The sequence below is a fragment of the Spirochaeta cellobiosiphila DSM 17781 genome (genome assembly GCF_000426705.1).
Classification (GTDB): Bacteria; Spirochaetota; Spirochaetia; order DSM-17781; family DSM-17781; genus Spirochaeta_E; species Spirochaeta_E cellobiosiphila.
Window position 1 is genome coordinate 57,672 of sequence record NZ_KE384557.1, and the last position, 57,671, is coordinate 115,342.

Annotated in this window: 49 protein-coding genes (2 of these 49 cut by a window edge); 26 read left to right on the forward strand and 23 right to left on the reverse strand. The window is 37.0% G+C overall.

What is annotated here, in order from left to right; all coding sequences use genetic code 11:
* Positions 1–823 carry the start of a glycoside hydrolase family 3 protein gene (locus K345_RS21320; RefSeq protein WP_083963800.1) on the reverse strand. The gene continues 866 nt to the left of window position 1, outside the view, so 823 of the gene's 1,689 nt are visible here — the first part of the coding sequence; the start codon lies at positions 821–823; the stop codon falls past the left edge of the window.
* Between the two features lie 27 nt (positions 824–850).
* Between K345_RS21320 and K345_RS22510 the strand changes: the two genes are divergently transcribed.
* Positions 851–2,257, forward strand: coding sequence for a hypothetical protein (locus tag K345_RS22510; RefSeq protein ID WP_028974902.1), 1,407 nt, complete (start codon positions 851–853; stop codon positions 2,255–2,257).
* A gap of 114 nt (positions 2,258–2,371) precedes the next feature.
* On the opposite strand, the gene K345_RS0115215 is transcribed toward K345_RS22510, so the two are convergent.
* Entirely contained in the window at positions 2,372–2,995 is a 624-nt protein-coding gene (locus K345_RS0115215; RefSeq protein WP_156888432.1) for a hypothetical protein, read from the reverse strand.
* Positions 2,996–3,104: 109 nt separating this feature from the next.
* On the opposite strand from K345_RS0115215, the gene miaB reads away from it, so the two are divergent.
* Both miaB and K345_RS0115225 read left to right on the forward strand, forming a co-directional pair.
* On the forward strand, positions 3,105–4,436 hold the full coding sequence (gene miaB, locus K345_RS0115220; protein ID WP_028974904.1) for a tRNA (N6-isopentenyl adenosine(37)-C2)-methylthiotransferase MiaB: 1,332 nt from the start codon (positions 3,105–3,107) through the stop codon (positions 4,434–4,436).
* A complete protein-coding gene (locus K345_RS0115225) occupies positions 4,433–4,858 on the forward strand; it encodes a prepilin peptidase (RefSeq protein WP_028974905.1) in 426 nt (141 codons plus the stop codon). The genes miaB and K345_RS0115225 overlap by 4 nt, the downstream gene beginning before the upstream one ends.
* Before the next feature lie 5 nt (positions 4,859–4,863).
* Here K345_RS0115225 and K345_RS0115230 read toward each other — a convergent pair whose 3' ends face one another.
* The 9 genes from K345_RS0115230 to K345_RS0115270 all read right to left on the reverse strand — a co-directional run bounded on the left by K345_RS0115230 (position 4,864) and on the right by K345_RS0115270 (position 17,837).
* On the reverse strand, positions 4,864–5,517 hold the full coding sequence (locus K345_RS0115230; RefSeq protein WP_156888433.1) for a hypothetical protein: 654 nt from the start codon (positions 5,515–5,517) through the stop codon (positions 4,864–4,866).
* Positions 5,518–5,697: 180 nt separating this feature from the next.
* Positions 5,698–7,719, reverse strand: coding sequence for an ATP-dependent DNA helicase RecG (recG, locus tag K345_RS21330; RefSeq protein ID WP_037572776.1), 2,022 nt, complete (start codon positions 7,717–7,719; stop codon positions 5,698–5,700).
* Positions 7,719–8,339 (reverse strand): YggT family protein, encoded by a 621-nt coding sequence (locus K345_RS0115240; RefSeq protein ID WP_028974907.1) that lies wholly within the window; start codon positions 8,337–8,339, stop codon positions 7,719–7,721. Before K345_RS0115240 ends, recG begins: the two co-directional genes overlap by 1 nt.
* A gap of 18 nt (positions 8,340–8,357) precedes the next feature.
* Positions 8,358–11,777, reverse strand: a complete 3,420-nt coding sequence (gene dnaE / locus K345_RS0115245; protein WP_028974908.1) for a DNA polymerase III subunit alpha — start codon at positions 11,775–11,777, stop codon at positions 8,358–8,360.
* A 53-nt stretch (positions 11,778–11,830) separates the two neighbouring features.
* Positions 11,831–12,676 (reverse strand): FAD binding domain-containing protein, encoded by an 846-nt coding sequence (locus K345_RS0115250; protein WP_028974909.1) that lies wholly within the window; start codon positions 12,674–12,676, stop codon positions 11,831–11,833.
* Positions 12,663–13,145 carry a (2Fe-2S)-binding protein gene (locus tag K345_RS0115255; RefSeq protein ID WP_028974910.1) on the reverse strand — a complete coding sequence of 161 codons (483 nt, stop codon included), beginning with the start codon at positions 13,143–13,145 and terminating at the stop codon, positions 12,663–12,665. The genes K345_RS0115250 and K345_RS0115255 overlap by 14 nt, the downstream gene beginning before the upstream one ends.
* Positions 13,142–15,205 (reverse strand): molybdopterin cofactor-binding domain-containing protein, encoded by a 2,064-nt coding sequence (locus K345_RS0115260; RefSeq protein WP_028974911.1) that lies wholly within the window; start codon positions 15,203–15,205, stop codon positions 13,142–13,144. The genes K345_RS0115255 and K345_RS0115260 overlap by 4 nt, the downstream gene beginning before the upstream one ends.
* Before the next feature lie 3 nt (positions 15,206–15,208).
* Entirely contained in the window at positions 15,209–16,381 is a 1,173-nt protein-coding gene (locus K345_RS0115265; protein ID WP_028974912.1) for a DegT/DnrJ/EryC1/StrS family aminotransferase, read from the reverse strand.
* Positions 16,365–17,837: a polysaccharide biosynthesis protein gene (locus tag K345_RS0115270; protein WP_028974913.1), complete on the reverse strand. Its 1,473-nt coding sequence runs from the start codon at positions 17,835–17,837 to the stop codon at positions 16,365–16,367. The genes K345_RS0115265 and K345_RS0115270 overlap by 17 nt, the downstream gene beginning before the upstream one ends.
* A 77-nt stretch (positions 17,838–17,914) precedes the next feature.
* On the opposite strand from K345_RS0115270, the gene K345_RS0115275 reads away from it, so the two are divergent.
* The 4 genes from K345_RS0115275 to K345_RS0115290 are packed head-to-tail and all read left to right on the forward strand — an operon-like array spanning position 17,915 to position 22,600.
* Positions 17,915–18,385 (forward strand): hypothetical protein, encoded by a 471-nt coding sequence (locus K345_RS0115275; RefSeq protein ID WP_028974914.1) that lies wholly within the window; start codon positions 17,915–17,917, stop codon positions 18,383–18,385.
* Between the two features lie 9 nt (positions 18,386–18,394).
* On the forward strand, positions 18,395–19,852 hold the full coding sequence (locus tag K345_RS0115280) for an RlpA-like double-psi beta-barrel domain-containing protein (protein ID WP_028974915.1): 1,458 nt from the start codon (positions 18,395–18,397) through the stop codon (positions 19,850–19,852).
* The gene (ligA, locus tag K345_RS0115285; protein WP_053228365.1) at positions 19,849–21,852 is read left to right on the forward strand and encodes an NAD-dependent DNA ligase LigA; all 2,004 of its coding nucleotides are present in this window, start codon (positions 19,849–19,851) and stop codon (positions 21,850–21,852) included. Before K345_RS0115280 ends, ligA begins: the two co-directional genes overlap by 4 nt.
* A gap of 1 nt (position 21,853) precedes the next feature.
* The gene (locus K345_RS0115290; protein WP_028974917.1) at positions 21,854–22,600 is read left to right on the forward strand and encodes a TylF/MycF/NovP-related O-methyltransferase; all 747 of its coding nucleotides are present in this window, start codon (positions 21,854–21,856) and stop codon (positions 22,598–22,600) included.
* Here the strand turns inward: K345_RS0115290 and sfsA are convergent.
* The 7 genes from sfsA to K345_RS22515 all read right to left on the reverse strand — a co-directional run bounded on the left by sfsA (position 22,565) and on the right by K345_RS22515 (position 30,362).
* Positions 22,565–23,677 (reverse strand): DNA/RNA nuclease SfsA, encoded by a 1,113-nt coding sequence (gene sfsA, locus K345_RS21335; RefSeq protein WP_037572780.1) that lies wholly within the window; start codon positions 23,675–23,677, stop codon positions 22,565–22,567. The two genes, K345_RS0115290 and sfsA, sit on opposite strands and share 36 nt — an antisense overlap.
* A gap of 3 nt (positions 23,678–23,680) precedes the next feature.
* The gene (locus K345_RS0115300; protein ID WP_028974918.1) at positions 23,681–25,591 is read right to left on the reverse strand and encodes an AMP-dependent synthetase/ligase; all 1,911 of its coding nucleotides are present in this window, start codon (positions 25,589–25,591) and stop codon (positions 23,681–23,683) included.
* A 125-nt stretch (positions 25,592–25,716) separates the two neighbouring features.
* Positions 25,717–26,529 carry an ABC transporter ATP-binding protein gene (locus K345_RS0115305; protein ID WP_028974919.1) on the reverse strand — a complete coding sequence of 271 codons (813 nt, stop codon included), beginning with the start codon at positions 26,527–26,529 and terminating at the stop codon, positions 25,717–25,719.
* A complete protein-coding gene (locus tag K345_RS0115310; protein ID WP_028974920.1) occupies positions 26,526–27,542 on the reverse strand; it encodes a FecCD family ABC transporter permease in 1,017 nt (338 codons plus the stop codon). Before K345_RS0115310 ends, K345_RS0115305 begins: the two co-directional genes overlap by 4 nt.
* Positions 27,539–28,543 (reverse strand): FecCD family ABC transporter permease, encoded by a 1,005-nt coding sequence (locus K345_RS21340; protein ID WP_053228366.1) that lies wholly within the window; start codon positions 28,541–28,543, stop codon positions 27,539–27,541. Before K345_RS21340 ends, K345_RS0115310 begins: the two co-directional genes overlap by 4 nt.
* Before the next feature lie 12 nt (positions 28,544–28,555).
* Positions 28,556–29,482 carry an ABC transporter substrate-binding protein gene (locus K345_RS0115320; RefSeq protein ID WP_028974921.1) on the reverse strand — a complete coding sequence of 309 codons (927 nt, stop codon included), beginning with the start codon at positions 29,480–29,482 and terminating at the stop codon, positions 28,556–28,558.
* Positions 29,483–29,558: 76 nt separating this feature from the next.
* Positions 29,559–30,362: a helix-turn-helix transcriptional regulator gene (locus K345_RS22515; protein ID WP_028974922.1), complete on the reverse strand. Its 804-nt coding sequence runs from the start codon at positions 30,360–30,362 to the stop codon at positions 29,559–29,561.
* 362 nt (positions 30,363–30,724) lie between these two features.
* On the opposite strand from K345_RS22515, the gene K345_RS21350 reads away from it, so the two are divergent.
* The 4 genes from K345_RS21350 (at position 30,725) to pncA (ending at position 35,077) form a co-directional block, all read left to right on the forward strand.
* A complete protein-coding gene (locus K345_RS21350) occupies positions 30,725–32,467 on the forward strand; it encodes a proline--tRNA ligase (RefSeq protein ID WP_037572783.1) in 1,743 nt (580 codons plus the stop codon).
* A gap of 149 nt (positions 32,468–32,616) precedes the next feature.
* A complete protein-coding gene (locus K345_RS0115335; RefSeq protein ID WP_028974923.1) occupies positions 32,617–33,306 on the forward strand; it encodes an NUDIX hydrolase in 690 nt (229 codons plus the stop codon).
* 2 nt (positions 33,307–33,308) lie between these two features.
* The gene (gene pncB, locus K345_RS0115340) at positions 33,309–34,490 is read left to right on the forward strand and encodes a nicotinate phosphoribosyltransferase (protein ID WP_211227903.1); all 1,182 of its coding nucleotides are present in this window, start codon (positions 33,309–33,311) and stop codon (positions 34,488–34,490) included.
* Positions 34,490–35,077 carry a bifunctional nicotinamidase/pyrazinamidase gene (gene pncA, locus K345_RS0115345; protein WP_028974925.1) on the forward strand — a complete coding sequence of 196 codons (588 nt, stop codon included), beginning with the start codon at positions 34,490–34,492 and terminating at the stop codon, positions 35,075–35,077. The genes pncB and pncA overlap by 1 nt, the downstream gene beginning before the upstream one ends.
* Here pncA and K345_RS22520 read toward each other — a convergent pair whose 3' ends face one another.
* On the reverse strand, positions 35,078–37,162 hold the full coding sequence (locus tag K345_RS22520) for a sensor histidine kinase (protein WP_211227904.1): 2,085 nt from the start codon (positions 37,160–37,162) through the stop codon (positions 35,078–35,080). It abuts the gene before it with no gap.
* Between the two features lie 41 nt (positions 37,163–37,203).
* A complete protein-coding gene (locus tag K345_RS0115355) occupies positions 37,204–38,340 on the reverse strand; it encodes a fused response regulator/phosphatase (protein WP_028974926.1) in 1,137 nt (378 codons plus the stop codon).
* Between the two features lie 288 nt (positions 38,341–38,628).
* Between K345_RS0115355 and K345_RS0115360 the strand changes: the two genes are divergently transcribed.
* The 4 genes from K345_RS0115360 to K345_RS0115375 all read left to right on the forward strand — a co-directional run bounded on the left by K345_RS0115360 (position 38,629) and on the right by K345_RS0115375 (position 45,341).
* Entirely contained in the window at positions 38,629–40,068 is a 1,440-nt protein-coding gene (locus K345_RS0115360) for a LamG-like jellyroll fold domain-containing protein (RefSeq protein ID WP_028974927.1), read from the forward strand.
* Between the two features lie 19 nt (positions 40,069–40,087).
* The gene (locus K345_RS0115365) at positions 40,088–41,521 is read left to right on the forward strand and encodes a LamG-like jellyroll fold domain-containing protein (RefSeq protein ID WP_028974928.1); all 1,434 of its coding nucleotides are present in this window, start codon (positions 40,088–40,090) and stop codon (positions 41,519–41,521) included.
* 211 nt (positions 41,522–41,732) lie between these two features.
* Positions 41,733–44,273, forward strand: a complete 2,541-nt coding sequence (locus K345_RS0115370) for a ribonucleoside-diphosphate reductase subunit alpha (RefSeq protein WP_028974929.1) — start codon at positions 41,733–41,735, stop codon at positions 44,271–44,273.
* Positions 44,274–44,294: 21 nt separating this feature from the next.
* Positions 44,295–45,341: a ribonucleotide-diphosphate reductase subunit beta gene (locus K345_RS0115375; RefSeq protein ID WP_028974930.1), complete on the forward strand. Its 1,047-nt coding sequence runs from the start codon at positions 44,295–44,297 to the stop codon at positions 45,339–45,341.
* An 88-nt stretch (positions 45,342–45,429) separates the two neighbouring features.
* Here the strand turns inward: K345_RS0115375 and K345_RS0115380 are convergent, their stop codons facing one another.
* A complete protein-coding gene (locus K345_RS0115380; protein WP_028974931.1) occupies positions 45,430–45,783 on the reverse strand; it encodes a DUF1304 domain-containing protein in 354 nt (117 codons plus the stop codon).
* Between the two features lie 168 nt (positions 45,784–45,951).
* Here K345_RS0115380 and K345_RS0115385 point away from each other — a divergent pair, with 168 nt between their 5' ends.
* From K345_RS0115385 to K345_RS0115420, 8 genes are all read left to right on the forward strand, one after another.
* The gene (locus K345_RS0115385) at positions 45,952–46,710 is read left to right on the forward strand and encodes a DUF2314 domain-containing protein (RefSeq protein ID WP_028974932.1); all 759 of its coding nucleotides are present in this window, start codon (positions 45,952–45,954) and stop codon (positions 46,708–46,710) included.
* An 86-nt stretch (positions 46,711–46,796) separates the two neighbouring features.
* Complete coding sequence (locus tag K345_RS0115390; RefSeq protein WP_037572786.1) at positions 46,797–47,534, forward strand: DUF2314 domain-containing protein; 738 nt, start codon at positions 46,797–46,799, stop codon at positions 47,532–47,534.
* Between the two features lie 50 nt (positions 47,535–47,584).
* On the forward strand, positions 47,585–50,077 hold the full coding sequence (locus tag K345_RS0115395) for a TonB-dependent receptor plug domain-containing protein (protein WP_028974934.1): 2,493 nt from the start codon (positions 47,585–47,587) through the stop codon (positions 50,075–50,077).
* Between the two features lie 17 nt (positions 50,078–50,094).
* Positions 50,095–50,928, forward strand: coding sequence for a hypothetical protein (locus tag K345_RS0115400; RefSeq protein ID WP_028974935.1), 834 nt, complete (start codon positions 50,095–50,097; stop codon positions 50,926–50,928).
* Entirely contained in the window at positions 50,929–51,561 is a 633-nt protein-coding gene (locus K345_RS0115405) for a MotA/TolQ/ExbB proton channel family protein (RefSeq protein ID WP_028974936.1), read from the forward strand.
* Positions 51,551–51,946 carry an ExbD/TolR family protein gene (locus K345_RS0115410; RefSeq protein WP_028974937.1) on the forward strand — a complete coding sequence of 132 codons (396 nt, stop codon included), beginning with the start codon at positions 51,551–51,553 and terminating at the stop codon, positions 51,944–51,946. The genes K345_RS0115405 and K345_RS0115410 overlap by 11 nt, the downstream gene beginning before the upstream one ends.
* Positions 51,943–52,347, forward strand: a complete 405-nt coding sequence (locus K345_RS0115415) for an ExbD/TolR family protein (protein ID WP_053228368.1) — start codon at positions 51,943–51,945, stop codon at positions 52,345–52,347. Before K345_RS0115410 ends, K345_RS0115415 begins: the two co-directional genes overlap by 4 nt.
* A complete protein-coding gene (locus K345_RS0115420) occupies positions 52,325–52,939 on the forward strand; it encodes an energy transducer TonB (RefSeq protein WP_053228369.1) in 615 nt (204 codons plus the stop codon). The genes K345_RS0115415 and K345_RS0115420 overlap by 23 nt, the downstream gene beginning before the upstream one ends.
* A gap of 8 nt (positions 52,940–52,947) precedes the next feature.
* On the opposite strand, the gene K345_RS22525 is transcribed toward K345_RS0115420, so the two are convergent.
* On the reverse strand, positions 52,948–53,538 hold the full coding sequence (locus K345_RS22525; protein ID WP_156888436.1) for a Crp/Fnr family transcriptional regulator: 591 nt from the start codon (positions 53,536–53,538) through the stop codon (positions 52,948–52,950).
* Between the two features lie 52 nt (positions 53,539–53,590).
* Here K345_RS22525 and K345_RS22530 point away from each other — a divergent pair, with 52 nt between their 5' ends.
* The 3 genes from K345_RS22530 to K345_RS0115440 all read left to right on the forward strand — a co-directional run bounded on the left by K345_RS22530 (position 53,591) and on the right by K345_RS0115440 (position 57,057).
* The gene (locus K345_RS22530) at positions 53,591–53,944 is read left to right on the forward strand and encodes a DUF6326 family protein (protein WP_053228371.1); all 354 of its coding nucleotides are present in this window, start codon (positions 53,591–53,593) and stop codon (positions 53,942–53,944) included.
* 32 nt (positions 53,945–53,976) lie between these two features.
* Positions 53,977–55,956, forward strand: a complete 1,980-nt coding sequence (locus K345_RS0115435; protein WP_083963804.1) for an ATP-binding response regulator — start codon at positions 53,977–53,979, stop codon at positions 55,954–55,956.
* A 132-nt stretch (positions 55,957–56,088) separates the two neighbouring features.
* Positions 56,089–57,057 carry a discoidin domain-containing protein gene (locus tag K345_RS0115440; RefSeq protein WP_028974941.1) on the forward strand — a complete coding sequence of 323 codons (969 nt, stop codon included), beginning with the start codon at positions 56,089–56,091 and terminating at the stop codon, positions 57,055–57,057.
* 44 nt (positions 57,058–57,101) lie between these two features.
* Here the strand turns inward: K345_RS0115440 and K345_RS0115445 are convergent, their stop codons facing one another.
* On the reverse strand, positions 57,102–57,671 hold the final stretch of the coding sequence (locus tag K345_RS0115445; RefSeq protein ID WP_156888437.1) for a methyl-accepting chemotaxis protein. It continues 1,440 nt past the right edge of the window; 570 of the gene's 2,010 nt are visible here — the last part of the coding sequence; its start codon lies beyond the right edge, outside the window; its stop codon occupies positions 57,102–57,104.

Consider the following 57,671-nt stretch of genomic DNA (forward strand, 5'->3'; position numbering starts at 1 on the left):
CTAAGTGCCCACTCATAATGGCAGGAATATTCTCTTCGATAAGGAAGCGGAATGGCACCAAATCTATTGCTTCAAGATCTTCTAATGTCCTATCAATTAAGGGAAGATCTCCATGTGAGTCTTTGTCTGCATGACCGTGACCTGGAAAATGTTTTGCTGTAGCGATGATTCTATTTTTTTCAAGACCATAATAAAAGCCTAATCCTAATAAGGCCACCTGATAGGGGTTATCACTAAAGGCCCTCGGGCCAATGACATGGGCTTCTGGATTTGTATAAACATCAACAGTAGGGGCAAAGTTCATATTAATTCCAAGAGTACGGAGCTCACGTCCAATATAATAACCTGTAAGAAGAGCATCATCTGGAATCCCTGTCGCACCAATCGCCATATTTCCGGGAGTAATACTTGTGGTTCCTCGTATATGTCTAACCCATCCTCCTTCTTGGTCTGTAGCTGTAAAAAGGGGGATCTTTAATCGTGTTGACTGACTAGCTTCTTGCATTGTTGAAATAGCTTCTGTTAGGGTTTTCAAATTATCAGCATTCCATCCGAATATTTTTACTCCGCCCAAATGTTTTTGGGAAATCCAGTTCATGATATCTCTATTGGGAGTCTCACCTTCATATCCTAATAGCAATATTTGACCCAATTTTTCTTCAGGGGTCATTTCCTCTACCATGTTGGTTAACCAATCTTCTGTTGGCAGATCTGTCCAAAAATCAACCTTTTGTGAAAAAGTTAAAAAGATGGATGTGAAAAATATATAAGTGATAAAAAGAAGTCTCATAAGTGTGAGGAGTATAACAAAGTCCTTGCTCATTTGCTACGACTTGCCTAGATTATAAGTATGATAAATAAATTTGTATTACCTTTAACAATCATGACATTTTTCATCGTGTCACAACCTATATATAGTGAAATCTACAAGGTTGATCCTTATATCGTTAGTAAAGGAAAGGATATGAGTCCCTTGGATCCTGAAGATTTCTTGAAACTCGCCTTGTTATTTAGTGGCGTTGATTCAAAAGATGTTCCGAAATGGGTTAAGGCCATCCATAATTATAGCAATCCTATTATTGATGAGCTACTGACAGAACCTAGTGTGTCAAAGCGGGCTGAAGCTTTGTTGCTTATTTTGCACAATAGTATATTTAAGAAATATAGAGAGGAGGAGACCAGATTAACTATTCTATACAATGATGGAATTTTCAATTGTGTATCTTCCAGTGTTATGTATATGTATATGGCAGAAAAAGCAGGTATTACTATCGTGCCCGTTGCCACCCCTGATCACGCTTTTTGCAGTATTTATGTTAATGATCAAATTATAGATATTGAAACAACTACAAAATATGGTTTTAACCCGGGGGAAAAGAAAGAGTTCACCAATGCTTTTGGTGATATAACAGGTTTTAGTTATGTGCCTCCTGGTCATTATACTAAGAGATGGGACGTCTCAGATAAAGAACTATTGGGTTTTATTTTATCAAATCAGATAAGTCTATTACAAAGACAACAGAAGTTTGATCAAACTGTTCCTCTAGCAATGACTAGAAATGCGTTAGAACAAACACCTGAATCTGAGCAATTTTTAGAGGATACCTTCAAGAACTGGGGAGCTTTTCTTAATATGCGGAATCAATATCTTCAGGGCATATCAGCCATGAAAATGGTTGAAGAAGAGTTTCCTCATTTTAATGAAGTAAAGGAAGTTGCAGGAATTCTTGTGTATAACAGGCTTGTTAGTCTCATAAACAATAAGCAAACACAAAAGGCTCAGAATGAGTGGAGCCAGTATAAAAACACGATACAAATCGATCAAATCAATAGGGATAAAATTGATAAAATGATGAAGACTGACGATTTGCAGACTATATTAAAAAACGGAGATTTTGAAACAGCACGCCAATATTTAAAGTCTGTGGAAAAAGATTTATCAAAGTCCCAGATTAATGAATATACAACCTATTTATATAGTAAAGAAGCTAAACGAATAGAGACAAGTGAAGGGATGAAACAGGCTTATCATTTTTTAAAATCAGCGGATCCTGATATTTTAAAGATAGCCAAAGTAAAGTCAATCTTAGATATGTATGAGTACAACTATATCATCAGTATTCACAATAACTTTGCTACCTTATTTAATGCTGGTAGATATGAGGAAGCTCAAACATTACTTAATAGTGTGGATGAGTTGGTTCGTAAGTCCTCTCGTTTGCAGCAGGACCAGAAGTTATTAGATAAGCAGAGATAATGTAGATTAAGAACACCACCCCTGTCATGGCCTGTTACCCACAGGTGTCATGGCCTGTTACCCACAGGTGTGGGATAGGGGGCGATAGCTGTCTTATGGGTAAGAACAGATGTGCTAAGGGGGAGTTATGTATTTTTCGAATAATCCCTTGAATATATTGTCCATACTTTTAGCCACATAAGGAGCGGTGACTTTCATTAGTAAATCTATCTGGGGAATGATTTCAATATAAAGGTATCCATGGATGAGGTGTGTTTCTTTGTCCCAACGTAATTCTGCATGACCTTCTTTTAGTTTCGTGCCAACTTGTGTAAAGTGGGAATCTGGATAAAAGGTGTATTCAATATGTGTCTCATCTCTTCTTGTTTGTATATAAAAAGAGCTTTCTTCCGCCTCTATCCATCTAACTGGCCATGGTGCTTTAACTTTATATTTTGCATGGTGTCTAATGGTTGTATCATTAACAATAGTTTTTTTGCTAGTTATCCACTTAACATCTTTTACACTTTTCAGAAGTTTTGGCCACTGGTCAAAATCTGTCATAATATTGTAAAGTTTGGCTAGACTTATTTTATTAGCATCAAATGCACTAAATAACTCATAGACAATCATTTCAGAGTGTCTTTTCTCAGAGTAAACAATTTTATATTGGCTTTGAAAATCAGGTTTTGTTAAATCAATGGACCACGATGTTACTGAAAGAAACATCATTACTGTTAGAGGCATTATTTTATACATGTACAAATTGTACTGTTTTTTTTTTATATTTCAATAACTATTTGATAGTATCTGGAATGTTGACTTAGGCAGTAATAAAATGTATTTTTGACTTTTTAAGGAGATTTATGTGAAATATTTTGTTTTGACTTTAGGTTGTCAGATGAACATGAGCGATTCTGAGAGAGTTAAAACTGTATTTTCGAATATGGGATATAAACAAACAGATAATGAGGAAGAAGCCGATATCCTTGGTGTTATGGCTTGTTCTGTACGCCAGGCTGCTATTGACAGGGTTTATAGTAAGATTCATGACTGGAATTTACGAAAGGATAGGAAATCTATTATTACTTTTGTATCCGGCTGTATCTTGCCAAAGGATATGACTAAGTTTGAAAAACTTTTTGATTTATCTTTTCCCACAGCAGAAATGGAGAAGCTACCAGAGTTCCTTAATCATTATGGTGTTCCTTCTATTCATTCTGTTAGTCCAGCGAGGTTAGATCCCATTAAATCAGAGTTCTGGAGCATCCAGGCCTCTTATGATTCCTCCTTTGATGCCTTTGTCCCTATACAAAATGGGTGTAATAAGTTTTGTTCTTTTTGTGCTGTTCCTTATACAAGAGGAAGGGAGGTTAGTCGTCCCAGTGAGGAAATCTTAAAAGAAGTCGGGGACCTCATTAATAAAGGTTATACATCCATTACATTATTAGGTCAAAATGTTAATTCCTATGGGCTAGATAAAAAGGGACAAGAGCTTTCTTTTGCAGAATTACTTCATCGTATTGGTGAAGTGGGTGATAAAGCCTCTCATAGACTATGGATATACTTTACCAGTCCCCATCCTCGGGATATGACTAATGAAGTATTAGATGTAATAGCAGCTCATCCCTCTATTGCCAATCAGATTCATCTTCCTTTGCAATCAGGAGATGATAAAGTCCTTATACGAATGAATAGAAAGCATAGCATGGATAGGTACAGACAAATTGTAGAATATGCCAGACATAAAATCCCTAATATAGCCATTACTACAGATATTATTGTAGGTTTTTCTGGTGAAACAGATGAACAATTTGCTAATACTGTACTAGCTATGGAAGAGTTTAAGTACAACATGGCTTTTATTGCCAAGTATTCTCCAAGACCGGGAGCTGCTAGCTATCAATGGGAAGACAATGTCTCCATGAATGACAAAAAGAAAAGATTTGAAATATTGACAGAATCCTTAAAGAAATCCAGTTATGCTCATAATATTAGTATGATAGATAAAGAGATTCCAGTCTTGATTCAAGGTCGGTCTCGGGATGGCAAATATTTGATCGGACGAACGGAAGGTAAAGTCAATGTTAGAATAAAGTCAGATGATTTGTCTCTGATTGGTAAAATCATGGATGTTAGTGTCAGCCGTGCTAACCCTTTCAGTATAGAAGGAGAATTTGTTATGGTTACAGCCAAATGAATTTGATCATTCTCCTTACTATCCCCATTTGGTTTTATTTAGCATGGTACGACATAAAGTATATGATAGTACCGGATAAATGGTTACTATCTTTAGTCCTCCCTTTGTTATTATTTTATCTGGTAACTGATAGTCATAATCTTGTCATCCACATAGTATCCCTCTTACTTATGGGAGGCAGCTTTTTGGGGCTTCACTTTGTTAGTAAAGGGAAGTTGGGGTTGGGGGATGTAAAACTCGTAGCCCTGATGGCTGGCTTTCTTAATGTATATCAAGACTTTATTCTTTTGTTCTGTGCTTCTTTGAGTGGTTTAATTGTAAGTATGTTTTATTTAGCAAAAAAAGAAAGAAACAAAGCTATCCCTTTTGCTCCCTTTCTATCCATAGGATGGATCGTTGCTATTTTCCTAACACTTCCCTAAAATATTTATTCATATGATAAAGTAGTATCCATACATTGGAATTCTCTAAGAAAACAAATCAAACTGTCTAAGGGTAAGTTTTCCACTTCATGATTGTTAATATCAAGACAGTTATTGGTAAAATCCAGACAAAGTAATTTGTTGTTTTGGTTTGGCCAGAAATTTATAGGTATATATTCTCTTAATGTCTTGCTCGGACTTAGAATCTCAATCGCTCTTAGGCTCGTATAAATTTTAGTAATATTTCCCATATCATCTAAGCATACAGGGTTTTCTCCATTGGGAAATACATTATGACCACCAAATACGTCAATCGGCCCTATCGGGGTTGGTATTTTAACGGGCATAGCAGGATCAAAGTTCTTCAAAAATCCATTAGGCCAAAACTCAAGACGATTCCAAACGGGAAACATTCCTACCGCTGTCGCTACGTCTAATTGACCACGTTTACTTAACAATATTGTGTTTATTTTCCCACTAGGGTAGAAGTGTAGCTCATCAAGTTGAGTTTTTTGATACCCCCATGGAAATTTAAGACTATATTCTTCATTTGGGTTTAGATTAATATGCTCAATGCAACCTTCCCAATTTTTAGTCACTTTGAGTGGTTTGACAATACCCAATGTGGTCGTCACCATATCTACTTCGTAGGGCTTCACCATAGGCCTCCATTAGGATATATGCAAATATGGTGCCATTATGGAAAATATAGTTTGTTTGTTGTAAGTCGTTATATAATAAGTAAATAAAAGAACGCTGTTTTACTGTAATATCTATTGTCGTACAATTATGTAGCTTAATGAGTGATTAAGTTCCCTATTGTTGTTTTGTGTTAACTATTACTGTATCCATTTTAAACAATAATTATCTGGATTTTCTAGATCAGGATCTTCTTTAATTATACTGTTCGCATCATCTCTGGCTTTAATAAGGAGATCCCCATCTACTGTAATATCTGCAATTACAAAATTCATAAACCCTGATTGCCTAACACCTGTAATATCTCCTGGACCTCTGATAGCCATATCCTCCTGGGAAATCCTGAATCCATCATTTGTTTCTTTCATTATCTTTAATCGTTGTTTTGCTTCTTCAGATAAGGGTGTTGAATAGATTAGAAAGGCATAGGATTGTAGTTCTGATCTTCCCACTCTTCCTCGTAACTGATGAAGTGTTGATAGGCCAAATCTTTCTGCATGAACTATCACTATACAAGTAGCATTAGGTACATCCACTCCCACTTCGACGACACTTGTTGCTACCAATATTTGAATTTTATTCTCTTGAAACTCTTTCATTGTCTGAGTTTTAAGGTCTTCTTGAATTTTGGAATGTATCAATCCACAATGATACGGAGCAAATTCACTTTGTAATTTTATATACATGCTCTCAGCGTCTAGTAGATCCAGCTTCTCTGATTGATCTATTAAAGGATAAACAAAATAAGCTTGATGTCCACTCGCTAATTCCTTTTTAATGAAGTCATAGACCTTTTGTTCGCTATCTTGTTTGCTTAAATGGGTTTCAATCCTCTTTCTACCCATTGGCATGGTTTGTATAGTTGATATATCCAGGTTTCCAAATGCCGTTAGTGCCAAGGAACGTGGAATGGGAGTTGCTGTCATTAATAGTACATCCGGATTGTGTCCTTTAGCAGCCAGTTCTTTTCTTTGTTCAACACCAAATCTGTGCTGCTCGTCTACAATGACCAAGCGAAGGGATTTAAACTGTACATCCGAACTGAATAGGGCATGGGTTCCAATGAGTAAATCTATTTCTCCGGATTTGAGTTTTTCCAATAGAATGCTTCTTTGTTTTATCTTTAATTTACCAGACATAAAGGCTATCCGGATTCCAAGGGGCATCAGTAACTGTGAGGCATTTTCTCCATGCTGTTTTGCGAGTAGTTCAGTAGGGGCCATAAAGGCTACTTGGTATCCTTGTTCAATAGCATTAAGGGCAGAGAGAAAGGCTACCAGGGTTTTACCACTTCCCACTTCACCTTGGATTAATCTGTACATGGGATGGGGGGTAGATATGTCGTTATTGATATCCTGGATAGCTTGTGATTGATCTGGCGTTAATGAAAAAGGTAAGGAATCAATCAATTGTTCTTGTAATTTGTTTTTAGATTTTATGGCCTTTTGTTTAAGATTTCTGCGGTTAAAACGATCCAATGCTGCTTTGAGTTGTATATTGAACAATTCTAAGTACGCAAGAGAATTACGGGCCTGTTCATATTGCTGCCAGTTGTTTGGGAAATGTATATATTTTAAGGCAATGGAATTGTTCAGCAAATTATTTTTACTTAATATGGATTGGGGTAGTTCCTCTTCCAGACTTTTCCCGTATAAATCTAGTGCCTGTTTGACTAATTTTCTCAGTGTCTTTTGACTTAAGCCTTCAGATAAGGAGTATAAGGGTAATATCTTTCCAAAATTTTTTGGCTTATCTGTAACTGGCTCTAATTCAAAGGAGGAACACTGGAGTTCACCATATTTAATGGTGAATTGCCCATACAAATAGTACTGCTCATCTATATGTATCTGTTTATCTAAAAAAGATCTACCAAAACATACAAGGCTTGCTGTTCCAGTATCATCAGTGACAAAGATTTTTAAAGTCCGTTTTTTCCCAAAGCCAAAAAATTCTTTACCTGTGACAGTAATCTGAGTATTTATGGCTTTACCCGTTTCCAGTTGATTAAAGGAGCGTTTTGTTTGTCTATCTTCATAGGCGCGAGGGAAATACGTCAATAACTCCCCTATATTGATAATACCTAGTTTGCTCAATAGTTGAGAGGTATTTTTACCGACACCATGGAGATCATTGACATTTATTTTGAGATTAGATAAGCGCATTAAATAGGTAAGGTCATCAGAAAATTGGATAATAGAGAAATAAGAAAAGCGCCCCCTATCCACATGGCCAGAGAAATAACAGCGATTGCTATCAAACCATTGGGGTAGGAGAAATCACTTCTATAAGCGTTAAAATCATTTCCTCGACGTTTCAACTTATTAATTTTATCAACAATTGGATAAAAAAATCTGTCCAGATTCATCCATATCGGATGATTGCTTTGAAAAAAATGGATAGACACTAATCTTATTAAAGTAACAATCAGAAGGAACTGAAATAAAAATTGAGCTACTGACCATATACCGGATAATAGTATAGATAAAACGATCCCCAAAGTAAATTTTCCAGTATAAATAATGGCATTCAACAATGAACCTGTCATACTAAGTATAAGTAAACCTATGACAGGACTCATATCGAATACTCCTATTCTAAGCCAAGGTATTCTACGAAAAATATTGAGGTAGGGGTCTGTTATTTTACCTAGAAAGTCTATAGGGCCTCCTTGGGCAAAATCTCCAAACCAAGTGAGGAATATTCTAATGACCAGTAATACTGAATAAGCTGAAATTAAAGCTCTTAATATATTTAGTGTAGTAAATAGGTTTCCTGTTAACATTATAGACTCCTTAATCCTTTAACGACTCCATGCATTTTCAACACCTTCTTGTTTCGTTATTTCATCCAAAATTTGATTGCTTGCACCCACAGTAATTGAGGGACTGGCTTTGATGACATAATCAGTATCTTCTTTTTTGTAATGTAAGAAGACTTGGCAAGCTCCCGTATTGCTTATTAGAATATCACGCAAGCCTACTAAATCTTCCTCGTTATGCTCTCCCTGTCGTAGTGTTATGTGTAATTCGGTGGCTGGTTTTTCTTCTAAACCACTAGGATTGGTTACTTCTTCAGCTTTGAATTTAGGTTCCCCACGGGAATGGTCTACAGTTCCTTTTATACCTAAAATGGCCCCTTCCCTTAATAATTCTTCATGGGCTTCAAATACTTTTGAGAAGAAGATGACTTCTATATGTCCCCGATAGTCTTCTAACTGAGCAAAAGCCATTTTGGAACCTTTCTTCGTGACAATAGTTCTGAAGGTTTTAAGCATTCCTACGAGATTATATTGCTTTTGTTCGTTAGCTCTGTCTGCTTTACTGAGATCGAGATTGCATCTTTTTTCCCATTCTTCCTTATATTCATCCATAGGGTGACCGGAAAAATAGAAACCTATGATCTCTTTTTCATGATCTAACATTTCTTGTTTGGATAATTCCTCTTTTTCTTCATAGATGAAATCGGGAAATACTTCTTCCTCACAAGTATCAAACAATCCTGATTGACCATATTTTTTACTATCTTTTTTATTGATAGTTTGTTCTGTTAGTAACTCTAAATTATGTAGAAAAGTGGCTCTGTTGTGTTTGAGTGAATCAAAAAGTCCACAGAGTATTCCCACTTCGATGACCTTTTTGTTTACAGTCTTGAGTTCGACTCTTTCCATAAGATCTTCCATAGATTGAAAGGGGCCCCCTTCGTTACGAGCTTTGATTATCTCATCGACAGCTGCAGATCCTATCCCCTTTATCCCCATCATTCCATAGACAATCTTCCCATCAACAACGGTAAAATATTTATCCGAAAGGTTAATATTGGGTGGAAGAATTTCAATTCCCATCTCATCACATTCAGAGATATAATAGGCTAGCTTTTCAGTAGAATTGATTTCGTTGGTCAGGTTGGCTGCCATAAATTCTGCAGGATAGTTGGCTCTCAAATAGGCCGTTTTATAAGCTAATACAGAATAGGCTGCCGCATGGGATTTATTAAAACCATATCCCGCAAAGGGTTCTAGCATATCAAAGATTTCTGAAGCCTTCTTTTCTGATATTCCCTTATCTGCGGCTCCTTTCAAAAAGTCAACTTTCATCTTTTCCATGTCTTTGACTTTTTTCTTTCCCATGGCCCGTCTTAGAATATCCGCTTTACCTAGACTAAATCCCCCAATAATCTGTACGACCTGCATAACCTGTTCCTGATAGACAATAACTCCATAGGTAGGTTTTAATATTTCTTCCAAACTAGGGTGAGGGTAGCTTATAGGCTGTCTCCCTTGCTTACTGTCAACAAATTGGGGAATATTTGCCATAGGTCCCGGTCTATAGAGGGCATTCAAGGCTATCAAGTCTTCAATATTACCAGGTTGTGCGTCTCTGAGGATTTTTTGCATTCCTGAGGATTCAAACTGGAAGACGCAAGTGGATTTTCCATCACCAAGCATTTTATATGTTTTTTTGTCATGTTCAGAAATAGAATCAGAGTCAAAATCTGGATTTATACCCATTTGTATTAATTTCTCTGTATTCTTAATAAGGGTTAAGGTTTTAAGACCAAGAAAGTCCATCTTGACTAAACCACATTCCTCCAATTGATCCATAGTAAATTGAGTTGATATGGCTCCTGTCTTTGGATCTCTATATAGAGGGACGTAGTCTGTTAAGGTGGTTTTACCTATTACAACTCCAGCGGCATGGGTTGAGGTATGTCGATTAAGTCCTTCAAGCTTTAATCCTGTTTCTATTAATTCCTTGTAGACTCCCCCTTGATCCATGAGGTTTTTTAGTTTTGGTTCCTCGTCTAGAGCACTCTTTAATTTGACTTTGGGTCCGTCGGGAATTAATTTTGATATCATATTGGATTCCGCAAAGGGAATGTCCAGTACTCGGCAAACGTCTTTTATAACGGCTTTGGGTTTTAAGGTTCCAAATGTGATTATCTGGCCCACTTTATCAGAACCATATTTTTGTGTTACATAGTCAATAACTTCTCCTCGTCTTTCGAAGCAGAAGTCTATATCGAAGTCAGGCATTGAAACACGTTCTGGATTCAAAAACCGTTCAAAGAGCAGATTATATTTTAGAGGATCAATGTCTGTTATTTTCATGGCATAAGCGACAATAGAACCTGCACCGGACCCACGACCAGGCCCTACAGGTATATCATTTTCTTTTGCATAATTGATGAAATCCCAGACGATAAGGAAATATCCTGTGAATCCCATTCCAATAATTATACCAAGTTCATAATCGGCTCTATCCTTTATTTCTTGGGGGATTTCTGTATATCTTTCTTTTAAGCCTTCATAGGTGAGATGTCTTAAGTATTCATCAACAGTATCAAAAGATTCTGGTATTTCATAATCTGGTAATAATGGTCCAGGTAATTCTAATTCTATGGAACAGCTTTCTGCTATTCGTACTGTGTTAGATATAGCCTCTGGATACTCTGGAAAGAGTGCGGCCATTTCTTCGGGGCTTTTCATGTAGAACTCTGTTCCATCAAAAGACATACGGTTCGTTTCTTTTTTCTTTCTATTTGTTCCAATACAAAGCATCGTGTCCTGAGCATTGGCATCATCTTTATCTGCATAATGGATGTCATTAGTGACCACTAAGGGAATTCCTGTTTCCTTATGGAGTTTGATAAGCTGTTCGTTCACTATTTTTTGTTCTGGAATACCATGGTCCTGTAATTCTAAATAGTAGTTTCCTTCTCCAAATAGGGAATTGTAATATAAGGCCTTCTCTTTTGCCTTTTCATACTGACCTTTGAGCAGTTTTTGAGGAATTTCTCCTGCAAGGCAGGCGGATAAACATATAATATCCTTGGAGTATTGGGCCAGGATTTCATCATCGATACGAGGTTTGTAATAGAATCCCTCTGTGTATCCAGCACTAGAGAGAACCATTAAATTTTTATATCCCTCATAGTTTTTAGCAAGGAGTACCATATGATAGTATTTGCTCGTATCATCTGATCCTGATTTAACGAATCTTGATCCGGGAGCAATATAGAACTCACTGCCTATAATTGGATTAATATCATTTGCTTTACATTCTTTGTAAAATCTAAGTACACCAAACATATTTCCATGATCAGTTAAGGCTAGAGCTTTCATTCCATAACTTTTGGCACGATCAACTAGTTTAGAGATGGTTGCTGCGCCATCTAGTAATGAAAAATCAGAATGGTTATGTAAGTGTACGAAATCCGGCATATCTTCTCCCTTATTGCCATCAATATAAACAATCCCACAGGGGACTGTAAAGTTCAGTCCTGAAGTTGTCTGAAAAGGTTTTTATAAATCTGGTGTATACGTCTTAGATCACCACTAGATGTGTTGGTTGGAAAATCCAAAGCAATGGCTGTTTCTTGTTCCAGTATCTTAATATCTTTGGTTCCCAAAGGAACTTTTTTCCCTTTTAACTGAGCTTCTAAATTTCTTATTCTGATAGACTTATGTGTACCCTGAGTTAATGCTAAACGAATATCCATTATTACATTTTTATCCACTTTAATAAGATTACATAGAACATACTCTCTACGTTCTAACTGATAGGGTTGACCTAATTTGATAAAGCTCTGTTTGTCCCATTCTTCTAAAGGAAATCTTATACGAACGAGGAATTCTCCTTCTTTAAAGTCCAGTTGTCCTTCACTATCTATTAGTTGGCTCAGATGGATCCAACGACTCTGCCGTCCTTTACGAAGTTCTAACCTTGCTCCTAATGCCAATAAAACGGCCAAGCTATCACAATGCATAGTTTTTACACATAGGTTTCCTCCCAGTGTTGCCTGGGATTGTATGGCAATGGGCCCTATCTGTTGTAAACAATTAACGAGACATTTAGGAAGATAAGAAGATCCCGTATTTAGTATAAAGGGAATTGGTACTGTTGCTCCTATTTCAAAATACCTTTCTGTTCGGTTTAGTCTGCGCATTTCATCAATTCGCTCAAGAGAAATAATATCCCCTGTGAAGGGATTGATTTCATTATAATGACTAAGAAGGTAGGTTCCTCCTGCGTAGAGTATTGCCTTCGGTTTTTTTTGATAAAGTTGTCCCAGTTCTCCCAGTGTTTTGGGGGTATGGATTCGAATTCTAGTTCCTTCCATTTATGCGCCTTTCTCTAAATGCTCCTGCTGATCTAACAACACGGATAAGGGTCTCCGGAGCCATGCAACCACAATGTATATGGGATAGATGATGAATAATCAACTCTCTAGAAGGTCTCATGTCCTTTTCCAGCAAATTATGAATGGTAAAGACTCTACTTGTTGCACAATGAGGACAAGGAATAGTGGCAGACTTAAGAAATCCTTGATAAATGTCTTTGAAGTCTTCTGTTTCTCGAAAGCCTTCAATGGTTATAACTTCCTTTCCTCTGACTTTGAAAGCAGGTATCATACAACTAGCCACTAATTGACCGTCTAATAATATGGAACATAATCCACAGTGTCCATTTTTACAAAGATCCTTTGTTCCCTTTAGCATCAACTGGTCTCTTAAAATACTGGATAGGGGTAATTCATGGGATAAATCTAGTTCAATATCTTCACCATTGAGAATAAAGGATATTTTCATGATTTCTCCAATTGTTTCTTTATGTTTTCTGCTGTCAGAGGAAGGCTATCAAGTTTAACTCCCAGGGCCTGGTTTACAGCTGTTGTTAAAGCCGCTGGAATAAGTATCCAAGGTAAGGCACTTAAAGATTTTGGTTTCTTTTTGTCACTATGTTTGAAGAATATATGTACGGGAGGTTGGTTCTTTCCATATATTTGTTCAAAAGAATCCGGATTCTGTGTCAGAGGATCTTCGTAGAGGGCCCAGCTTAATGCGGCAATTGTAGAGGCAAACAAACTGTCTCTTGCTTGTTTTCTATTTAATACTTGTCCTGGATCAACGGTTAACCAAATGGCCTTAATGATGATTTCCATTCCAATAGGATCAACTTCTACCTCTACAACAGCACTTCCCCAGGCTAAATCGTGAAAAGGTAAACCAGTCATACGTTCCCCGTCATAAACCCGCTTACTGGAGCGTCTATATCTCTTGCTAATACTTATTGGTAAGGCTTCTCGGAAACGTTTTTTTTGAATATTTCCAAATCCCTGTTTAATCTGGTTATAGATAATAGAAATACTTCGACCTCCGATCTGTGGTCCAAGGTCACATTCCTTTTTGTTCTTATAGTATATGTTATCGTCATTCATCTCAAAGATAGCTTTGCCGTCTTGAATAAGTTGTTCTGATAAAAAGGGGTTCCAGCGATTTGGTTCAGGTGATATTTCTATACCTGTTGAATTGAGAGTAATATCTATTGTCCCTGATAAGGGGAAGTTTTTTAGAAATCCATTCCCTTGATATCCTGAACTAAAACCTATGCCTCTCAAAAATGCCCCTTCCTGATGAGGTGTCAGACGACGTTTACGCGTTAATTCATAAGCATAGAACTTTCTAAATAAATCAGATTGTTCTACTGTTTGTTCCATGACGCTTAAGTGAGAGCCTTCTTCTTTTATATAAGCCCCCCCAATAAAACGATGTCCTGTCTTGTTAATAATATCTTTAGTGTAATTCCAGCCGTCTTGGTGAATATGTTCTGCTATTCTATTATGATGCATTTCCCTTGCAAACGATCCCTGTACTGTTCCAAAACCAATACAGGGAGTCTTGGGAAGGGTAGAGGTTTTTACCACTTGCCCATAGAGTCTAACATTTTTAATGAAATTTACACCCATAGAGGCTAGAAGCATACGATCGAGAACTTCCTGTCCTAATAAATCAAAAGCTCCTATATCAACAGAACAATGGACTTCCATGGCTGTGATTTTATTATCTTCATTTAGAGCTGTTTTCATATGAAAGACAGCAGGTATACGACGAGGACCAAAATACCATGCTTCCTGGAAGCTTAAGGCTAAACGACAGGAGCGTTTTGTTTTTGTCACTGCCAATGATGTTAATGCTCCTAACAAGTGGGTAAACCATATATCGGAATCCCATGGTAAACGTTCATGGCAGTGGCTTATCGTTATCTGATTTTTATCATATCCAATAGCCTTGCTTATCACATCATTAGCGATTTCAGGCCATCCATTGGGGTAGCTGATGGACAGTATGTTATCTTGTATTGTACCTGTACAGCATATTCTTGTTGAGGGAACAATCACCTGGGTTGGTATTCTGTATTCACCTTCTATCTGCTGATGTGCTTTTGAAAAAGCCTCATTAACATCACCTCTTTCCCAGAGTCGAGAATGGAATATTTGAGATTCCATAGGCGTTTTTGAAAAATAATCAGCTATGGATTTTTCTGTTATAATTTTGATTTGGTTAATAAAATCATTAAGATAAGCCTCATCTTCTCCACAAACAAGGGCAAGTGGCTGGCCTAAATAGGAGATTTCTTCATCTGCCAATAGGGGAATATTTCCAAAGGGAAAGCTGAGGAGGTTTGATCCTTCAATATCCCGAGCTGTGATAATCTCAATCCCTCTGGGAATAGCTCCCCACTGGATTTCTGTTAATCTTCCTTTCATTATGTCTGAGCGAACTATTTTTATTTCTATTGGAGTTTTAATGTCATTACTACTCTCTCGTTCCCCCCTAAGGCGGGCATACAGTTCTTCATCCCATGCCATACATCAACCTTTATAGTGGGATTTTCCAATACTTAATACAGAATTAATAACATAGTTAACTTCTTCTTCATCCATACCATGGAATATTGGTAGGCTTATGATCTCTTCAAATGCTTTAGTTGCTCGAGGGAAATCTGTATCTTTAAGTCCATACTTATTTCTATAATAAGTCATCATATGTAATGGTTTGTAGTGAACACTTGTCCCTACACCTGCTTCTTTTAGTTTATTGATGAAATCATTCCTGTTTATGTTGAGTTTACTCAAATTTAGTTTTATCGCATAAAGGTGCCATGAGTTACCCTCTCCATTTGGGGGACAAGTTAAGAAATCATATTGATCAAATACAGAATTATACTGATTAGCAATAGATTGTCGTTGCTGTCTGAATGTTTCAGCTTTTTGCAATTGTACCCGACCTAAGGCTGCGGCTATATCTGTTAAATTATACTTATATCCAGGGACTGTTACATCATATTCCCAATTCGCTTTCGTATCAGTATATCTATTAAAAGCATCTTTATTAATTCCATGTAGACGATAGAGTTTTATTTTTTCCGCTATATCATCATGATTGGTTATAACCATTCCCCCTTCACCAGTAGTAATCGTTTTATTTGCATAAAAGGAATAGACTCCAATATCTCCCCTGTTTCCAGCATATTGCCCTTTCTCATTATGGCAGGGAAAGCTGTGTGCCGCATCTTCTAATATAGTGAAGGCATGCCTAGCTTTGAGGTCCGTTAATTGCTCCATATCACAGGTAACACCACCAATATGCACAGGGATAATAGTTTTAATGTCATGTTCATTTAATTTTGTTTTCACTTCATCTATAGCAAGATTGAAGCCATTAGGTTCTATATCCACAAAAACAGGATCAGCATCAAGGTATCTGATAACTTCTGCTGTGGCTGTAAAGGTCCAAACACTAGTTAATACTTTATCTCCAGGTTGAATTCCCAAAGCTTTTAGTGCTAAATGAAGACCACTTGTTGCGGAATTAACGGCGATGGCATGACTACAATTTATATAGCTTGCCATATCCTTTTCAAAAGCTATGGCCTGTTTTCCTGTTGTTAACCATCCTGATCTTAAGACGTTAAGAACGGCTGCCTCCTCATCCTCCCCTATAAAAGGTCTAGCAAAAGGTACGGAATTAATATTCTGGTTCATTATCAGGGATCTCCAAAGTCGGTACATACTTATTAAGTGTTGCTCTTAAAGCTTTTCTATTACGATACAGCTGAGTCTTCTGTGGATCATAAAAACAAATAGGCTTTAGTTGTTCTAATATCTCATCCATAGATATCTGGGGAGTCTTCTTTATTATCTTGTTTAGCTTATGATACTGAGTAGGTAATACTTCTTCAGAAGAGGAGTATAGGCGCTCATATAATTTTTCTCCAGGTCGTAAGCCTATATAGTTAATGGCAATATCCTGTTCTGGTTTAAAACCATAAAAGGTGGTCATTTGTCTTGCTAAATCTTCTATATTTACGGGTTCTCCCATGTCGAGCAGATAAAGATCTCTGTTTTGTCCAACTCCACCGGCTTGAAGGACTAAACTTGCGGCCTCAGGGATGGTCATAAAATATCTGGTAGCCCTTGAATCGGTGATTGTAATGGGGCCACCTGTTAGTATTTGCTCTTTAAATAAGGGGAGTATACTACCTCTGGATCCCAATACATTGGCAAAACGAACAACCATGAAATCCTGATTTGGGCCTCCTGAGGATAATACCAATTGTTCTGCAAAGAATTTGCTGACTCCATAGGTACTGTTAGGATTTACTGCTTTATCAGTGGAGATTAGTACTAATTTAGGTATTTTTGCTTTTTCTGCTGCTTTAAGCAAATGATAGGTACCAAATACATTGTTAATGACAGCTTCAACAGGATTAGCTTCCATTAAAGGTACATGCTTATGGGCTGCACAATGAAAAATAACATCTGCCTTTAACCTCGTTAGAATAAAATCCATGAAGTCTTGATCTCTCAGTTCTCCTATGATGGGAACTATAGTGGCTTTTTCTCCAACTCCACCTTTTTGTAAAAGCCTTAATTCCTTCTCAATTAAGTAAATACTGTTTTCTCCGTGACCAAATAGGTACAGCCTTTCCGCTCCTCCTGATAGTAATTGACGGGCTAATTCTGATCCAATGGAACCACCTGCTCCTGTGATTAAAACCCTTTTCCCTCTTAGGTAGGAAAGGCTTTCTTTCAAGTTTATAAATATAGGAGGTCTGCCCAGCAAATCTTGTGGATCTATTTCTCTTGTCTGGATAAGATGCGCTTCTCCATTGACAATTTGACTAACATTAGGAAGTAATCGAATTTGTATAAAATTTGATTCTTGCAAAGAATTATATATACGCTTTAAATCATCTGGACTACCTGAAGGTATTGTTATTATTGCCTCTTCCGCCTGTACAGATTCATTTATAGTTTTTATTTGTGAAATAGGACCATAGACAGGGACTCCGTCTATATCAGTACCGATTTTATCAGGATCATCGTCAACAAAGGCAAGGGCTTTACCAAGATGTCCTTTTTGTTTAATCTCCTGAAGTAGCTGACGGCCAGCGAATCCTGCTCCAATGAGTAGGATGGTTCTTTTTTTCAATTCCATTCTATAATCATAACAGAGGTTGTAAAAAATGTTTAGAACCTTTTCTTGTTTGCCGATGGTCTAATTGAGGTGAACCTGTGGTTAAACAAATTTTTTTATTAGTCTTTTTAGGTATATCTACAACTCTTTTTGCTCAGACAGTATTAATGGATACAGAAGAATACTATAAAACAGGCGGCCCTGATGCTTCTATTGAATATGCGTCACAATTTGAAAGTCAGATTATGAATGCCCTGTTTGATAATGGTTATATTGTATTCAATCTAGGTTCTTATCTTAAAGCGGATTCCTTATCAGTTCAAAATATATCTACAGATGTTCAATCTTTGGCCTCTGAAAATGGTGCTAAGTATTTAATTAAAATGTTAATCCAATTTGAATTAGACGGTGATAACAAAAATATCCCAACCCAAATTCTCTTGTCACTCCATGATATAAAATCAGATTCTGTTTTGTTTGATGATAATCTTATTTTACCTACTGATTCATCACAATGGGATAAATCACTCCAAGAAGATCTCATTGCCCAATTGGTTAATTTGTTATAGGAAGATGTTATGAAAAAGCGTATTTTTTTAATATTAACAGTGTTGTTTGTTTCTTTTAGATTGTTCTCACAATCCAACTGGCAAGGTAAAGCTGATGTAAGTAAGTTTGGTGAACTACCTGAGAGGGGGTACTACGCTGCTTCCAATGATTTTCCTCGCGATACAAAAGTTTCTGTTACGAATAATAATAATGGCAAAAAAGTTGTGGTGAGCATTTTAAACGAATTGCCCAACGAACCGGGCTTATTGTTACTCTTAAGTCCTGAAGCTGCAAAAGCTCTAGACATGGGTGGACAACAGATTCCCATATCTGTTGCCGTTGATAGAAGCAATATTGACCGGCAATCATTCCTTTATGAAGATGGAAACATTAACCCAGATCCAGAAGTTAACCCAGTAGCTGTCAATACCGGGGATACTTCTAACCAAAATAAAGAAGACAGTCCTTCAGAGGATAATACTGATGCTGTTGTCGCTACAATAGAATCAGCTGAACAAGTCATTGAGGAAGCGGCAGCCAATGCAGAAGAATCAGATCAGCCTGATTTTGTAGAGCCAGAACAATTAGAGGCTCCCCAATCCGTTCCTGATTTAGCTGGGGATGATGTTGTTTTACCAGAACTAGCTGAATCTGTTCCTGAAAAGGATAGTGTTAATGATAAATTGGCTGTGTCCGGTATTTTTCCTCAGGAAGACAGTAGTCTAAAAACTAACGAAGAAGCTCCAGATAAAATATGGGATTTGCCCGGTAGAGAGGATGCCTTTTACAATAGACCTGAGCCTGAAGTTCTACCAACAGAACAAGAGGTTGATAAGGTTGTAAGCGAATTAGATACTCCGGAAGTTGTTCAATCAGAAATAGTTCCTGAAGATTCCTCTAGTGCTCCTGCTGATGTTGCTCTTTTACCTGCACTGCCAGTAGAAGAGGAAAAACCTGAAATATCATCAGCTCAGGTTTTAGAGGTTCCAGAAGAAGACAATCTTGATACACCCTTATTACCTGAAACACCAGATAATGGAACAGAGGAATCCTCTCAGGATCGCATTACTCCTCCTGAAGAATTCCCTATAGAAAATCCTGATGATGTTGTTATTACCTTAGAACCTGGTAATTTAAGACCACCAGAAAACACTCCTATAGAAGATCCTGAACCTGTTGTTACAGCAGTTCCTGAACCAGTGAAACTATCTCAAATTGTTAATAATCTTAATTTAGCGACCATAAGTTCATTGGATCCAAAAATGAACTATATCCAAATTGGATCCTATAAAGAAAATATTCAAAGAGAAAATCTAGTCAGTGACTTGCAAAGCATAATGCCCATTGCTATTCTCAAAAAACCAGAAGATCCACAACTGATCAGATTAGTAGCTGGTCCATTGTCTGAGGATCAAATTGGTGTGTTATATTACCTAATAAAGGATAAGGGATTTAAAGATTCTTTTATAATTCGGAGAAAAGAGTGACATCCATTGAACTTGAAATAGATGAATTGAAGATAAAATTAAAAAAATATCAATTTGAATATTATGTGACAGGTAAGCCTATTGTATCAGATAGAGAATACGATAGGCTTTTTGATCGATTACTGGAGCTTGAAAGTAAATATCCCGAATTAAAAACACCTGATAGTCCTACCATGAGGGTAGGGTCTGATTTAACACATGAATTGCCAGAAGTTGAGCATACCATTCCTGTATTGAGCCTGGATAAGGCCTATTCAGAAGAAGAGGTCATTAAATGGGTGGAAAAGACAGAGCGGAACACAGGCAAATCCTTAAGCTTTGTACTCGAAGAGAAAATCGATGGAATATCAATCGTTCTTTATTATGATAGAGGATTATTACAAAGAGCGGTTACCCGAGGCAATGGTTCTATAGGAAATGATGTGACTGCTAATGTTAAGACAATAGGAACAGTTCCTTTATCTATAGAGTATGAGAAGCCTTTAGCCGTTAGAGGAGAGATCTACCTCCCTAAAAGCTTATTTGCAAAAATTAATAAGAGCATGGAAGCAGACTATGCTAATCCCCGAAATTTAGCTGCTGGTACTATTAGGAGAATAAAGAGTTCTGAAGTTGCCAAGGTTCCTCTCAATATTTTTATTTATGAAGGTTTCTTTGCGGAGGAAGAGGCTCTCAGTCATGTAAATAATCTTAACAAACTCAGGGCTCTTGGCTTTAGACTAAATTCCAGAACGACGATTTTTGATCATGAGACAATCGGCGGCCAGTTTAATGATTTGTCTAATATTATTGAACGGATGACTACCGAACGACCTGATTTGGATTATGAGATTGATGGTCTTGTCTTAAAAGTTGATGATGTACAAACCCGTGAGTCTTTAGGTTACACAGGTCATCATCCACGATGGGCTATTGCTTATAAGTTTGAGTCTCCAGCTGGGATTACTCAACTAATTGGTATTGATATTCAGGTAGGGCGGACAGGGCGTATTACTCCTGTGGGTAGAGTAGAACCTATCAATATAGGTGGGGCGACTATCGCTAATGTAACTCTTCATAATCAATCCTATATTGATCTTCTCGAATTATCTATTGGGGATATGGTGTCCGTTAGTCGAAGAGGGGATGTCATTCCAGCTGTTGAAAAAGTTGTAGAAAAATCTGAGAATTCGCCTCTATGGCATATGCCTGATCATTGTCCTGTTTGTCATACCCCATTAATACAAAAGGGAGCTCATCATTTTTGTCCCAACCATGATTGTCCTGATCAAATTAAAGGACGGATAAGGTTTTTTGTGGGAACGGATCAAATGGACATTCGTAATTTAGGACCGGAAACATTAGATGTCCTATTGGAAAAAGGGATGATTAAAGATATTCAAGACCTTTACACTTGTGATTTTAATTCTTTGGAAGGTAGTGAAGGTTTTGGTTCAAAAAAAATAAAGCTAATTCAGGATGGGATAGAGGCCAGTAAAGAAAGACATTTTTCGACAGTTCTAGCTTCTCTGGGAATTCCTGATTTAGGAAAGCGTGTTGCCCAATTGCTAGTACAAAATGGTTTTTCTGACATACAGAATCTCATCCAAGTAGCCAGAGAAGATAATTGGGAAACGTTTGCTTCTATACCGGGTATAGGGGAAAAAATGGCAAAAAACTTTGTTAATGCCTTTGGAGAACCCCAACTTCTTAAGCAAGTCCAGGCTTTAGGCGATGCTGGTCTTCAAATGCAGAGTCGTGATGCTGAACTTGAGACAAGGGATGGTATTTTCATGGAACAAAGCTGGTGTATCACCGGGAGTTTTGAACATTACCAACCACGTTCGTTAGCCGAGACAGAGATAAAACAACGGGGAGGACGCATTGTTAGTAGTGTCTCATCTAAAACAACACATCTTTTAGCAGGTGAAAAAGCGGGTTCTAAATTAAATAAAGCTAGAGAATTAGGGCTCACTATTGTTGATGAACAGACATTTCTTACAATGATAGGTCAGGAATAAAATGAGAAAAAAAATAACCCAATGGGCTATAAATATATTACAAAAACAGGGATATGGTATCCTTGATCCACAACAATACCAATCGGATATGGAGTCTTCCTTTACTCCGCTGTGGGCACAGATTCAAAATCATACACTAACATCGAAGGAAAGAGCTTATGCGCTTTATAAAGGTATAGAATATCTTTGTAAAGCAAATATACCAGGTGATTTTGTGGAATGTGGAGTCTTTCGTGGTGGGTCTAGCTTATTGGCGGCTCTTACCCTGTTGCAACATCAGGATACCTCTAGACAGTTATGGATGTATGATACGTTCGAGGGGATGACCCCACCTACTTCTGAAGATAAAATAGCCTTCACAGGACAATCTGTTAGTGATCGATATAAACCTGATTGGTGGGCTGCCGGTGAGCCTCAGGTTCGCGACTTACTATATACTTCGTCCTATCCCAAAGATAAAATGAAGTTCATAAAGGGACCAGTTGAAGAAACTCTTCTCCAAAGCATTCCCTCTCAAATAGGTATGCTAAGACTCGATACGGATTGGTATCAATCTACCAAGATAGAATTAGAATTACTTTATCCCAGGCTAGTGGTTGGAGGCATACTTATCATTGATGACTATGGACATTTCACAGGGGCTAGACAGGCGGTAGATGAGTATTTTCAAGGTAAAATGTATCTATCAAGAGTCGATTATACAGGCCGGGTTTTAATTAAAGGCTCTGATATGCCTATACATAAATAAGAGTTGTATAAACTCTCCTTTTGTTCGGGGATCTTCTTCAAAAAGATAAAGGTGACTACTACAGTTACAGTCTGTGGAACCAAATGATTTTACTTCATCCTTGGATATTGCTTTAATATCCTGAGCTAGAGAACATTCCAGGTCTTTCCTGCTCTGTATCGGGAATGCCTGAACTTCTTCTGCCACTTGTCGCAAGTAATCGATATGCCAGTGTTTATTCTTTCTTTTTCTTTTATGTCTTTCAATACGTTGTTTCAGGTTGGCTTTTGCTGAACCACAGTAAATATAATAACCTTTTTTGAAGGAGATTTTTCCTAGACTTCCTATTGTTAGTTCACAGGGTTCTGTGAGCTTTAATAATATTAGGTAAACACCCTGATTATTAATATCCTTCCAATCTGACCATATAATAGGAATATCTTTCTTTAATAAGATAACGAAACCTTGGGCAGATGTATCTATACTGGCTGCATGAAAAGTTATGTTTTTTCTTGTATTTTGCATCGCTTGAGCAAAAATAGGATCTGTATGAATATTAGGGCGGAAACTTTCAGCGTCTCTATGACCTATGACAAATAGTACATGACACTCAAAGTCTTTTGATAAGTCTGATAATTCTGTTAGATGTTTAGTAGCTCTCAAGGAAGGAGCATCGGGAAACATTCCTACTTTGTATTCTACTAATGTACAAGCTTTTACTTCTAGAAGAATCTTTTTATTTTTAGTTTCAATGTAAAAATCGAAACGTGAATGACCATATGTATATTCTGATCTTACAAGTTCTGACTCAGGAAATAAGCGGGGTATGATTAACTCTCTGGCGATATGATTTGCCTTCCCGGAGTATAAGGGAATTATCTTTTCATTATAATAGGCAGCTACCAGAGTATAGAGGGTTTTTCCTGTATTGTTATTCTTCTGTAAAATCAACTTTCTGCCAGGAGTTAAGATCTCTATTAGTTTGCCAGGATTCGGGCAATGCGCTTTTATTAATCCTAAGGGCGTATTGACGCGTACCACAAAACGATTGGGACGATCAACAAACTCTCCCTCAATGTCATTTGAAAATATTTGCATCTTCTAGTGAAATAATTCCCTTATTTCTTTTTTGTATATTTTATCCACTTCATGGCGACGTACTTTTAAGCTTGCAGTCATTTCTTTACCCACTTCAAATTCTCCAGGTAATAGTTTGAATCTAAAGATTCTTTCAAATGCTTTAAAACCAGCCTTAGGACCCACTAAACTTTGTATGATATCATGGTAGAATTCTTCTATTGCCGGTGTTGATACTAGTTCTTCCTTTTCTATAAAGGTAATATTTTTCTCAGTACCAATCTTTTCCAGGTTCTCAAAGTTGGGAACAATAAGGGCTCCTAGGAATTTTTGGTCCTGTCCTACGATTACTGCTGTATCAATATATTCTGATTCGCACAACTTGTTCTCAATTGGTTCGGGTTCAATATTTTCACCACCCATGAGTACTATTGTATCTTTCTCTCTTCCTCTAATGGCTAACTCTCCGTCTAATGTACAAATAGCCAAATCCCCCGTATTAAGCCATCCCTCTTTCAAAACAGCTTCTGTAGCTTCGGGTCTCTTATAGTATCCCCTCATGACTTGAGGACTTTTTACGTGTAAGACCCCTTTCTTTCCAGGGGGTAAGGGGGTGCCTTCTTTATCCAAAATTCTAAATTCTACATCAGGTAATATAGGTCCAATAGTATGGGGGACAGGCATTTTTTGCTTACGAACAGATAAAACAGGGCCTGTTTCTGTTAAACCATAACCTTCGAGAACGGGTATTCCCACAGATCTAAAAAAGTTATCCACATGAGGAGGTAATGCCCCACCCCCAGAGATACCTGCTTTAAAGCTTTTCCCTAATAAACGTTTTAAATTTCCAAAAACTAATAAGTCACCTAGTAATTTTAGAGGAGTGAAAAATACCATAGGTAAGAAAGCAATGATAGAATCATAGATACGGAATTTCTTATGAAATTGTGGTGTCCACCCTCTAAACTGGGTGTAGTAGTGGTTATGTAATCCACCAATGGTAACAAAAAAAACAAATAGTCCCCTCTTTATAGGACTAGAGTTTTTAACTTTACGATAAGCAGATGATCTTATCGATTCCCAAATACGGGGAACAGAGGGGAACCACATGGGGTTAGTTTTTTTCATATCTGCTAATAATATTTTACCAATAGGTTTTGAGTAGGCAATTGATCCCCCATTCAAGGTAATGATGTATTCAACCGCTCTTTCAAAACAATGCCATATGGGCAGAACGGATAACATTACGTCTCCCAGTTCCACATCTAAATAGTTCCCCTGTATCCTATCCACCTGAAAGATAAAGCTGTTATGATGAAGCATTACCCCTTTAGGTTCTCCTGTAGTCCCTGATGTATAAATAATGGTTGCAAGATCTTCACCTGATCCCTTTTCAACTTCTGATTCCCAAACTTTAGGATTCTTTTCTAGTATTTCCTTTCCTCTGTTTAATAACTCTTCATAGGATACTAAATAAATATTATCTGGACAGCTGTCTTTGGGAAAGGTTGATTCAAATACAATTATTGTCTTCAACAAGGGCAGGTCAGTGATGGAGGTCAGTATCTTTTGTAACTGTGTTTTATTTTCTACAAAACAGACAGAACAATCAGCGTGTTTTAGAATAAAGGACATCTCTGTTGCAGTGGAATCACTACCACGTGGGACATTAGACGCCCCCAGACCTAATACAGCCATATCTGCTATATACCATTCTGCCCTATTATCACTCATCACTCCAATATTCTCACCTCTATTGACACCTAAGTCTAATAAAGCAGCTCCCAGTGCGGAAGCTTTATCCCAAACCTGGCTAACTGTCTCTGTTTGGAATTCGCTGGTACTGTCTTTCGTCAGTAAAAGGGGATTTTCGGGAGTACTATCCAATATTGTTTTTAAACGTTTAACTACGGTATCTGTTCCATTAATGCTCATTAAATCTATCCTAGTCGTTATTTTAACCTATGTTTCACAAGTATAGGGGGATTTTCTAACAAAGAAAAGGAATCTCCTTTTCTGAGGTGTAATTATTAATACGTTTAGAGTATAATGTAAAGATTTTACCTATAAGATATTAGTTTCTCATTACCCGACTTTACACGGTAATAGGATAGGACTACCGGTTTGTTACTTTGTGGATCTTCAATGATTTGGGCTTCAACCTGGAAAATCTTTCTAAGATAATCAGTGGTAACAACCTGATGGGGTGTTCCTTGGCATAAGATTTGTCCTGATTTCATTCCTATAAGATAATCTGAGAAACGGGCTGCCAAATTTAGATCATGTAATACCATGACGATTGTTGTTTTTTCTGTTTCATTTAATATTTGAAGCAATTCAAGTATTTCTAATTGATAAGACATATCCAGATAAGTTGTTGGTTCATCCAGTAAAATAATAGAACTCTGTTGGGCTAATGCCATACCTATCCAAGCTCTTTGTCTTTGACCTCCAGATAGATTGTCTACTTCCTTATGTCTTATATCTTCCAGTTCTGTTGCCTTTAGTGCCCAATCGATCTGCCTGTAATCCTCATGCTTTAACTTTCCCCAAGCTTTTTGATGGGGAAAGCGTCCATAGCTTACGAGCTCTTCAACTGTAATTCCCTCAGGGGTTGAAGGGGATTGAGGCAGAATGGCCATTTGTTGTGCCAGTATATTTGTTGGCATATCATGAATGTTTTGTCCATCAAGGAAAATCATCCCTTTTTGGATAGAAAGAATTCGCCCTATACTTTTAAGTAAAGTTGATTTACCACACCCATTTGGTCCTACAATGGTAGTTATTTTTTTTTCAGGTATAAAAATAGATAAATCCTCCAATATAGGCGTTTTGCCATAACTGGCTGTTATTTGCTCAACTTTAATATTCATAGATTTTTTTTCCTTCCCTTTAGCATTAATAGAATGAAGTAGGGGGCTCCAATTATGGAAACCATAATCCCTGCTGGAATTTCACTGGGAGATATAATGGTTCGACCTATCGTATCAGCGATAAGGACAAAGAGAGCTCCTAATAAGGCACTTGATGGAATAAGAATAGCATGACGGGTCCCAAATAAACGACGTGCCATATGAGGACCCATTAATCCTATAAAACTAATACTACCAGTGAAGGCCACAGACACAGCTGCCAAAGCAATACTGAGAAATAGTAGGATTGCCTTTTCTTTTTTTAGGGCTAAGCCCAAACCTAAGGCTGTATCATCGCCAGTAGCCAATATATCAAGATGTTTTCTTTTAAAAAAAAGAGTCACCACACAGACAGCTATCCAGGGAAGCATAGCTTTCACATAATTCCAATTAGAAGACCAAATACTGCCTGCTTGCCAGCGAGCGAGAAATTCATGTTGGGAATCATCGAATCCTATAACAATGAGTGACATGAGAGCAAAGATTCCCGCTTGAATAGCCACTCCATTTAAAATTAACCTAATCGGGTGAAGACCCCTATCGCCATTCTTTGATAGGAGATAGATAGCGAAGCCAGATAAGGCCCCTCCAAATAAAGCAAAGAAAGGAAGGGCATATATTGAGGTTACATTCATAGTTCCTCCTAACGCAATGGAAAGGACAACTATCAACCCTGCACCAGCATTTATTCCCAACAGTCCAGGGCCAGACAGAGGATTCTGAGTGATACCTTGTAAAATGAGACCTGATAAAGCCAATCCCATTCCTGTCATTAAGGCAATAACAATTCTAGGTAGTCTGAAATCCAGTAGAATTAAGTTATATTTAGGTTCTCCCTGAAACAAGAATACTTTTATGATTTCCAGAATGGGAATGGGGGTAAAACCAGTGTTGATACTAATGCCTGTTGTGAGCGCTAGTATCATGAATATTAAGGGTATACCTAAGCAAGTTTTTCTCTTTATATGATTCATCTTCTGCGTTCTCTTCTGGCAAAATATAAGAAGGCAGGGACTCCAATAAGAGATATTAATGTTCCTATGGGGATATCAGATTGAGAAAAGAAAAAACGTGCTGCTAAGTCAGCACTTACCAGTAGAATAGCGCCAAATAATCCTGTAAGTGGTAGTAATTGCCTAAAGTCAGACCCTACTATTTTTCTGGCAATATGTGGTACTATTATTCCAACGAAGGATACGACACCTGCTAAGGCAGTTGATATTCCTGATAGAATAACCACAATAAGAATACTTATAAAACGTAGTCTACTTGTATGTATACCAAGACTTTTTGCTGTCTCTTCTCCTAATGCCAATAAGGTTAAATGTTTGGTGAGAGCTAAGCTAAGGAGCGCTGCACCTAATAAAAAAGGCGCTCCTAATTGTAATTGTCTTCCCTTTGTTGAACTAACTGATCCCATGGTCCAGAAAGAAAGGTTTTGACTTACTTCACCATAGAGAGCGATTCCTTGACTTAAAGCAGTTAACAGAGTTGTAATCGCAGCTCCTGCTAATATAAGTTTTAAGGGGCTCTTTCCTCCTGGAATGGCGTAGCTTATTCCAAATACTATTAAAGCGGCCCCTGCAGAGCCCACAAAAGAGAATAGCAATCGTGCTCCATAGCTTAGCTGAGGAAGAAAAACCATACTTACTGCTACCGCAAACCCTCCACCAGCACTCAATCCCATTAACCCAGAATCTGCTAAGGGATTACCGGTCACTCCCTGCATAATAGCACCCGCCATGGCAAGGGACATCCCTATTAGAGCTGCCGTTAACGTTCTGGCCAGGCGTAATTCTCTAACCATGAGATGATCCATATTATCAGGTTCAAATTGCCAGAAGGCAGAATATATTTGATGGAGACTTATAGGGGCTGCCCCCTGTGTTAGAGACAAAAACATAATGAATATGAGAAGAGGCAGTCCAAGACACAGTAATGTTCTGGTAACTGCCTTTGCATTATTTAGAGACATCTTTTGTGTGCTTTACTGAAGCTTATCAATTATAAAATTAACAGTATATTCAGTGGATAAGGGACTAATCGAATGGCCAGGTCCTTTAATGACAAATACATGATTTTCTTTAGCTGCTGTTAAGTTTTGCCATACGGGATTGGAACGTAATTCTTCAAACACAGATTCATTTCCAGCAAATACATTAACGAATAAGAAGTCAGGGTTCATCTGTGCCAGTTTTTCCAAAGGAAGACTCTCATAGTCTTTGCTTATAGTGAAACCTTCTGGTGTTAGTAATCCTAATCCTGTCGTCTCATCATAAATATCTGATCTGTATGTGTAGAACAATCTATCTAAGCCCATCATTGATATCAACATGACTGTTTTATCTTCGTATTTGTTTATAAAACTACTTCTTGCTTCTGACAGTGTGCTATCCACTACAGCTATGGCTTCTTCCGCTTTCTCTGGTTCTCCTATGGCCTGAGCTACTTCTCTCAAGCTTAATCTCCAATCAAATCTGGTTTCTGGACCAAAGACGACAACAGGGGCTATTTTGCTTAGATTCGTTACATCTACATCACTAATATCATAAACTTGGTCCATTATCAGATCAGGCCTAAGTTCTACAACAGACTCAAGATTGACTTCCCTATCTCCAACGTCTACTATTCCTTCCATATCATGTGTTTTAAAGGGGGGCCATGTTTCGATATACCAATTCGCATTACTGGCTCCAACAGGTTTCACCTCTAGCATTGTAAGTGCTTCCCAAAGTGGGAGGTAGGTTACTACAATATCAGTGGGCTTATTGTTTAGTTCTACTTCTCTTCCTACTGCATCAACATAGTGATAGCTGTTTGAGGAAGGTGATTTATCTTTTTGTCCTCCAGCGAAGACATAACTGCTTCCCATACATAATAGGATAGTTGAAAAAGTTATCAAATTCTTAATCATTATTTCCTCCATGTTCATTGTGCTTAACAGCTGCACAATATGGTATTAACAAATAGTAATTTATATGGATTTTTTACTAAGAAGCGGCGTACTGTTTGGGGGACTGTCCTACATACTTTTTAAAGGCCCGACTAAAGTACAGGGCATCATCGTAGCCCACTTTGTTTGATACCTCATTTATTCGGTATCCACCTCTACGAATGAGTTGTTTGGCTAGATTAAGACGGGATTCCATAATGTATTGCTTTGGACTCATCCCTACTTCTTTTTTGAATTGGTAGCTGAAAGATTTTGAACTCATATGGAACTTATCAGCAAGTGACTCAATAGTTAGTTTCTTGTGAAAGTTCTTATCAATATAATTTTTAATAGTGCACACTGATTCATCTGCATCTGAATAGAGGAAAATGGTTTCAATGAGCTGAAAGAACAAAGACTTCATACCCAAGGTAAGGAACTGATCATTTTTTCTGCTTAATGACCACATATCAATGGCTATATTCGATATGAGATCATGTTGGGTGGGAGTAATAGCCACAGAATAGTGTTTTCGTATCAGTGAATCTCTTAGTCTGCATTTTTCATTTCCACATTCATAATGAAGAAGTATATATTCCCATTTACTATTACCCAGTACTTCTTTACTAAGGGACATAGAGCCTCCGGCATGGAGTACCATATTAGGATTGAGTATATACTCTGAATCATCAATTTTGTAGCGGGCCTGCCCCGATAAAGGAATAACAAAACCGCAAAGGCCTGATACAGTCTTAACTCCTTCACTTTTTCTACCTGATTCTATGGAATAGCGACTAATGTCCTTTATCGATATATTAGCAGAACCATATTGGTTAATAATTGTATGATAGTTATATTTCATATCATTTACAATTTTAGTCAGGTTTATTGCATTTTAGCAATATGTTAATGGGAGTTAAGAGATGGGATTTCTAACAAAACATAATCTTCCTTAGAGATCTATAACTTTGTATAAAAACAGATACACAAGAGGATATATCAGATTGATGTTTGTTCACAGGGAAGGGGATCAATCCTTAAGAGCAGTAATAACTTTTGTCAAGAATTTACCTTTAACAGTGTTCAAGACCTTTTTTTCTTAATATTTCCAAAGGGAATCGTTCTTTATCCTATAAGATTAAGAACTCTGCTTCACCAATATAAACTTTTTCGTTTATACTGATGGCCAATTTATCAACATACAATTATGAGGAGAATAGACTAATGAGAATGTCTAAAATGGTGGGACAACGAATCAAAGAAACTCCCAGGGATGCCTCAACGGCAAGCCATATATACTTAATTCGAGGTGGTTATGTAAGACCAGTTTCTGCCGGAATCTATTCTCTATTACCATTAGCTAAAAGAATAACAACTAAGATTGAAAAGATCATTCGTGAAGAAATGAATAAAATAGAAGGACAAGAGGTATTAATGCCTGTTGTCCTACCTCAGGAATTATGGGAAGAGTCGGGCAGAGCACAAACGGTAGGTCCAGAATTATTAAAATTTAAAGATAGAAATGGGAAAGATATGTTGTTAGGGATGACTCATGAGGAAGCCATCTGTCACTTAACAAGAACAGAGCTTACTAGCTATAAACAATTACCAGTGATGCTTTATCAAATCCAGACCAAATATCGTGATGAAGCTAGACCAAGAGCCGGGCTTATACGAGTACGGGAATTTACAATGAAAGATGGATATTCCTTTCATGTTAACCAAGAAGATTTACAACAGTATTACACAAAAGCTCATGATGCGTATGAAAATATATATCATAGAATGGGAATGCCTAATGTTGTCTCTATAGAATCAGATTCTGGAATGATGGGGGGATCCATTAGTCATGAGTTCATGGCTTTGGCTGATTGTGGTGAGGATACTCTCTTTATATCTCCTGATGGTAGTTATAAGGCCAATAGGGAAGTAGCTTATAGCAAGCTGAATTATAAGAAAGAAGCTCTCCTTCCTATAGAAAAAGTTCACACTCCCGGAACAAAGACGATAGATGATTTAGCACAGTTTTTGAATATTGATGCCAGTGATACTTGTAAAGCTGTATTCTATCGTGATAGTTCTGGATCGTTGGTGTTTGTTAATATTCGAGGAGATCTCGAGGTGAACGAAGCCAAACTCAAAAAAGCTCTTCAAAGCCCTGAATTAAGCTTTGCAACAGATGAAGAGATTCTTGCTATTGGCGCAGTTCCGGGATATGCCTCCTTATACAATATAGACAAGAGTAAGTGCCGGATTGTCCTTGATTACTCAGCTGCTGAGAGTACAAATCTCGTAGTAGGGGCCAACGAGACTGATTATCATTTAAAGAATTTTAATTATACAAGAGACAGTGGCTGCAGTGATGTTGCCATTGTTACTGATATAGCTACAGTCAGAGAAGGGGATCCTTGTCCTTTAACGGGGGAACCTTTGCTATTGAGACGAGGAATCGAAGTTGGAAATATTTTCCAATTAGGTACTAAATATTCAGAACCTATGAAGGTCAACTATCTGGACCAGAATGGTAAAAGTCATCCTATGGTAATGGGGTGTTATGGGATTGGTGTAGGACGTTCAATGGCTTCTGTTATTGAACAGTCCCATGATGATTATGGTCCTATTTGGCCAATGTCCATAGCCCCTTTTCAAGTCCATATATGTGCTCTTAACATCAAAAAGGATGGTATTAGAGAGGCTGCTGAAAAACTTTATCAAGATCTTTTAAGTAAGGGAATAGAAGTTCTCTATGATGATCGTGGAGAAAAAGCAGGCTTTATGTTCAATGATGCTGACTTAATTGGAGTTCCTTTACGTGTTGTCATATCTCCTAAAACTTTAGAGGAGAATCAAATCGAATTTAAAACGCGTGATGGGAAAGTTAATGAGAGAGTGTCTTTGGATGATGTTTTGACTCGTATAGTAAGTGAAATAGATGTAAGAATGCAAGAATTGGAAGCTATTCACTAATTATTTGTATAATATAAATATAAGAAGCATTCCTGTGATGACTAATAATCAGAGGAGTGCTTTTTTTTTAGAATAATTAACTCCTCTAGTTGACATAGTGTTTCATTAACACTAAGGTTAGTGTCATTGATACACTATCGGAGGTTGAAATGGCTTTTACCTATAAATATCCAAGACTAGCTTTAACTGTTGATTGTGTTGTCTTTGGTTTAGATCATTCGGAGTTAAAGATATTGCTTATAGAAAGAGGTTCTACTCCTTTTAAAGGTCAATGGGCTCTCCCTGGTGGTTTTGTGAATATGGATGAGACTCTTGAACAAGCAGCATTACGAGAGCTGGAAGAAGAGACTGGTATGAATAATCTTTTTTTAGAACAGCTTTATACTTTCAGTGAAGTCGAAAGAGATCCTAGAGATCGGGTTGTTTCCGTCGCTTTTTATGCCTTAGTGAATATTAATGAACATGATTTAAAAGCGGCATCTGATGCTCGTAATTCTTGTTGGTATTCTCTGAAGGATCATCCCCCTCTCGCCTTCGACCATGAGCTTATACTAGATACGGCTCTTAGTCGATTGAAAGGAAAAGTTAGATACCAGCCTATTGGGTTCGAACTCTTACCTCCCTTGTTTACTTTGCGTCAGCTTCAAACCCTCTATGAGACTATTCTTGAAGTATCAATGGATAAAAGAAACTTTCGCAGGAAGATACTCAGTATGAATTTGCTTGAAGAGACAGATCAGTTTGAACAGGATGTGTCTTATAGGGCTGCCAAGTTATACCGTTTTCATAAAGAACATTATGATAATTTGATAAAATCCGGATTTAATTTTGAGGTATGAATATGACTAATTGTTTGATTAAGAGCTTATTAGATAATGACTTATATAAGTTTACCATGCAACAGGCTGTGCATGCGCTTTATCCAAGGGCGGAAGTAAAATATGTATTTATCAATAGAGCCAATACAAAGTTTCCCATCGGTTTTGATCTTCGTTTGAAGGAAGAGATAAAGAAGATGGAAGAGCTATCTTTGAGTGAGGAAGAATATCTGTATTTAAAAGATACTTGCTATTTTCTTACTCCTGTATATCTAGAGTTCTTGAAGTACTATCGTTATAACTCAGAAGAAGTTCACGTTAGCATTGATGAGGGGGAGCTCAAAATCTCTATTGAAGGTCCATGGTTTAGGACTATCCTCTGGGAAGTTCCTCTTATGGCTTTAGTCAGTGAACTATATTTTAGTATCACAGAGCCTGATTTATTCTCACTCAAAGAACAACATTCAAGAAACATAGAGAAATCGATACGTTTACGAGACGTTGGCGCTCAATTTGTTGATTTTGGGACAAGGCGGCGTTTTTCTGCTGATAATCATGAACAAGTATTAAGGGATATTATATCTGTTCCCCACCATACATTTCAAGGAACAAGTAATGTGCTATTTGCCAAGGAATTAGGGGTAAAGCCTATAGGTACTCATGCTCATGAATGGTTTATGTACCATGCTGCTCAAAATGGATATAGATTGGCTAATAAAACAGCTCTTGATGCCTGGACTCAAGCTTATCAGGGGAGTCTTGGGATAGCCTTAACGGATACCTATACATCAGATTTTTTCCTTAATAGTTTCGACTCTGTTAAATCTAGATTATTTGATGGTGTACGACACGATTCTGGTGATCCTATTGAATTCACAGAAAAAATGTTAGCCCATTATAAAAAACATCACATTGATCCCACTACGAGAACAATTGTATTTTCAGATGGTTTGGATACAGACGAGGTTATTCGTATAAAGGATTACTGTGCAGGCAAAATAAGACCGTCTTTTGGTATTGGAACCCATTTAACAAATGATGTAGGTCCTAAATCTTTGAATATGGTTATTAAACTATCAAAATGTCGTCAAGATGATCAGTCCCAATGGATACCAGTGGTAAAATTATCAGATAGTCCAGGAAAACATACGGGTCCAAAAGAAGAAATAGATCTGTGTATAAGAACGATAACAAGGAGTGTATAATGAAGGCTTTAATAATAGTTGACATACAAAATGACTTCTGTCCAGGCGGTGCCTTAGCTGTTAAAGAAGGGGATAGCATAATTGAAGGAGTCAATTCTATTGCTAAGGAGTACGATCTCGTTATTACAACCCAGGATTGGCATCCTTCTAATCATGGTTCCTTTGCTTCACAGCATGAAGGGGCAAAGCCCTATGATATGGGTACCTTATCAGGTCGTCCTCAGGTTATGTGGCCAGATCATTGTGTCCAAGGCACCAAAGGTGCTCAATTCCACCCACAGCTCAATGTCAAGGCTGTGAATTTTATAAAAGGAACTAATCCTAAAGCAGATAGTTATTCAGGATTCTTTGATGACGACGGCGCTTCAACTGGACTAGATGAATACTTAAAAGAAGAGGATATTACTGAAGTAGAAATATGCGGATTGGCTACAGACTATTGTGTCAAATACACTGCATTAGATGCGCTTAAATGTGGATATAAAACTTCAGTGTTATCACAGCTAACAAAAGGTGTTAATCAGTCTCCTCAGGATAGCCAGTTAAGTCTTAAAGAACTAGAACAAGCAGGTATTACAATAAGATAATTACTGTATAGGGAGCCAAATTTTTATACTGGCTCCCCCTAGTACAGAAGGAACTACTTCAATGGTTCCATGATGATGCTTTATGATATTAAAAGACACATTTAGTCCTAGACCAGTCCCCTCTCCAGGAGATTTTGTTGTAAAGAAAGGATCAAAGACTTTTGCTTTATTTTCTTCTGGAATGCCATTTCCATTATCACTAATAATACAGATAACCCCCTCTCCCTCAACTCCTGTTTCAATGAGGATGTTTCCATCATTAGTATTCAAACGCTGTATTGCTTGAAGGGAATTGATAATGATATTAAGGAGAACTTGTTCAATTTGATTGGCAATACAACTAATAAGAGGAAGAGCCGTTTCTTTAAATACTATCTTACTGATTACCTTTGATTCTGCTTTTGCCAGACGAATTGTTTGTCCTATGATTTCATTAAGGTTCTCTTTTTTGAAATCCCTACTATCTCCGGATCTGGAGAAACTCTTCATATCTTCCACAATGTTATGTATCTTTTGTATACCACTATGATTATCATTGAGCATTTCTTCTATTTCGTTGAACAAATCAATACGTTCCTGATTCAGCATATTATGATCCTGAAATAAGTCCTTGATGATATTTAGATCTTTTTGAAGAGCTCTCTGATTGCTTTTGATATACCCAATGGGATTATTTATTTCATGTGCCATTCCTGATGCCAGTAATCCGATACTGGCTAGTTTGTCCCTTTGCATCATCTGATCTCTAAGATTATTTATCTCCCTTTGATTTTTTATAATAGGTGTAATATCTCTAAGGATTAGTAACATTCCTGTCTTTTGGTAATGCTCTCTATTTATTGGTAACCACCGTATTTCAACAAGTAGTTCTTCTTCCTCATCATTGTTAAAATTTAGTTGTCCAATCCGTCCGGCTGTTAATTCCTCATAGGAAAGATTGCCTTCCAGGTACTGGCGAAGAGGGTGAGAAGATTGTAACTGATTTAGTTTGATACAGTTGTTTAATTGAAGTCCAATAATATCTTCCTTATGTTTTTTATTAAGTAGTTGTATGGCTGTATTATTAATATAAGACACCTGATTATAGCGATCGAGAGTCATAATCCCTTCATCCAAACTAATCAGAATTGAGTCTATTTCATCCTTTTGATGTTCAATGGTGGATAAGCCTTTCTGTATCGTTTCCATCATTGTATTAATACCGAGAGATAAACGATCGAATACGTCTTTATTGAAAGTGATGTCAAATTGAACACTAAGATCTCCTCGACCAATAAGTTCTACCTTCTGTCGTATGGAGTTAATTCTCCGGTTCACATATTTTAGCTCAACAGTATCTCGCTCAATAGTTTCAATCATATTTTTTATGGAAAGGGTCAGAGAACCTACTTCGTCATTGGATGGACTAGGAAAGGTAGATAATTCCTTTTTTTCTGTATAACTACGAGCAATATTATCTAACTTTGATAATGGTAAGATCACTCGTAAACGGGAAAAGAGGTAAAGGAATAGTATAAATATAACGGATAAAGCTAGAACAATACGACTATAGATTAGTAATAAACGATATCGAGACCAAGTCGTACCATAGGAACTCAGGATCTCTTCATACTCCTCAGATATGGTTTTATCGATTAATTTGTCTTTTAATATATAATAGGAACTGGAGGATTCTAATAGAATCTTATAAGTTTCTAATGCTTCTTTTTGGTGCCCTTGTGAATGTAATTGGATAATGCCATCTATCTGATTATTAAATAAGTTCTTATAGATCAGAAGGTTTTTATAATTATCATACTCTTCTTGTTCTTCTCTCTCTGACTGACTATGATCTTTTTCTTCGTCTATAAGGTTCAGTAAGGTGACAACCGCTTTGTCCAGGATTTCTCGCTGTTCCAGTATTTTATCTATTGAGTCCAGATCTAATATATAAGTAGATAGATATATGAGTTGATCTGCAGTTGCTGTTTTGATTCTTTCCCATTGATCCATTTGATAATAATCAAGTTTAGCTTTCCCTTGAGTTGCTGTGTTGATGGATATTACAGAGGATAATATTGTTAAGAGACTAATAATGATGACCATCATCAAACAGAAAAAAATTAGGCTTTTCTTTCGTAAAGTCACTACAAAACCTCAATAGTCATGAGAGTCATATCATCACGAAACTCATTGTGTTCCATATTCTTCTGAATTTCATTCATAATAGCTTCATCGAAATCCTTTCGTTGCTCATGATTAAGAATGATGTCCCTTAAAGAATAGCCATAGTTATCGATTTCAGAGATACCATCTGTGTATAATAGGATTCTATCTCCTTGCTTAATATCTTCGCAATAATTGGTATATTCAATGTCTTTACTGAAGCCAAGAGCAGTACCAAAGGCTTCAACAAACTTTATATCTTTGTCACGAATAATAGCTGGAGGTACATGTCCTCCGTTAGCTGTCCATAGTTTGTTATTCTGTAAGTCCACACGGCAAATGCAAAGGGTGACAATAAGGGAATCAATACTCTCTAGTTCTTTACATATTCGTTTATTCAGCCAACTTAGTAGATGACTGGGGGTGATACTGTCATTGACGAGATTACTGAATGTGGAATCATGAAGAATTGTTTTAAGAATAAAAGTAATAAATGCAGCCTTAACTCCATGGCCGGCAACATCCGCTATAATGGTTAGATAATTATCATCGTTAATTCTTATAACATCGTAGAAATCTCCCCCACAGGCCAATTGGGGTTTATAATTGACACTAAAGGATAGTTTATTACTATGAGGAATATTGAGAGTTAGGAATTTATCCTGAAGTAATCCAGCCCATTTTAACTCTTCATCAAGCATTGCCAGGTATTTTTTATTATTGGTTCTTAGTTGATGGATTTCCCAGGCCTTCTCTACTTGCCTGATAAGATCCTCTTCATCCCAGGGTTTGAGAATAAAAGAAAAAATACCCGTTCGAATGGATTTTACTATATCCTCCATATCCGTATAGGCTGTAATTAGGATGGGGACTATGTTTGGATTAAGTTCTTTGACTTTTCCAATTAACTCATTACCCTTAAGTCCGGGCATCTTTTGGTCTGATATGAGAATGGATACATTTAACCCATTTTCTCTTATATAGTTAAGAGCTTCCTCTGGGCTATCAAAGGTGTTTATTTCCATATCCTGTGATTTGGTAAAAGTAGCTAATTCTCTCTTAAGGGCACGAAGTACCGGGGCTTCATCATCAACTAGTATAATTTCCGTCTTACTCATCCTCATTCTCCAGCCACTTCATGAATGTATTATTAAATATACTCCTAACGTTAATGCTCCACTAATAAATATGCAAGTTTTTGTTAGGTATAAGAATGGAAAAGAGGATGCCTAGTTATTAATATCCCAAAAACGAGTCCTGTCTTTACTTAATTGGTTAATATTTGATGATAAAGCGAAGCTACTGTCTAGTTTCAATTTTAATTTTCTATCGAAAAATATCACCCTTTCCGGGTGATGTTTTTGTTCTTCTTCTTCCTTAATCTAATGATTAAAAAGGAGTATTATATGAAACAATTTTTTTGGATTGTACTATGCTTTGGGCTGCTAGGATCTTGTTCTATGGATTTATCTGAAAAAAAAGGAGAGCAAGATCAGGATGATTCTCGGTCCTTGATTTCTTTAGGAAAGGGCTTGGTTTTGGAATATCTGTTTGAAGGAGATCTAACCGATACCAGTGGTAATGACAATATTGGGGTCCTTAAGAATGATTATTATATAAGCTACAAAGAAGGCCTTGATGGGGAATCTTTAGGAATTGATGATCCTAATTCTTATACACGTCCCTATGTGTATATTGAGGATTCAAAATCGTTACATAGTTTGAGTGACTCAGATTATAGTGTGGCATTTTGGTATTACTATACTAATACAACCTACAATAATTTAAGTGATAAAAGCTTAGCTTTTAGTGTACTAGATTCCTCAGGTGGACATATGGGGGATTATCCTATTTCTGGACGTAGTATTGCTGAAATTATGTTAATAACAACTTCATCTAGTAATTTGAAAGCGAATATTTCATTAAACATTGACGATGATAATTACATCTATTTTGATGTTACAGACACTGTTTCCCGTTATCAATGGCACCTACTTGTTATGACCGTGGACTGGGATAATACAGAAGGGGTCAAGTTCTACATTGATGGAGAACTCTCAAAGAAGACCGCCGATCCTACATCCCTTGACCCTACATTTCCTGATATAGTTGATTTTACCATTGGTGGAAATAGAGCATGGAGTGTTGATAGTGCTCCTGTGATGTATGACAGCTATCGAATCTATAACAGATTGCTTACTTCCGATGAGATTGAAGATCTATTCGATTATGAAACAGATGGTTCTTATGTCTTGGAAGATAATAATTTTATGTATACTAATTATGATTCCTCCTCTTCAACTTATTATTTTCCAGATCATAGTGGGAATGCTGATCTATTGGTTAATGGTTATGCTGAGATGTCTGGTTATGGAGTTTTAGATTTTGGACCGGATGATACGGCAAATCTTTATTGTGAAGATGAATATAGTTTGGATATCAATAGAGAAGACTTCGATATAATTCTAAATCTCATAACTACTCAAAATGATTCAGCAGTTCTTATAGACAAATTATATGATGGATATGGATATCAAATCTCCCTTGAAGGAGGAATTCCTACTATCTCAATGGCGAGTCGAGGAACTGTTATTGATTATACTGCAACATCCTTAAATTCTCCTTTAAATGATGGAGAATCTCATGAAATAAAATACAAAGTGGCCAGACGAAGTTCTAATGGTCTCCAACTTTATATTGATGATGTGCTTGTGGAATCCTTTGATGCCAGCGATTTTTATCGTAAAAGTCTGTCTTCAGATGCTGTTTTTCATTGTGGTACAAATATTAATGAAGAAAAACAATATGTTGGATCTTTAACTGATCTAATAATGCTTGTGTACTAGGAATCCAAGGAGTCGTACTATGAAAAAATTATGTATTATATTAATAGGTTTAAGCGTCATTCTAAGTTGTTCCCTTAATGACCTCCATGTCAAAATTGATAATAAAACAGAAGATTCAAGATCCATTACCTCCTTGGGAAGAGGGCTTGTGTTGGAATATCTCTTTGATGGAAATGTTGAAGACACTAGTGGAAATATGAACCATGGTGAGATTCGTAGTGAGTCTTATGTTGAGTTTGCTGGTGGTGTTGATGACCAATCACTGATGATCAATGATGAAAGTGATTACGTGAGACCCTATGTCTATATTGAAGATTCTGAATCTCTGCATGGCTTGTCTGAATCAGACCTAAGTATAGCTTATTGGTTTAAAAGTACCTCCCGAGAAAATAGAACTTCTGGTAAGAGCATTGCTTTTAACATAGCTGATTCTTCTCAGGGGCATTTAGGAGATATGCCAATTACAGGGAATCAATTATTACAAATTATGCATTTCATAGATTACAGAGGTAATATCACTACAGAATGGCTAATAAGCATTCCAGGAGCTAAGGCTAATGCCTTTGTTAATTCCAAGAACAATTTATCTAGATACCAATGGCATCTATTTGTCTTTACTGTTGAATGGGGTGATACAGAAGGAATGAAACTCTATATTGATGGAGAACTTAGTTCAAAAACAGATGATCCTACTAATGCCCTAGCTCCTTTTCCCGATATTGTGGATTACAACATTGGTGGAGACAGTGTATGGCAGGCTTATAATGATGTAGTTGGATATGATAATTTCCGTTTATATAACAGGGCCTTGACTTCTGATGAAGTTGAAGAATTGTATGAATATGAAACGAATGATCCTTATGTTCTTATAGACGAGAATTTTTATTTCTCTGATTATAAATCAGGTAAGTATTTTTATGCTAATAATAATCAGGATGTCGTGTTATGGGCTAATACTTATCCTTCTGGATCTACGAATGGCAATGTTCTGTTAGGGGGAGACTCTAATGTCTATCTCTATGGAGATTCAGAATATGATTTGGATATTGGCAAAGAAGACTTTGATATCATCCTTAATCTAAGAACCTCCATGGAAGGACAATCAGTACTTCTTGATAAGATGGACGGTTCCTCAGGGTATAAAATATCCTTAAATAATGGGATTCCCACTCTAACCCTTGCCAGTCGTGGTAATGAGATAAGTTACACTCCAGAATTTGTTACAACCTTACTGAATGATGGGGCATATCATGAATTGTCCTATAATTATCTGCGCAAGGATTCAGAAGGACTTTGCCTTTATATTGATGGTGAATTAGTAGAAAGCTTTGATGGATCTGATTTTTATCGAAAAAGCTTATCCTCTGATTCCGTCATTCATATTGGTACGGATGTGGAACATACTCTATATTATTCTGGTTATGCAGAAGATTTGGTTATCATTACTTATTGATGAGTTTACAGTTCTTCAATAACCATTATAAGAATTATTTGGATCCGTTGTGAATTTAGTAGCGGATCCTAAAGACTTAAGGACTAGTAGATTTGTTTTCCTGAATTCTATGGCAAAGCACTTTTATAGGATTACATATCAGTAAAAAATACTAATAGTGTCTTGAAACACTATATATAGTGTGATATCTCTATTGTCCGGGGGAATTACAATGTATATAGTAAAACGTGATGGTTCTAAACAGGAATATTTCCAAGTAAAAATTGGGGATGCGCTCACTAAAGCCTTTCATAGTGCGGATTTAGAGCCATCTTCGAGTCAATTGAAACAGTTGTTAACAGATATTGAAACATCATTATTTCAAGACCAGAAATCAAAACAACTTATCACAGTTGAACAGATACAGGATATGGTAGAACAAAAGCTAATGGCAGAAGGCTTTTATCAAGTAGCCAAAAACTACATACTATACCGGGATCAACATAATAAGAGACGAGAAGATCGGAATGCTCTTATGATGTTGATCCCTGAGTGTCCCAATGGAAATGATCCTTTATTGACTTTGTTATTAGATATTCAAAATACCTATTCAGAGGACGTTTATCACCTGGGTCATCTATTACATAAGTATCAGGCCTTTTATAAGCCTGATCTTAACCGTGATAAAGCCCTTGAATTATTGGTAAGAGCTGCATTAGAGTTGACTGTTCAGGAAGCTCCCCAATGGGAATACATTGCTTCTCATTTGGCTTACTTAAGATTTCAGGAAAATCTGCAACCTTATCTAAAAGAACAAAATATAGCAAACTTTTATGACAAAATAGCATGGTTAACAGATAAAGGTCTCTATGGGGATTACATCCTTCAGAATTATACTAGGGAAGATGTTGAGTATTTTAGCCAAGTAATGGTTGAAGAGCGCAATCGTCTTTTGACCTATAGTTCTTTGGATATCTTATTAAAACGATACTTGATCATTGATTGGCAGGGAAGGGTAATAGAAACTCCCCAAGAGCTTTTCATGGGAATTGCTATGCATCTTTGTATGAATGAGCAACAGGATAGACGGGAATGGGTTATTAAAACATATGATATTTTGAGTAAGCTTCAAGTGACCATGGCAACACCTACTTTATCTAATGCTCGTAAACCTTTTCATCAGTTATCTTCCTGTTTTATCGATACTGTACCTGATTCTCTTGATGGGATATACCGTAGTATCAATAGTTTTGCTCAAGTCTCGAAATTCGGTGGAGGTATGGGGCTCTACTTTGGCAAGGTTCGAGCCGTAGGTTCTCCCATAAGAGGTTTTAAAGGGGCTGCAGGTGGTGTCCTTCGTTGGATAAAACTGGCTAACGATACAGCCGTAGCTGTAGACCAATTGGGCGTACGCCAAGGTGCTGTTGCTGTTTATTTGGATCTTTGGCATAAGGATATTCCTGAATTTCTCCAATTAAGAACTAATAATGGGGATGATAGAATGAAAGCTCATGATGTTTTCCCTGCTCTCTGTGTTCCTGATTACTTTTGGGAACAGGTTAATAAAGGGTTAGAGGGAGAATGGCAGCTTATGTGTCCCCATGAAATCCAGCAGTCTAAAGGTTATCATTTGGAAGATTTCTGGGGAGAGGAATGGACAAAGCGTTATAAGGAATGTCTGGAAGACGATACTATCGATAAAAGAAGTATTCCCATCAAAGATCTGGTCCGAATGATTATCAAATCTGCAGTTGAAACGGGAACTCCTTTTATTTTTAACAGGGATCATGTAAACCGAATGAATCCTAATCCTCATAAGGGAATGATCTATTGTTCCAATTTATGTACAGAAATTGCTCAGAATATGAGTGCTGTTCAGTCTCAGTCTCTCACATACACAGAAGAAGGTGATACAGTTGTCATTGAAAAGACATTACCAGGTGATTTTGTGGTGTGTAATTTGGCTTCTCTCGTATTAGGCAATATTGATACCAATAAGTCAGGTGAACTGGAAGAGATTGTCAATAGGATTGTTCGGGTTCTTGATAATGTCATTGATCTTAACTTTTATCCCGTAACCTATGCCCAAATCACGAATAAGCGTTATCGGTCCATAGGCTTAGGGGTTAATGGATATCATCATGGGTTGGCTAAAAACAAAATATCCTGGGAAAGCAAAGACCACCTGGAATGGGCAGATCAAATATTTGAACGTATTAATTATGCCGCGATCCAGGCTAGTAGTGATCTGGCTAAAGAAAAAGGAAGTTACGCCTATTTTGATGGTTCTGATTGGGCAAAGGGAGATTACTTCGACAAACGACGATATAACAGTCCTAGCTGGGTAAAGCTTCAGGAAAAAGTAGCTCAACAAGGAATGCGTAATGCCTATTTATTGGCTGTAGCCCCTACTAGTTCTACTTCCATAGTAGCTGGTACAACAGCAGGTATAGATCCCATAATGAATAAATACTACCTGGAAGAGAAGAAGGGGATGACTGTTCCACGAGTGGCTCCTGACTTAAATCCTTCTACCTTCTGGCTATATAAAAATGCTCATAATATTGACCAGGACTGGTCTATTAAGGCTGCTGGTATTCGTCAGCGGCATATTGACCAATCCCAGTCCCTTAATATGTATATCACCACAGATTTTAGTTTGCGTCAGGTTCTTAACCTGTATTTAGAAGCATGGAAGCAGGGCATTAAGACAATCTATTATATACGTTCCAAATCACTGGAAGTGGATGATTGCGACAGTTGTTCCGCATAAATACTAAAAAGGAGAAGAGATATGTCAGAAATATTACAAAGAAAACCCTTATTCAATGATAAAGGTGATTCCGAAATCGGTAAGAGACGAATCATAGGGGGGAATACAACGAATTTAAATGATTTTAACAATCTAAAATATTCATGGGTTTCCCAATGGTATCGTCATAGTATGAATAACTTTTGGATTCCAGAAGAAATAAATTTGCAGAACGATGTGAAAGAATATAGACAACTCAGTGTTGATGAGAAAACTGCTTACGATAAAATTCTCTCCTTTCTTGTTTTTCTGGATAGCATACAAACGGCCAATCTGCCAGCTTTAGGTGAGTTCATCACAGCTAATGAAATCAATCTCTGTTTGACTATACATGCTTTTCAGGAAGCTATTCATTCTCAGAGTTACAGTTATATGCTGGATACTATTTGTTCTCCTGAGGAACGAAACAATATCCTCTATCAGTGGCGGGATGATGATAGACTTCTGCAAAGGAATCGTTTCATAGGTGATCTCTATAACCAGTTTCAGGAAAATCCTAGTCCAGAGAATCTTGTAAGAACAGCTGTTGCTAACTACATCCTGGAAGGTATTTATTTCTATTCAGGATTTATGTTCTTCTATAACCTGGAACGCAATGGGAAGATGAGCGGTTCTGTACAGGAGATTCGCTATATTAATAGGGATGAAAACACACATCTTTTGTTATTCCGATCTATTCTTCAAGAACTAAAGAATGAAATGCCCCATTTGTTTACACCTGAACTGCAAGAAGAATACAGACAGATGATTAAGGACGGTGTGGAACAAGAAATCGAATGGGGCAAATATGTAATCGGTAATCGAATACCTGGACTCACAGAGCAGATGATTACAGATTATATCCATTATCTGGGGAACCTAAGATGTAGAGGTTTAGGCTTGGCTATTTTATATCCTGGTGAAGAAAAAGAACCTGAATCCATGCAGTGGATAAGTCAATACAGTAATCCAAACATGGTGAAAACGGATTTTTTTGAAGCTAAACCTACAGCCTATTCTAAATCCAGTGCCTTAGTTGATGACCTATAAAAAAGATTTTCTATTGAAAAGGGTACCATAAATAAAACCAAACGATTTGGCGATTACTAATCGTTTGGTTTCTAAGGCGTGCATAACTTTAAACTCCCAGTTGTAATAAAACAATGGCAATAAAAGCAGGTAAGGACTGTACCAATAAAATCTTTTTCTTAACAGTAATTCCTCCCACTATACCAGCAATGAATATACAAAGAGAAAAGAACATAGCTGTCAAAACATCTTCATATCTTAAGGAATAGAGTATCCCCGCTGCTAGAAAAAAATTGTAGAAACCTTGATTAATGGCATTTACCTTGGTCAACTGTGCATGATCCTCATTCATATTAAACATCTTTAACCCAATAGGTTTGGTCCAAAGAAAGACTTCAGCTACAAAGATAAATAGGTGAATGATTGCTAGTATAAACAATACAAATATAGCGATATATCCCATTATGTTATTTGCTCCTTTATTCGAATGTAAGAAATATCACCTATAATAACAATTATTTCTGCTAAGGGGTAGAAAAATACCCCTTCTGATACCCTATTACCCCCCAAAGGGTAATAGGGATGAACTCCGTTTCTTCTTATTCTGGATTAGCAGAAGAGGAGAATTACTATGAGTGAGATTTTAGAGCTTGCCGTTAAAAGAGCTCAACATACTTTTAAAATATTTGTTCGAGAATTGTCTTGGGAAAGGCGTCGAATTCATAAAACACATGAATTGGCTATTGTCCGGTTAGACTTAAAGACAAACAGGGGAGGAACTTCTCCAAAAGTAGAATCTGTATGGGTAGATAATTTTCAATTCGATGGACGTCTCATTCATGGGAACTTGATATATGAACCTCGCTTTTTAAAAAACAAGAGTAAAGATCAAAGTGTTTTGGCCACAATTGATCAGGTGTCAGATTGGATGTTTGTTTCAAAAGGAAAAGTTTATGGAGGTTTTACAATTCAAGGGGCTCGTCAGGGTATGCCTTTATTAGAACGGGAAAAACATGACAAAAAGTGGAATCTGGATTTTGGTAATCCCTATGAGCCACGACTCTCTTATCTGGATTACCAAATAGATGATGATTTAAATCAAATAGAACAGCCTTTCGGTCGTAAGATTGCTCAAAATTTTAGTAATTATCTGTCTCAGTCCAGGGAACTCTTTCAATATACAGATAGAGCTGGAAACACCATTCTTCATATGGAAGCTTTGGCCGGAAATTCCCGGATAGTAGAAACTTTATTGAATTATGGAGCAGACAGCACCGCATTAAATAAGTATGGACAGACTGTTATGGATATGGCAGAGATTTTCCAGTGGACTAAGGTGATTGATATCCTCAAAAAAAGAAAAGGGTTAACTTCTTTTATTGCTGTTTAGAGCATTATTACGGGAAATCACCCTTTTTGGGTGATTCTAAAAGTTTACCAGTATCTATACTTGTGTCCTATTAAGGAGATGCTGTGATGGATTTACTATCAGAATTAGATCATAGTGCCTATCATCAGGCACAGAAAACATTTAAAATTTTCGTAAGAGAGTTATCATGGGAAAGGCGAAGGATCATTAAAACTCTAGATTTAGCTATTGTAAAAATATCCCTCAGAACATACAAGTCCGGTTCTTTTCCAGCTTATGAGTACTTGTGGGTGAAGGATTTTTACTTTGATGGGGAAAACGTACAGGGGACACTATTAAATGATCCCAAATGGGCTAAAAATTATGAACGAGGACAGAAAGTTTTCACACAATTAAGTCAGGTATCTGATTGGATGTTTGCCACCAATGGTAAAGCCTATGGCGGGTTTTCTATACAAAATACAAGAAAAAGAATGACCCAGGCAGAGCGATCAAAACATGATCGTGCCTGGCATCTTGATTTTGGAGACCCAACAGAACCTAAACTATCCTATATAGATCATTCTAGTGAAGAAGATTTGTTATGTAATGAACATCCCATGTGTCGGGACATGGGAAAAAATTTTAAAGAGTACCTATCCCGTTCAAAAGATTTGTTAAACTATAAAGATAGGGTAGGGAATTCTTTGCTTCATATTGAAGCTTTAGCTGGAAATGGATTGATAGTTAAAACACTAAAAGAACATGGGGCTAATATTCATCTTCAAAATAATTTTGGCCAAAGACCCCTAGATATGGCTAGAATATTTGATTGGCATAATGTCATTGAAGTTCTTGAAAATTGAAAAAGGAATTCTTTCTATTCATATTTATAATTTAAGTAAAGGAATAGATAGTGAAAAAAGTAATTTTAATCAATGTTCTGTTGTTCTTCTCCCTGACAATAATGTGGGCAGAGGATGTTCTGGTAAGTGTTACTGACCGCGATCTAAATATTCCTCTTGAAGGCGCTCAACTTCAAATTATAGGTCAAGAAGAACTCTTTTATACCAATTCAGAGGGGGAAGTTACCTTACAACTATCAGATGAAACACAAAGGCTAGTACTTAATATCTCCTATCCGGGTTATGAAAGTCTTCGTTTACCCTTATCCAAGGGGGATGCTGTTATAAAAGCAGAATTAGTATTGCAGGGGATTATTCAAGGAGAGGAACTAGTTGTAGAGGGAGAGAGAAAAGGAAAAAGTGATGAGGAAGTGGGCGTTTCTGTCGTTGTTGATAAAGAAGCCTTTCAGACTACAGCCAATATTGGTATCGTCGAAGATGTCATGAATACCATAAAAACTCTCCCGGGTGTTGGTTATACCTCCAGTTGGAATGCCCGCCCTTCTATACGGGGAGGATATCCTGATGAGATGGCCGCTACTCTAGATGGTTTTTATGTAACTTACCCCTTTCACTGGGGAGGGGCAGTATCCATATTTAATCCTAATATGGTCAGTTCTGCTAAGCTATCTAATGGTGTTTATTCTGCTCGTTATGGACGTGCTATGTCTGGTTTATTGGAAGTAGCTACTCTGTCACCATCAGATCCTGAAACGAGAATTGATATATCTCAATCCACAATTTCAACAGATATTTTTATTCAAACTCCTCTAGGAGGATCGGGAGGTCTTTTTACTGGTGGGAAGGTAACTTACTTGGATTCTGTAAGATTATTCAACCCTGAATCAACCGAAGATATTCCTACCTTACCCTATATCAGGGATTTTTATACAAAGGCTTTCTTTGATCCCTTAAATAATCTGCATATATATTTTAATGGCTTTTTTGGCAGTGATGGTATTGGTGTTGATACCACCACTGAGAATGATGATTATTCAACGGATATCCTTTTTGATTATGATTATAGTAATGCTTTTATCTCTGGTGGTTTTGATTGGTCCTATAGTGATAAAACGCTTTTTTCCCTCATTGGTGGGTATAACTGGAATTTTATGGATATGACCTTCCGTCTTCGTAACAGGGGGACTATGACATATACAGATGATTTTGTAGATAAATACGGTGTTATATATGGAATTAATTATGGAGATACTTATTCCATTGAGGGATTAGTAGATGAAGGGACCCGTCATCTTGACACTCAACAGTCCCAGATCAAAATTCAAGGAGAACATCTCATCGGCGATGGGCATGTTCTAACAGCAGGTCTGGAAAATATTATCATAACCAATGCACAAGAATCGGATATAAATCTATGGACTCTTAAAGATGGTGGGGGAAGCTTGTCTCTCGAGGAAGTCCAGTATGCTGTCAGTATTGATGGGAATCATAGCTTGAATACAGCTGGTTACCTAATCTGGGAATCAGGGAATGATCAGTCTGACTTAAATAGTGAATTAGGTTTGCGTACAGAATACTTTGCCCTTTGGAATGATGATTATGATATGAAAGCGAGACCTTCTTTAAATCCTAGAGGGACTCTGACTTATCAATGGATCAAAGGTAAGGATCGATTAGATAATGTTAGTTTTTCTATTGGATCTGGATTGTTTTCTACCTTTCCTATGTCTGGACAATTACTTGAGGAAGAATATGACAGTAAAGATTGGCAGATTCCTCCTGACACAGCTTTATTTAATGTCCTGGGTACTAATATTGAATGGGATGACATATGGAAGTTTAAATTAGAGAGTTATTATAAGTATTACTTGAATAGACTGGTACTCACAAGTGATGATGCCTCAGGGGCTACGGAGTATTATTACAATACTGATGGGTCAGGGCATGCTGCAGGTTTTGATTTAATGCTCCAAAAAAAGTTCAGCCGTAAATGGGATGGATACCTAAGCTATTCGTTTATCTGGTCTCGTTTCTATAATCCTTCTAACACTGGTACTGATACAGAAGAGGTTCTGCTTCCTTCTGGCGAATCTTTAGATCGCTGGTATTTTCCCTATTATCACCGATATCACAATTTCAATGTGGTCTTTAATTGGCATTTTAAACCTGGTTGGACTTTTACTACCATAGGTCAGGTGGCTTCAGGAGACCCCAGAGCTGCTGTGGGACAGGTAACTTCCTATCCTGTAAGCTATGATGGACAAACGATTCAACGTTATGGCCGTACAAGTACTTATTCAGATTCTCAGCGAAATGGGATATCAGCTCCAGTGGATATAAGATTGAGCTACTCCTATTATAAACCCCGCTCAAAAGTGAATTGGGAGTGGTATATCGCTATGGAGGATATATTAGCTAATCTCTATCAGCCTAGTGGTAATACAACATACAATGCTATTACAGGTGAAGAAGACAAGGGGACAGGGGCAGACTTCAATATTGGTATTCCTATTCCTTCTTTTGGATTAAAAATTAGTTATTAGGATAAAGGAAAATTAAAGTGACAAAAACACACATACCATTCGTTATAATATTGGGTGTAGTAACACTGCTAGTTGCTTGTCAATCAGATGATTACACAAACAAATGGCAACATCCCCAGGGAAAGCAAAGTCTTAATCTGGTTGTTGATGCTGATCATAAAGCACAATTGGAATTAGCCGTGCCTTTTGAAGCTATTATTCAAGGTGAAGCTTTTAAAGAGAATGAGGATAACTGGATCTTCTACATTGATAACATGAAGTTACTTTTCAGTTGGCGACAAGGCTGGACGGATGCCCTATTGAATATGGAGGGAGTCTTAAAGCTTGTCAAAGAAGATACTGGATATTGGACGTTGAATGTTGTGGAGGAACCCTTATTACGGGGAGTTGCTGAAGCTCAGGTTCGCCTAAAAAGGGATAGATATTATGGTGATCAGGCAAGAGATATTGTGACACGTAGGTTCAACCGGGTACAGGCATTGGTTTCTGTACTCCCGGATCAGTTCTTAGATTCTTATTATGTGTACAATGATAAGAAAAAAGGTTACTACTCCTCTGTGTTTTTCAAGGATCTTGAAAAATTTCTCTTTCCTGAACTTCATGGTTATTTAGAGGATTATCCCAAACCAGATTCACAATTAAGTCCGGGAGAACGGTATATACATAAGGAGGAGTTCAAATGGGACGGTGCCTATACACAAAAGTATTTTCCAGAGATCTTCTGGGACATTAGGAATTCGGGAACTCTCTATCGTGATTATGAAGAAGGATATGCTCTTATCTTTCTCTTTGCTCGATGGGATAGCTTATGGAATACAGATATCCCTCAGATTTTATTACAGGAGTTATAGATGTCAAATAGTTGGAATCTGATGCAGTATTTTGATATGGGCGGTATTTTTATGTGGCCGCTCCTTGTTTTTTCGATTTTTACGGTTGGTATCTTTCTAGAGAGATTCATTTATCTGACTATACATGAATTAAATCCAAACAAGATACGAAATCACCTATTGGATCTATCTTATTCGAGAAGCATTGATGAGGCCAAAAGGTACTTGGATCAGCTTAAATCACGGAATATTTCTGGAAGAATCCTGAAAGAAGTATTCAAAAATGCACCCTATGGTGAACACAGAATGGAAAAAGCTGTAGAAGCTGAAGGTCAAGAACAAGTCCGTAAGCTTGAAAATGGATTTAATTTCTTGTCTGCTTTAACCTCTATTGCACCCCTCACTGGATTCCTGGGAACCGTGTCTGGAATGATAGGAGCGTTTCGTTCCATAGCTGAAGCTTCAGAGGTTAATGCACAATTAGTGGCTAATGGTATATATGAAGCTCTCATGACTACCGTTTTTGGTCTCATTATCGCCATTATCGCTTTAGTCGGCTATAATCTGTTAGCTCATCGAGTGGATACCTTTACAGCAGAAATCAATAAATTATCCAGTGATATTATAGGAATCTTATCTACCAATGAGGATTAAAAATACTGATCCCATGGGAGCTTTGAATGACCTTAGCTTCCTACTCATCATCTATTTTCTTGTGATCGCCGGGTTCAATACTAATTATGGATTTTTATTGGATTTACCTTCCAAGAATAAAACCATGGTTGTCCAAAAAGATGATTTGATTAAACTTACATTGGACGGACAGGGCCAACTTTACTATAAAAAAGAGCCGCTTACCCAGGAAAAAATAAAAAGTGTTGTAGAAGAAAATCTAAAAGTTCATCCTAATATGACACTCTTCCTGTCTATATCACCTGATGTCCCCTATCAATATTTTGTTGATTCTATAAGTCTCATAAGAGAGTTGAATGTAGAGAATTTTTCTTTTAAAACAGAAGGACCCAGGAAGACAGAATGATCAATATTCATAGTAAGAGACAAAGCCCTACACCCCCCTTATCTGCCATGTCTGATATAGGTTTCTTATTACTTATATTTATCATGCTTATTTCTCTCATTAATTATCGTAAAGAAGCCAAAGTGGAATATCCTGAAGCGCATAATGCAGAAAAAACAGAGGCTCTACATGAAATAGAAATATGGATTGAACAAAATGGTGCTATTCAAATAGACGGTCAGTATATGTCTGATAGGGAAGTAGAAAACTTTATTGTAGATACTTTTCTGGCTCAAAGGGATACACGCATTCATATCATAGCTGATAGAAACACTCCCTATAGAAATGTAGATCATATAAACAGGATTCTCCAGAACCTTCAATACAGGATCGTAAGTTATGATGTCAAAGAACAGCTTTAAACTATTAAGATGGAGCATCCTTCTTATCGTTGGTGGCCTACATGTTCTCTTATTGGTTTTTCTCCAAATTCAAACAAATAATACTCAGGAAGAAGACTATCAGGATGCAAATGTTATGAAGCTTGTAGATATTCACGAATATGAACCTCCTCAGGAAGAAGTCCTTCCTCCTCCACCTGTAGAAAAAAAGATTATCAATGAAAATCCAGAAACTAGTGAGCAAGTTGTGGCTATAGAAGATAAGTTGGAGGTCGTTGATACTCCAATAAAAACTTCCACAAGAGAGGAAGTGCATTATCTACCGCAACATAAAATATCAAAAGTACCTATTATTCCCCTGGAAAAGGTTCTTAGTCGCATTGTATATCCTCCCATGGCTTTGCGCCAGGAGATAGAAGATATTGTGTATTTGGAATTATATATAGATCAGAAAGGAGTTATTCGGAGAATTGATATATTAAAAGATCCGGGACATGGTTTTGCTGAATCTGCTATTAAAGCTTTTCAAGGGATTCAATGTATCCCAGCAGAAGCTAATGGTAAAACAGTTCCTGTACGATACCGGTATCCTATTCGTTTTACATTAAAATAGTGAGCTTCTCATTTAATCATACTTCGAATTCGACTTAAAGATACCTGATTAATTCCAATATAGGAGGCGATTTGATATTGGGGAATTAAATTATAGAGGTCTGGATACTCTTCAAGAAAAAGTTCATAACGACTTTGTGCATCCTGGGTTAATATGGATAATATTCTGTTTTCCATCTGAACGTTTCGCACCTGAAATATATATAGTTCAAACATATTCCAACAGTTAAAGTTTTTCTTCAGATCCTCTAAATCTTCCTGTGTAAAATAGAGTATTTCACTGTTTGTAATAGCTTGAGTCGAAAACCATATTTTATTTTCGTAGGGTTGAAAATAGGGTGAATATACCCCTTCAAAATCACCACTGGTTCTAAAAAAAAGGTTTTTTTCTTTACCTTCAGCATCAGGCAAATACACCCGCAGGACTCCTGAATAAAGGATTCCCAACGGCCCTTGTGTATCACCAGCTTCAATAAAATGCTCATTCTTATTGAGCTTGAGTACACGAAGTTTTGACAGAAAATATTCTCTATCTTCTTTGGGCACCTGACCTATCTTGTTAATGAGGTCACAGATGAATTCTCTATACTTTTTATTCATATATATGTTTTAGAATATTAGTAAGGTTTTAGTAAAGTAAAGGAAGTAAAATATGGAAAAAAAAGCATTATTATCAAGTTTATGGATATTCGTTCTCATCAATATGATCTATGCAGATATCTTATCTCTTATGGATCCTGTATCTCATATTCGGCTCATTATGGCAGGGAAGGATATTCCTCCCGGAGGTTTGATTGTGGGAGCCTTTCTGATGGAATCCGCTATTCTCATGACCTTTCTTCCTAGAATACTCAAACCTACTCTCAACAAGATAATCACCACCTTAGTTGTATTATTAAATACACTTGCTGTCATCAAGGGGGGCTCCGGTGACTACTATATCTTTTTTGCTACAGTAGAAGTAATTACCATGATTGCGATAGTTATTTTAACATATGTTAATTGAAAAGAGGAATTGATTGAGTTAATCATTAAGATATGTCAAAAATGAATATTATAGAATGGAAAAAAGATACTTGGGCAGAAGGGAAGGCAGAACAGTGGATGAGCCTTCTACGAAAAACATCCACAATGATAGGATTTCTACTTTTTCTTGTAACAGTAACCATGACTTACCTTTCGAAAACAAAGGTTATTTTACCTAATTGTTGTTTGCTTTTAACCTTTGTCTCTGGTTGCTTTATCCTGGGATTATATAACGCCTTTCACCCTTTGGGGGATAATCTGCGTTATCCTTTTGTCACCTTATTAGCTCCTGTCGTTACCTTTGGCGGGCTTATTTTGGGCAGCCTTCATTATACCTATCCTATCGGTGTCGCGTTTGTTATCCTTTGGTTATATATGGGAATAGGTATCACTTTTGTTTATACCATTCCCGCTAATGGTATTGTTCTGATCATCTATCTTTTAGGAGATATATACTATCTGCACTACACTATGGAATATCGCTTCTTCTATGTTGTCTTTCTTATGGCTATATCCGGTATTGGTCTGATATCTTCCTATATTTTTCAGAGACTACATCGTGATATTGTAAGAATGGCAGATAAATTAGATAGTAAATTGAATAATAAAACCAGACTTTATCAGTCTCTTGTCCATGAAATACGTACACCTCTTACGATTCTACGCCATTACTTTCATCAAAATGAAGTCAAATTAAGTGAGTCCAATCAAGCTGATGTTATTAAATATAATTTGAACAAGCTCGAGAGAAAGATGACAAATTTACTTAAACTGGAAAAAGAATCTCTACTGGAAGAGACCATAAGCGATAAGCATATAGATGACGAACCTTGTTGTTCCATAAGTCAATTGATCTTATACAATCAAAAACTATTTGAGTCCTATTTTAATCATGAAAACATTACATTACAACTTTTCATACAAAAGGACTTATGTGTTAGAGCCAACCAAAGTGATTGTGAACATATCATACTAAATCTTTTAGAAAATGCTCTTGAATATTCACATCCTAACAGCCAAGTCTATTTACTTGCCACATTGAATAAGGACATGGTTGAAATTGTTATTCAGGATGAAGGGGTTGGTATAGAACCTGAAATTTTGGATTCTTTATTCGAGTTGTATAAGAGGCCGCTTCAAGCTCATCAACACTCCAGTTCTGGGATGGGTTTAGCTATTGTTAATCAGATTGTCAAACGTATTGGTGGTTACATCCACGTTGAATCAACAAAGGATATTGGCTCTAAGTTTACTATTTGTTTACCCCTTAGTGATGGGGAAGATGTCGTACCAATAGGAACATTGAAGCTTCCCCTTAATTTTAAATCTCATTTACCATTACAAAGTCAGTTAAGCAGTTTAGATAAAAACCATAATAGTTCTTATTGTATTGCTTTAATTGAAGACGATTATGAATTGAGAAATTGTTTATTTGAATGTCTCAACACAGACTATAGAGTGATTAGTTATCATAATGGTGCTCATGCGTTAAACGAATTGCTTAGGGGAATCGAAGCTGATCTAATCATATTCGACATTGATGCAGAATCTGAGAATGGTTATGATTTCTTTAAACATTATAGAAGTCAATGTTCTCCTCATACTCCTTTTCTCTTTATCTCCAGTAATGACTCTGATTCCCTACGAATGGAAGCATTAAGTCATGGCGCATTAGATTATATGGTCAAACCTTTCACACCAAAGGAATTAACACTCAAAATCCAAAGTTGGTTGGACTTATTAAAGGAACTAAAGGGGGATATATCAGAATCTTTGGAAGACCTTGCTGAATTCCAAGCCCTTACTTCTCGGGAACGGCAATTGGTTCTGATGTTATCAAAAGGATTATCTCGTAAAGAAATCTCCCATCGTTTATACATCAGTGTAAATACTGTGAAAACTCATTTATCCTCTATCTATTCAAAATGCGGGGTATCAGGTAAGGATGAACTACTATCAAAAATGTATAAAGATTCATTAGCTGAGGTTTAATCCAGGGACGTACTGGCTATAGGGGCATAGTTTTTTCAGAACTATTAGAGTAAAATCACCCCTTTGGGGTGATCACAAATGAATCTTTCTTAATTAGGCTTTTAGACATTAATAACATTAAAAGGAGTAAATATGTTAAAAAGGTTGTTATATGGATTCATTAGTATATCCATACTCTCTTTGTTTTTTGGCTGTGATAACACAAACCTTGTCGGAGCTGAATTATCTGAAATGGATAGTAGTAGGGCAAGAGGTGCTACAATTTATGAACACACCATTAATGGTTATACAGAAGAGGGTAAAGCGATTTATATTCCTCATGATGCACCAATCATGCAAAAAGCAAGATCAAGTGACAACAATCACTACTTTGTATCAGTTATCAAATCTGACAAGAATTGGAAGTCTTATGGGAAGGAGATCTCAGAATGGTTAGGATCGTCTGATATTACACGACTTAAAGCTGGTAAGTATAGTGTCCGAACCTTTTGTGCAAAACATAATTTTACCCTCGCAGCAAATACCTATTATCGTGTGAAGTTTGCTACCTCAACTAATGAAGATGGCACATGGAAAGAGAATACACGTCTTATCTATTTAAGTAAAAGTCTATTACCAGCAGCCACTTCCAACACCAGTAAGGGGATGACAATTACTGCCAGTAGTACCTTTGACTCTAGCACTTATTCTGCCTGGAAAGCTTTCGATGGAAATGGAGGAAATGGTTGGTCACGATGGATCTCTGGTTATAATCAGTATTTACTTGATTGGGACTGGTCTCATCCTCTTGAATACGAATGGATTAATATTAAGCTCAACAATCCTGTTGAAGCTAAATACATCTATATCCTTCCTGAATTTTCAGAGAATATACAAGATAGAATGCCAAAGTTATCTGAAATTGAAGTTAAATTAAATGGAGAGTATATAGCTTCTTCTGATATAGGCACAGATAAAAAATTCTGGGAACAACATAGATATGGAGCTTATTTCCCTCTTCTTTTTGGAGATACACACATATTTGATGAGGTTAGATACAAGATCCGTAGTAGTAATGGTTCAAATGTTGTATCAATTAGAAGCATCAAGTTTATGAAATAGGCTTGTTTAAACTGGACCTTCCTCATAGGGAAAGTCCAGTTACGCTATTCTGTTACGAATCCATTTACATTATCTGCTAAGATTGCAACACTGTCATTAGAGTCATGAGTTAAATCTTGAACCATTTGAATGGCTTCGTTGATTTCCTTGGCTCCCAATGACATTTCATTAATACTTAGCTTAATCTCATCAGTAACTTTATTTAACTGATTCATCTCTTTTTGGACTTCATCAGTACCTGTGAGAATATTCATTGATGATCTGCTAACCAAATTACTGTTGTCATTCAATCGAGAAAGAGACTCCAGTACCTGCTTGCTACCGGCAATTTGCTCCTCCATAGACAATTTGATTAAATTTTCCTGATGGGATACTTCCTCAGTAAGTTCAGCTACCGTTTCAAACTTCTCTGTTGTATCCCCCAGGGACTTATCAATTTGTAGAATACTCTCTTGCAGTTCCATAAGGGATCGGGAAATATTTGTTCCTTGAACATTAGACTCCTCAGCAAGCTTACGGATTTCATCAGATACAACCGCAAACCCTTTACCATAACTACCTGCATGAGCTGCTTCAATAGCCGCATTCATAGCCAGTAAGTTGGTTTGACTTGC

Excerpts from the sequence above, each read along its gene's own strand:
- K345_RS0115435 (WP_083963804.1), top strand. The coding sequence starts at position 53,977 with ATGTCAAAAATGAATATTATAGAATGGAAAAAAGATACTTGGGCAGAA.
- K345_RS0115300 (WP_028974918.1), bottom strand. The coding sequence starts at position 25,591 with ATGAGCATTAATGGAACAGATACCGTAGTTAAACGTTTAAAAACAATA.
- K345_RS0115305 (WP_028974919.1), bottom strand. The coding sequence starts at position 26,529 with ATGAATATTAAAGTTGAGCAAATAACAGCCAGTTATGGCAAAACGCCT.
- K345_RS0115385 (WP_028974932.1), top strand. The coding sequence starts at position 45,952 with ATGAGTGAGATTTTAGAGCTTGCCGTTAAAAGAGCTCAACATACTTTT.
- K345_RS22515 (WP_028974922.1), bottom strand. The coding sequence starts at position 30,362 with ATGAAATATAACTATCATACAATTATTAACCAATATGGTTCTGCTAAT.
- sfsA (WP_037572780.1), bottom strand. The coding sequence starts at position 23,677 with ATGCAAATATTTTCAAATGACATTGAGGGAGAGTTTGTTGATCGTCCC.
- K345_RS0115390 (WP_037572786.1), top strand. The coding sequence starts at position 46,797 with ATGGATTTACTATCAGAATTAGATCATAGTGCCTATCATCAGGCACAG.
- K345_RS22530 (WP_053228371.1), top strand. The coding sequence starts at position 53,591 with ATGGAAAAAAAAGCATTATTATCAAGTTTATGGATATTCGTTCTCATC.
- pncA (WP_028974925.1), top strand. The coding sequence starts at position 34,490 with ATGAAGGCTTTAATAATAGTTGACATACAAAATGACTTCTGTCCAGGC.
- K345_RS0115405 (WP_028974936.1), top strand. The coding sequence starts at position 50,929 with ATGTCAAATAGTTGGAATCTGATGCAGTATTTTGATATGGGCGGTATT.
- K345_RS22525 (WP_156888436.1), bottom strand. The coding sequence starts at position 53,538 with ATGAATAAAAAGTATAGAGAATTCATCTGTGACCTCATTAACAAGATA.
- K345_RS0115280 (WP_028974915.1), top strand. The coding sequence starts at position 18,395 with ATGAAAAAGCGTATTTTTTTAATATTAACAGTGTTGTTTGTTTCTTTT.
- K345_RS0115420 (WP_053228369.1), top strand. The coding sequence starts at position 52,325 with ATGATGTCAAAGAACAGCTTTAAACTATTAAGATGGAGCATCCTTCTT.
- K345_RS0115255 (WP_028974910.1), bottom strand. The coding sequence starts at position 13,145 with ATGAAAATATCCTTTATTCTCAATGGTGAAGATATTGAACTAGATTTA.
- K345_RS0115375 (WP_028974930.1), top strand. The coding sequence starts at position 44,295 with ATGTCAGAAATATTACAAAGAAAACCCTTATTCAATGATAAAGGTGAT.
- K345_RS0115250 (WP_028974909.1), bottom strand. The coding sequence starts at position 12,676 with ATGGAAGGAACTAGAATTCGAATCCATACCCCCAAAACACTGGGAGAA.
- K345_RS21340 (WP_053228366.1), bottom strand. The coding sequence starts at position 28,543 with ATGTCTCTAAATAATGCAAAGGCAGTTACCAGAACATTACTGTGTCTT.
- K345_RS0115410 (WP_028974937.1), top strand. The coding sequence starts at position 51,551 with ATGAGGATTAAAAATACTGATCCCATGGGAGCTTTGAATGACCTTAGC.
- K345_RS21350 (WP_037572783.1), top strand. The coding sequence starts at position 30,725 with ATGAGAATGTCTAAAATGGTGGGACAACGAATCAAAGAAACTCCCAGG.
- K345_RS0115365 (WP_028974928.1), top strand. The coding sequence starts at position 40,088 with ATGAAAAAATTATGTATTATATTAATAGGTTTAAGCGTCATTCTAAGT.
- K345_RS22520 (WP_211227904.1), bottom strand. The coding sequence starts at position 37,162 with ATGGTCATCATTATTAGTCTCTTAACAATATTATCCTCTGTAATATCC.
- K345_RS0115215 (WP_156888432.1), bottom strand. The coding sequence starts at position 2,995 with ATGTATAAAATAATGCCTCTAACAGTAATGATGTTTCTTTCAGTAACA.
- K345_RS0115360 (WP_028974927.1), top strand. The coding sequence starts at position 38,629 with ATGAAACAATTTTTTTGGATTGTACTATGCTTTGGGCTGCTAGGATCT.
- K345_RS0115320 (WP_028974921.1), bottom strand. The coding sequence starts at position 29,482 with ATGATTAAGAATTTGATAACTTTTTCAACTATCCTATTATGTATGGGA.
- K345_RS0115335 (WP_028974923.1), top strand. The coding sequence starts at position 32,617 with ATGGCTTTTACCTATAAATATCCAAGACTAGCTTTAACTGTTGATTGT.
- K345_RS0115265 (WP_028974912.1), bottom strand. The coding sequence starts at position 16,381 with ATGAACCAGAATATTAATTCCGTACCTTTTGCTAGACCTTTTATAGGG.
- K345_RS0115310 (WP_028974920.1), bottom strand. The coding sequence starts at position 27,542 with ATGAATCATATAAAGAGAAAAACTTGCTTAGGTATACCCTTAATATTC.
- pncB (WP_211227903.1), top strand. The coding sequence starts at position 33,309 with ATGACTAATTGTTTGATTAAGAGCTTATTAGATAATGACTTATATAAG.
- K345_RS0115225 (WP_028974905.1), top strand. The coding sequence starts at position 4,433 with ATGAATTTGATCATTCTCCTTACTATCCCCATTTGGTTTTATTTAGCA.
- K345_RS0115380 (WP_028974931.1), bottom strand. The coding sequence starts at position 45,783 with ATGGGATATATCGCTATATTTGTATTGTTTATACTAGCAATCATTCAC.
- K345_RS0115370 (WP_028974929.1), top strand. The coding sequence starts at position 41,733 with ATGTATATAGTAAAACGTGATGGTTCTAAACAGGAATATTTCCAAGTA.
- K345_RS0115240 (WP_028974907.1), bottom strand. The coding sequence starts at position 8,339 with ATGTTAACAGGAAACCTATTTACTACACTAAATATATTAAGAGCTTTA.
- K345_RS0115440 (WP_028974941.1), top strand. The coding sequence starts at position 56,089 with ATGTTAAAAAGGTTGTTATATGGATTCATTAGTATATCCATACTCTCT.
- K345_RS0115290 (WP_028974917.1), top strand. The coding sequence starts at position 21,854 with ATGAGAAAAAAAATAACCCAATGGGCTATAAATATATTACAAAAACAG.
- K345_RS0115270 (WP_028974913.1), bottom strand. The coding sequence starts at position 17,837 with ATGGAATTGAAAAAAAGAACCATCCTACTCATTGGAGCAGGATTCGCT.
- K345_RS0115355 (WP_028974926.1), bottom strand. The coding sequence starts at position 38,340 with ATGAGTAAGACGGAAATTATACTAGTTGATGATGAAGCCCCGGTACTT.
- K345_RS0115260 (WP_028974911.1), bottom strand. The coding sequence starts at position 15,205 with ATGGCATGGGATGAAGAACTGTATGCCCGCCTTAGGGGGGAACGAGAG.
- recG (WP_037572776.1), bottom strand. The coding sequence starts at position 7,719 with ATGCGCTTATCTAATCTCAAAATAAATGTCAATGATCTCCATGGTGTC.
- K345_RS0115415 (WP_053228368.1), top strand. The coding sequence starts at position 51,943 with ATGATCAATATTCATAGTAAGAGACAAAGCCCTACACCCCCCTTATCT.
- K345_RS22510 (WP_028974902.1), top strand. The coding sequence starts at position 851 with ATGATAAATAAATTTGTATTACCTTTAACAATCATGACATTTTTCATC.
- dnaE (WP_028974908.1), bottom strand. The coding sequence starts at position 11,777 with ATGCCGGATTTCGTACACTTACATAACCATTCTGATTTTTCATTACTA.